General features: G+C 64.1%; 54 protein-coding genes, 1 tRNA gene and 1 pseudogene (2 of these 56 cut by a window edge). 21 read left to right on the top strand and 35 right to left on the bottom strand.

All coding sequences use genetic code 11. From position 1 onward, the window contains the following. The 12 genes from bamB to MC381_RS08915 form a co-directional block, all read right to left on the bottom strand. Positions 1-598: the 5' portion of an outer membrane protein assembly factor BamB gene (gene bamB, locus MC381_RS08860; protein ID WP_251977373.1), read on the bottom strand. 560 nt of this gene lie to the left of the window's left edge; only the first 598 of its 1,158 coding nucleotides appear in the window; it begins with the start codon at positions 596-598; the stop codon falls past the left edge of the window. Continuing rightward, positions 598-1,254 carry a YfgM family protein gene (locus tag MC381_RS08865; protein ID WP_251977374.1) on the bottom strand — a complete coding sequence of 219 codons (657 nt, stop codon included), beginning with the start codon at positions 1,252-1,254 and terminating at the stop codon, positions 598-600. The genes bamB and MC381_RS08865 overlap by 1 nt, the downstream gene beginning before the upstream one ends. Before the next feature lie 53 nt (positions 1,255-1,307). Continuing rightward, complete coding sequence (hisS, locus tag MC381_RS08870) at positions 1,308-2,594, bottom strand: histidine--tRNA ligase (RefSeq protein WP_251977375.1); 1,287 nt, start codon at positions 2,592-2,594, stop codon at positions 1,308-1,310. Positions 2,595-2,743: 149 nt separating this feature from the next. Further along, on the bottom strand, positions 2,744-3,859 hold the full coding sequence (gene ispG, locus MC381_RS08875; RefSeq protein ID WP_251977376.1) for a flavodoxin-dependent (E)-4-hydroxy-3-methylbut-2-enyl-diphosphate synthase: 1,116 nt from the start codon (positions 3,857-3,859) through the stop codon (positions 2,744-2,746). Positions 3,860-3,867: 8 nt separating this feature from the next. Next, positions 3,868-4,884, bottom strand: a complete 1,017-nt coding sequence (locus MC381_RS08880; protein WP_251977377.1) for a RodZ domain-containing protein — start codon at positions 4,882-4,884, stop codon at positions 3,868-3,870. 37 nt (positions 4,885-4,921) lie between these two features. Beyond that, positions 4,922-5,659: a type IV pilus biogenesis/stability protein PilW gene (pilW, locus tag MC381_RS08885; RefSeq protein WP_251977378.1), complete on the bottom strand. Its 738-nt coding sequence runs from the start codon at positions 5,657-5,659 to the stop codon at positions 4,922-4,924. Between the two features lie 188 nt (positions 5,660-5,847). Then, positions 5,848-6,981 (bottom strand): dual-specificity RNA methyltransferase RlmN, encoded by a 1,134-nt coding sequence (gene rlmN, locus MC381_RS08890; RefSeq protein WP_251977379.1) that lies wholly within the window; start codon positions 6,979-6,981, stop codon positions 5,848-5,850. 85 nt (positions 6,982-7,066) lie between these two features. Then, positions 7,067-7,495 (bottom strand): nucleoside-diphosphate kinase, encoded by a 429-nt coding sequence (gene ndk / locus MC381_RS08895; protein WP_251977380.1) that lies wholly within the window; start codon positions 7,493-7,495, stop codon positions 7,067-7,069. A gap of 218 nt (positions 7,496-7,713) precedes the next feature. Further along, the gene (locus MC381_RS08900) at positions 7,714-8,040 is read right to left on the bottom strand and encodes a HesB/IscA family protein (protein ID WP_251977381.1); all 327 of its coding nucleotides are present in this window, start codon (positions 8,038-8,040) and stop codon (positions 7,714-7,716) included. A gap of 52 nt (positions 8,041-8,092) precedes the next feature. Then, the gene (locus tag MC381_RS08905; RefSeq protein ID WP_251977382.1) at positions 8,093-9,268 is read right to left on the bottom strand and encodes an aminotransferase class V-fold PLP-dependent enzyme; all 1,176 of its coding nucleotides are present in this window, start codon (positions 9,266-9,268) and stop codon (positions 8,093-8,095) included. 169 nt (positions 9,269-9,437) lie between these two features. After that, the gene (iscR, locus tag MC381_RS08910; RefSeq protein ID WP_251977383.1) at positions 9,438-9,923 is read right to left on the bottom strand and encodes a Fe-S cluster assembly transcriptional regulator IscR; all 486 of its coding nucleotides are present in this window, start codon (positions 9,921-9,923) and stop codon (positions 9,438-9,440) included. A 111-nt stretch (positions 9,924-10,034) separates the two neighbouring features. Then, positions 10,035-10,838 (bottom strand): RNA methyltransferase, encoded by an 804-nt coding sequence (locus MC381_RS08915; RefSeq protein ID WP_251977384.1) that lies wholly within the window; start codon positions 10,836-10,838, stop codon positions 10,035-10,037. Positions 10,839-10,946: 108 nt separating this feature from the next. Here MC381_RS08915 and MC381_RS08920 point away from each other — a divergent pair, with 108 nt between their 5' ends. Continuing rightward, positions 10,947-11,741, top strand: coding sequence for an inositol monophosphatase family protein (locus MC381_RS08920; protein WP_251977385.1), 795 nt, complete (start codon positions 10,947-10,949; stop codon positions 11,739-11,741). Positions 11,742-11,869: 128 nt separating this feature from the next. Here MC381_RS08920 and speB read toward each other — a convergent pair whose 3' ends face one another. The 5 genes from speB to MC381_RS08945 form a co-directional block, all read right to left on the bottom strand. Beyond that, positions 11,870-12,838: an agmatinase gene (gene speB / locus MC381_RS08925; RefSeq protein WP_251977386.1), complete on the bottom strand. Its 969-nt coding sequence runs from the start codon at positions 12,836-12,838 to the stop codon at positions 11,870-11,872. A 44-nt stretch (positions 12,839-12,882) separates the two neighbouring features. Beyond that, on the bottom strand, positions 12,883-14,406 hold the full coding sequence (locus tag MC381_RS08930) for an amino acid ABC transporter permease/ATP-binding protein (protein WP_251977387.1): 1,524 nt from the start codon (positions 14,404-14,406) through the stop codon (positions 12,883-12,885). A gap of 69 nt (positions 14,407-14,475) precedes the next feature. Further along, positions 14,476-15,285, bottom strand: coding sequence for an ABC transporter substrate-binding protein (locus tag MC381_RS08935; protein ID WP_251977388.1), 810 nt, complete (start codon positions 15,283-15,285; stop codon positions 14,476-14,478). A 151-nt stretch (positions 15,286-15,436) separates the two neighbouring features. After that, a complete protein-coding gene (locus MC381_RS08940; RefSeq protein WP_251977389.1) occupies positions 15,437-16,516 on the bottom strand; it encodes an isopenicillin N synthase family dioxygenase in 1,080 nt (359 codons plus the stop codon). Between the two features lie 18 nt (positions 16,517-16,534). Beyond that, positions 16,535-17,404: a sugar phosphate isomerase/epimerase family protein gene (locus tag MC381_RS08945; protein ID WP_251977390.1), complete on the bottom strand. Its 870-nt coding sequence runs from the start codon at positions 17,402-17,404 to the stop codon at positions 16,535-16,537. A gap of 246 nt (positions 17,405-17,650) precedes the next feature. Here MC381_RS08945 and MC381_RS08950 point away from each other — a divergent pair, with 246 nt between their 5' ends. Further along, a complete protein-coding gene (locus MC381_RS08950; RefSeq protein ID WP_251977391.1) occupies positions 17,651-19,129 on the top strand; it encodes a sigma-54 interaction domain-containing protein in 1,479 nt (492 codons plus the stop codon). A 182-nt stretch (positions 19,130-19,311) separates the two neighbouring features. Here the strand turns inward: MC381_RS08950 and secF are convergent, their stop codons facing one another. The 5 genes from secF to queA form a co-directional block, all read right to left on the bottom strand. Continuing rightward, positions 19,312-20,220, bottom strand: a complete 909-nt coding sequence (secF, locus tag MC381_RS08955; RefSeq protein ID WP_251977392.1) for a protein translocase subunit SecF — start codon at positions 20,218-20,220, stop codon at positions 19,312-19,314. Between the two features lie 12 nt (positions 20,221-20,232). Continuing rightward, the gene (secD, locus tag MC381_RS08960; RefSeq protein WP_251977393.1) at positions 20,233-22,080 is read right to left on the bottom strand and encodes a protein translocase subunit SecD; all 1,848 of its coding nucleotides are present in this window, start codon (positions 22,078-22,080) and stop codon (positions 20,233-20,235) included. Between the two features lie 73 nt (positions 22,081-22,153). Further along, positions 22,154-22,486 (bottom strand): preprotein translocase subunit YajC, encoded by a 333-nt coding sequence (gene yajC / locus MC381_RS08965; protein ID WP_251977394.1) that lies wholly within the window; start codon positions 22,484-22,486, stop codon positions 22,154-22,156. Between the two features lie 93 nt (positions 22,487-22,579). Further along, positions 22,580-23,698, bottom strand: coding sequence for a tRNA guanosine(34) transglycosylase Tgt (gene tgt, locus MC381_RS08970; protein ID WP_251977483.1), 1,119 nt, complete (start codon positions 23,696-23,698; stop codon positions 22,580-22,582). Positions 23,699-23,741: 43 nt separating this feature from the next. After that, the gene (gene queA, locus MC381_RS08975; RefSeq protein WP_251977395.1) at positions 23,742-24,821 is read right to left on the bottom strand and encodes a tRNA preQ1(34) S-adenosylmethionine ribosyltransferase-isomerase QueA; all 1,080 of its coding nucleotides are present in this window, start codon (positions 24,819-24,821) and stop codon (positions 23,742-23,744) included. Positions 24,822-25,026: 205 nt separating this feature from the next. On the opposite strand from queA, the gene MC381_RS08980 reads away from it, so the two are divergent. After that, a tRNA-Leu gene (locus MC381_RS08980) sits at positions 25,027-25,113 on the top strand. Positions 25,114-25,304: 191 nt separating this feature from the next. On the opposite strand, the pseudogene MC381_RS08985 reads toward MC381_RS08980, so the two are convergent. Beyond that, a pseudogene (locus tag MC381_RS08985) lies at positions 25,305-25,406 on the bottom strand (phage integrase); the annotation flags it as partial. A gap of 1,012 nt (positions 25,407-26,418) precedes the next feature. On the opposite strand from MC381_RS08985, the gene MC381_RS08990 reads away from it, so the two are divergent. After that, a complete protein-coding gene (locus MC381_RS08990; protein ID WP_251977396.1) occupies positions 26,419-26,772 on the top strand; it encodes a hypothetical protein in 354 nt (117 codons plus the stop codon). A gap of 284 nt (positions 26,773-27,056) precedes the next feature. On the opposite strand, the gene MC381_RS08995 is transcribed toward MC381_RS08990, so the two are convergent. Both MC381_RS08995 and MC381_RS09000 read right to left on the bottom strand, forming a co-directional pair. Then, complete coding sequence (locus MC381_RS08995; RefSeq protein WP_251977397.1) at positions 27,057-27,275, bottom strand: hypothetical protein; 219 nt, start codon at positions 27,273-27,275, stop codon at positions 27,057-27,059. 138 nt (positions 27,276-27,413) lie between these two features. Beyond that, entirely contained in the window at positions 27,414-27,854 is a 441-nt protein-coding gene (locus tag MC381_RS09000) for a hypothetical protein (RefSeq protein WP_251977398.1), read from the bottom strand. 183 nt (positions 27,855-28,037) lie between these two features. On the opposite strand from MC381_RS09000, the gene MC381_RS09005 reads away from it, so the two are divergent. After that, a complete protein-coding gene (locus MC381_RS09005) occupies positions 28,038-28,766 on the top strand; it encodes a Crp/Fnr family transcriptional regulator (protein ID WP_251977399.1) in 729 nt (242 codons plus the stop codon). A 24-nt stretch (positions 28,767-28,790) separates the two neighbouring features. Here MC381_RS09005 and MC381_RS09010 read toward each other — a convergent pair whose 3' ends face one another. Continuing rightward, entirely contained in the window at positions 28,791-32,261 is a 3,471-nt protein-coding gene (locus MC381_RS09010; protein WP_251977400.1) for an acyl-[ACP]--phospholipid O-acyltransferase, read from the bottom strand. Positions 32,262-32,399: 138 nt separating this feature from the next. Between MC381_RS09010 and MC381_RS09015 the strand changes: the two genes are divergently transcribed. After that, positions 32,400-33,131: a helix-turn-helix transcriptional regulator gene (locus tag MC381_RS09015; protein ID WP_251977401.1), complete on the top strand. Its 732-nt coding sequence runs from the start codon at positions 32,400-32,402 to the stop codon at positions 33,129-33,131. A gap of 305 nt (positions 33,132-33,436) precedes the next feature. Here the strand turns inward: MC381_RS09015 and MC381_RS09020 are convergent, their stop codons facing one another. Beyond that, positions 33,437-33,847: a carboxymuconolactone decarboxylase family protein gene (locus MC381_RS09020; protein ID WP_251977402.1), complete on the bottom strand. Its 411-nt coding sequence runs from the start codon at positions 33,845-33,847 to the stop codon at positions 33,437-33,439. Between the two features lie 147 nt (positions 33,848-33,994). Beyond that, positions 33,995-34,339: an ElaB/YgaM/YqjD family protein gene (locus MC381_RS09025; protein ID WP_251977403.1), complete on the bottom strand. Its 345-nt coding sequence runs from the start codon at positions 34,337-34,339 to the stop codon at positions 33,995-33,997. Positions 34,340-34,783: 444 nt separating this feature from the next. Between MC381_RS09025 and MC381_RS09030 the strand changes: the two genes are divergently transcribed. Next, complete coding sequence (locus MC381_RS09030; protein ID WP_251977404.1) at positions 34,784-35,392, top strand: LysE family translocator; 609 nt, start codon at positions 34,784-34,786, stop codon at positions 35,390-35,392. A 5-nt stretch (positions 35,393-35,397) separates the two neighbouring features. Here MC381_RS09030 and MC381_RS09035 read toward each other — a convergent pair whose 3' ends face one another. Then, a complete protein-coding gene (locus MC381_RS09035) occupies positions 35,398-37,050 on the bottom strand; it encodes an acyl-CoA dehydrogenase family protein (RefSeq protein ID WP_251977405.1) in 1,653 nt (550 codons plus the stop codon). 130 nt (positions 37,051-37,180) lie between these two features. Here MC381_RS09035 and MC381_RS09040 point away from each other — a divergent pair, with 130 nt between their 5' ends. Further along, on the top strand, positions 37,181-37,687 hold the full coding sequence (locus MC381_RS09040) for an NUDIX hydrolase (RefSeq protein ID WP_251977406.1): 507 nt from the start codon (positions 37,181-37,183) through the stop codon (positions 37,685-37,687). A gap of 146 nt (positions 37,688-37,833) precedes the next feature. Beyond that, the gene (locus tag MC381_RS09045; protein WP_251977484.1) at positions 37,834-38,328 is read left to right on the top strand and encodes a glutathione peroxidase; all 495 of its coding nucleotides are present in this window, start codon (positions 37,834-37,836) and stop codon (positions 38,326-38,328) included. A 17-nt stretch (positions 38,329-38,345) separates the two neighbouring features. On the opposite strand, the gene MC381_RS09050 is transcribed toward MC381_RS09045, so the two are convergent. Beyond that, the gene (locus tag MC381_RS09050) at positions 38,346-38,753 is read right to left on the bottom strand and encodes a DUF7079 family protein (protein ID WP_251977407.1); all 408 of its coding nucleotides are present in this window, start codon (positions 38,751-38,753) and stop codon (positions 38,346-38,348) included. 334 nt (positions 38,754-39,087) lie between these two features. On the opposite strand from MC381_RS09050, the gene fabV reads away from it, so the two are divergent. From fabV to MC381_RS09105, 11 genes are all read left to right on the top strand, one after another. Further along, positions 39,088-40,287, top strand: coding sequence for an enoyl-ACP reductase FabV (gene fabV, locus MC381_RS09055; RefSeq protein ID WP_251977408.1), 1,200 nt, complete (start codon positions 39,088-39,090; stop codon positions 40,285-40,287). 26 nt (positions 40,288-40,313) lie between these two features. Then, positions 40,314-41,285 (top strand): GlxA family transcriptional regulator, encoded by a 972-nt coding sequence (locus tag MC381_RS09060; RefSeq protein WP_251977409.1) that lies wholly within the window; start codon positions 40,314-40,316, stop codon positions 41,283-41,285. A 17-nt stretch (positions 41,286-41,302) separates the two neighbouring features. Then, a complete protein-coding gene (gene ampD, locus MC381_RS09065; protein ID WP_445380965.1) occupies positions 41,303-41,863 on the top strand; it encodes a 1,6-anhydro-N-acetylmuramyl-L-alanine amidase AmpD in 561 nt (186 codons plus the stop codon). Positions 41,864-42,226: 363 nt separating this feature from the next. After that, entirely contained in the window at positions 42,227-44,917 is a 2,691-nt protein-coding gene (gene aceE, locus MC381_RS09070) for a pyruvate dehydrogenase (acetyl-transferring), homodimeric type (RefSeq protein ID WP_251977411.1), read from the top strand. Positions 44,918-45,037: 120 nt separating this feature from the next. Further along, positions 45,038-47,122, top strand: coding sequence for a pyruvate dehydrogenase complex dihydrolipoyllysine-residue acetyltransferase (gene aceF, locus MC381_RS09075; RefSeq protein WP_251977412.1), 2,085 nt, complete (start codon positions 45,038-45,040; stop codon positions 47,120-47,122). A gap of 225 nt (positions 47,123-47,347) precedes the next feature. Further along, on the top strand, positions 47,348-48,004 hold the full coding sequence (adk, locus tag MC381_RS09080) for an adenylate kinase (RefSeq protein ID WP_251977413.1): 657 nt from the start codon (positions 47,348-47,350) through the stop codon (positions 48,002-48,004). Between the two features lie 97 nt (positions 48,005-48,101). After that, positions 48,102-48,791, top strand: a complete 690-nt coding sequence (gene tsaB / locus MC381_RS09085) for a tRNA (adenosine(37)-N6)-threonylcarbamoyltransferase complex dimerization subunit type 1 TsaB (protein WP_251977414.1) — start codon at positions 48,102-48,104, stop codon at positions 48,789-48,791. A gap of 51 nt (positions 48,792-48,842) precedes the next feature. Further along, entirely contained in the window at positions 48,843-49,640 is a 798-nt protein-coding gene (locus tag MC381_RS09090; protein ID WP_251977415.1) for an undecaprenyl-diphosphate phosphatase, read from the top strand. Between the two features lie 65 nt (positions 49,641-49,705). Further along, the gene (locus tag MC381_RS09095; RefSeq protein ID WP_251977416.1) at positions 49,706-50,512 is read left to right on the top strand and encodes a class I SAM-dependent methyltransferase; all 807 of its coding nucleotides are present in this window, start codon (positions 49,706-49,708) and stop codon (positions 50,510-50,512) included. A gap of 58 nt (positions 50,513-50,570) precedes the next feature. Continuing rightward, positions 50,571-51,563, top strand: a complete 993-nt coding sequence (locus tag MC381_RS09100) for a hypothetical protein (protein ID WP_251977417.1) — start codon at positions 50,571-50,573, stop codon at positions 51,561-51,563. 35 nt (positions 51,564-51,598) lie between these two features. After that, the gene (locus MC381_RS09105; RefSeq protein WP_251977418.1) at positions 51,599-52,729 is read left to right on the top strand and encodes a hypothetical protein; all 1,131 of its coding nucleotides are present in this window, start codon (positions 51,599-51,601) and stop codon (positions 52,727-52,729) included. A gap of 113 nt (positions 52,730-52,842) precedes the next feature. On the opposite strand, the gene MC381_RS09110 is transcribed toward MC381_RS09105, so the two are convergent. From MC381_RS09110 to MC381_RS09130, 5 genes are all read right to left on the bottom strand, one after another. Beyond that, positions 52,843-53,268 (bottom strand): copper resistance protein NlpE N-terminal domain-containing protein, encoded by a 426-nt coding sequence (locus MC381_RS09110; RefSeq protein ID WP_251977419.1) that lies wholly within the window; start codon positions 53,266-53,268, stop codon positions 52,843-52,845. Positions 53,269-53,357: 89 nt separating this feature from the next. Then, positions 53,358-54,671: an arsenic transporter gene (locus tag MC381_RS09115; protein ID WP_251977420.1), complete on the bottom strand. Its 1,314-nt coding sequence runs from the start codon at positions 54,669-54,671 to the stop codon at positions 53,358-53,360. 17 nt (positions 54,672-54,688) lie between these two features. Beyond that, on the bottom strand, positions 54,689-55,381 hold the full coding sequence (arsH, locus tag MC381_RS09120; RefSeq protein ID WP_374708168.1) for an arsenical resistance protein ArsH: 693 nt from the start codon (positions 55,379-55,381) through the stop codon (positions 54,689-54,691). Positions 55,382-55,443: 62 nt separating this feature from the next. Continuing rightward, the gene (gene arsC, locus MC381_RS09125; RefSeq protein WP_251977421.1) at positions 55,444-55,857 is read right to left on the bottom strand and encodes an arsenate reductase (glutaredoxin); all 414 of its coding nucleotides are present in this window, start codon (positions 55,855-55,857) and stop codon (positions 55,444-55,446) included. Beyond that, the gene (locus tag MC381_RS09130) at positions 55,854-56,246 is read right to left on the bottom strand and encodes an ArsR/SmtB family transcription factor (RefSeq protein WP_251977422.1); all 393 of its coding nucleotides are present in this window, start codon (positions 56,244-56,246) and stop codon (positions 55,854-55,856) included. Before MC381_RS09130 ends, arsC begins: the two co-directional genes overlap by 4 nt. Positions 56,247-56,409: 163 nt before the next feature. Between MC381_RS09130 and MC381_RS09135 the strand changes: the two genes are divergently transcribed. Further along, positions 56,410-56,475, top strand: the 5' end (the start) of a protein-coding gene (locus MC381_RS09135; protein WP_251977423.1) for a CsbD family protein. Its footprint extends 186 nt past the window's final position; the window shows 66 of its 252 coding nt (coding positions 1-66); its start codon is at positions 56,410-56,412; its stop codon lies off the right edge, out of view.

Genomic DNA, 56,475 nt, shown 5'->3' on the forward strand with positions numbered 1-56,475 from the left:
CGAAGCCGGCGAAGGAAACCGGCTCGATCACGCGCGGCGAGCCGGTGCCACGCAGGGTCAGCGCCGGCTGCGAGCTGGAGTAGACCCACTGCTCGCTACCGTCGAGGCGGTTGAGCGCGGTCACGGCGCCATCGACGCTCTGGACCACGACGAGCTGGCTGTTGACCTGCGGGGCCGACAACACTTCGCTGGAGACGCGCGAACGCCAGTCAATGCTGCCGTCCTCGCGATCGACCGCCAGCACTTCACCATTGCGTGTGCCGATGTAGAGGCGGCCGGCATCGGCGCCGATCCCGCTGGAGATCGGGGTGCCGAGCTCGACTTCCCAGGCGGTATCGCCACTGTCGGTATCGATCGCCGTCAGGTCGCCGTTTTCATCGACGGCATACAGCATGCCGCCATCGACGATCGGGGTCAGCGGATAGTGGGCTCGGCCCAGGCCGTCACCGATGTCCTGGTCCCAGCGCGCATCGAGTTCGACGCCCGGGGTGAAATCCTGCAGCCCCTTCGGCGGATACTGCGGCTCGACGCTCCCGGCGCAGCCGGCCAGCAGGGTCGCGGTCAGCCCGAGGGGCAGGAGTAAGCGGGTCAAAGTCATCAGGTGGCGTCCTCCACACCGAGGTCGTCTAGCTTGAGCTGAAGGCCGTAGATCGTCTGGTCGGCATCCTGTGCCAGACGTTGTGCTTGCTGATAGGCGTCGCGCGCGTCCTGGGGGCGCTCGAGCGCGACATAGGCGTCACCGATGACGCTCTGGCGCTGGGCCGCGAGTGCACCGGGGACCTCTCCGTCGAGGGTGTCGAGCGCTGCCTGGGCCTCGCCGTCGGCGATCTCGATACGCGCCAGGTCGATACGCGCCAGTGCCCGGATATAGTCGCGGTCGCTACTGGAGACGACCGCGTTGAGGGCGTCGCGGGCCTGGGCGTTATCGCCGGCTTCGACCGCGATCTTCGCCTCGAGCAGGCCGGCCATGTCGGCGTACAGGGTGCCGCCGTGCTCGTCGCGCAGGGTGTCGACCAGCGTCAGTGCCTGTTCGCGAGCATTGTCGTCGAGATTCTCGCCGCCGGCGACCGCCATCAACTGCTGGTAGGTCGCGGAGGCGTCGGCGGCCTGGCCGTCCTGGTAGCGCTGCCAGGCCTGCCAGCCCAGCACGCCGGCCACGGCAACGAGAATGCCGACGATCAAGGCGGTACCGTTGTCCTTCCACCACTGCTTGATCGCGTCCAACTGTTCTTCTTCGGTTCTCAGCTCCGCCACGGGCGGTCTCCTTCTTCGTTGCTCGGCGGCCGCTACCGGCCGCTGCTACCCGTTCAGGCTTGGCCGGACTGGCGGCCCAGCCAGGCGATAGCGTCATCCAGCGGCAGCGTCTGCTGTTCGCCGTTGTCGCGCAGGGGCTTCAAGGTGAGCGTGCCGTTGGCGATCTCGTCATCGCCGAGGATCAGGGCGACGTGCGCGCCACTGCGGTCGGCACGGCGAATCTGGCTCTTGAAGCTGCCGCCGCCGCAGTGTACCTGAAGTTGCAGGTCGGGCAGAGCGTCGCGCAGGCGCTCGCCAAGCAGCAGCGCCTGGAGCTCGGCCTGTTCGCCCATCGCGAGCAGATAGGCATCGGCGCCGGCCTGGGCCTCGGCCGGGATCAGGTCAAGAGTTTCCAGCAGCAGCAGCAGGCGCTCGAGCCCGATGGCGAAACCGATGGCCGGTACCGGCTTGCCGCCGAGCTGTTCGACCAGCCCATCGTAACGGCCGCCACCGCAGACCGTGCCCTGACTGCCGAGCGCGGTGGTGGTCCACTCGAAGACGGTGCGCGAGTAGTAGTCGAGTCCGCGCACCAGGCGGGGGTTGATGCGGTAGGTGACGCCAGCGGCATCCAGCGTCGCCTTGAGACGTTCGAAATGCTCGCGGGACTCGTCGTCGAGATGCTCGAGCAGCTGCGGTGCCCCCGCCAGCATGTCGGCCATCGCTGGATTCTTGGAATCGAGAATGCGAAGGGGGTTGCTGGTCAGGCGTCGCAGGGAGTCCTCATCCAGTACCTCGCGATGAGTCTCGAAGTAGGCCACCAGCGCGTCGCGATAGTTGGCGCGCGCCGCCGGCGAACCCAGCGAGTTGAGCTCCAGCGTGACGTGTTCGGCCATGCCGAGCTGCCGCCACAGACGCGCCGACAGCAGGATGATCTCGGCGTCGATGTCCGGGCCATCCATGCCATAGGCTTCGATGCCGATCTGGTGGAACTGGCGGTAGCGTCCCTTCTGCGGCCGTTCGTAGCGGAACATCGGGCCCATGTACCAGAGTCGCTGGGTCTGGTTATGCAACAGCCCGTGCTCGAGCGCGGCACGCACGACAGCGGCGGTGTTCTCGGGGCGCAGGGTCAGGCTCTCGCCGTTGCGGTCGTCGAAGGTGTACATCTCCTTCTCTACCACGTCGGTCGCTTCGCCGATCGAGCGAGCGAAGAGAGCGGTCTGTTCGACGATCGGGGTGCGGATCTCGCGATAGTCGTAGCGATCCACCAGCGAACGCAGCTGGCGCTCGACATACTGCCAGGCGGCCGATTGATCCGGCAGCAGATCGTTCATGCCGCGAATGGCTTGTATCTTGTTACTCAAGTGTCACTCCTGCCTGAGTTCTTGCGAAAACTGTCGGTGCCGGCGGCTGGTGACGGGTCAAGCGGGGCGCAAGGACCCGATCGACCGTTATCGTTCCCGCGGCCGACCGGGGCATCGAAGGGAGGCGAGCGTGCGCCGGCGGTGGTCGCTCAGGCGCCGCGGGCGATCACGTCCTCGTCACGCGCTTCTTTTTCTTTCACCTTCTGGCGGATCAAGGCTTCGAGATCGTCGACCAGATGGTCATTGCGCAGCTTGCTGGCCGGTTTGCCGTCGATGTACACCAGGTTGGCCGGGCTGCCGCCGGTGAGGCCGATGTCGGTCTCCTTGGCTTCGCCGGGACCATTGACCACGCAGCCGATGACCGAGACGTTCAGCGGCGTCATGATGTCATCGACGCGCGCTTCGAGCGCGTTCATGGTGCCGATGACGTCGAAGTTCTGACGCGAGCAGCTCGGGCAGGCAATGAAATTGATGCCCTTGGCGCGCAGCTTCAGACTCTTCAGCATGTCGTAGCCGACCTTGATCTCCTCGACGGGATCGGCGGCGAGCGAGACGCGAATGGTGTCGCCGATGCCATCCATCAGCAGCATGCCGAGACCGATCGAGGATTTGACCGTGCCCGAGCGCAGCCCGCCGGCTTCGGTGATGCCGAGGTGCAGCGGCTGTTCGATCTGCTTGGCCAGCAGGCGGTAGGCGGAGACCGCCATGAATACGTCGCTGGCCTTGACGCTGACCTTGAAGTCCGGAAAGTCCAGGCGATCGAGATGGTCGATATGGCGCATGGCAGATTCGACCAGTGCCTCCGGCGTCGGCTCGCCGTACTTCTTCTGCAGGTCCTTTTCCAGCGAGCCGGCATTCACCCCGATACGGATCGGGATGCCGTTGGCGCGAGCGGCGTCGACCACCGCGCGCACCCGGTCCTCGCGTCCGATGTTGCCCGGATTGATGCGCAGGCAGTCAACGCCGAGCTCGGCGACGCGCAGGGCGATGCGATAATCGAAATGGATATCGGCGACCAGCGGCACGCTGACGCGACGTTTGATCTTGCCGAAAGCCTCGGCGGCATCCATGTCGGGTACCGAGACTCGCACGATATCCGCACCGGCCGCCTCGAGGCGCTGGATCTGCGCCACGGTAGCCTCGACGTCCAGCGTATCGGTATTGGTCATGCTCTGTACGGCGATCGGAGCGTCGCCGCCGACCGGCACGTGACCGACATGGATCTGCCGAGATTGGCGACGGGTGATCGGAGAGGGCGTATGCATGGCGCTTCTCAGTCTCCCAAAGTGAAGCGGGCGACGTTGTTGCCACCCGTGTGTTGGCCAAGTTCGACCGGCTCGCCGCGATACTCGAGCGCAACACCGCTGGCATTGCCGATGGTCAGGCGGAAGGGCGGCGTGCCCTCCGCGGTCGCCTGGCTGTCGGCGGGCTGCAAGCCGCTAAAGATTCGGTCGTCGTTGGCATCGTAGATTTCGGTCCATGACGCTTCGTTGAAGGTCAGGGTGAGCGTGTTGTCGTCGACCGAGGCCGGGGTCGCCGCGTCGGTGGCGGCATCGCTGTCCGTTGCGTCGTCCGCCGTGATCCCCGTGTCGCCGGCCGTCGTGGCGATGGACTCGGCGCGCAGCTCGCTGCTGTCCGGGGGCGTGCTCGCCTCGAGGCCGTCGTCGCCCTCCAAGGCGGTCGCCGTATCGGCGTCGCCCGCCGGAAGGTCGCGCTGCGACGCGGCAGGTGGCAGCTGGGTGTCGGTATTCGGCGTCATGGCGGTGTCATTGGACGCGCTCTCGGTCGACGAGGTGGCGCTGCCGTTCTCGAGGGTGTCGACCGCGACCGGATCGTCCCCGCCGCCGAAGATGTCGTTGCCCTCGCGACTCTGCCACCACAGCAGCGTCAGCGCGATCAGGCCGACTATCACCAGCAGGGTGAACAGGCGAAAGATCCAGGCACCGACACGCGACGGGGCGCGCGTGCTGCTCATCGGTGACAGCTTGCGATCGATATCGGCGCGGCCGTGCTGGGCGTCGTAGGCGTGGACCACGGCGTTCTCGTCCATGGCCAGCAGACGGGCGTAGGCGCGCACGTAGCCGCGCCGGTAGGCTGCGATCGGTACCTGCTCGAAGTGATCCTCCTCGATGCCGGAGACCACCGTTGGGCGCAGGTTCAGCTGTACCGCGACCTCATCCAGGCTGAGACCCTGCCGTTCGCGTTCCCGCTGCAGCATAGTGCCCGCCGCTTCCCGGGAAGCGTGCGACAGGTCGTTTGACGTTGTGGATGATGCGTTCATTTCGCTCATTGGCGAAAATCCTTCTGAATTCTAGGGTCTGTTCGCCTTAGGAGCCGTCGAGCTGCTGACGGTAAAAGGCGGCACGCGCCGTTTCGCCTTGCGCACTAGCGATATTGCCGGCCAGGCGAAGGCTCTCGGCGTCGGTGCCGGCCACGGTGAAGTAACGCTGCAGACGTTCCCAGGCGCGTTCGTCGTTACCCTGCGTGTGTTCGATACGCGCCAGTGCCAGCAGACCGCGTGCGTTGCGCGGGTCGATGTCGAGGGCGCGTTCGTAGTGGTTGCGAGCGGCCGCCGGATCGCCGTTGGCAAGCTCACACTGGCCCAGGTTCGCGAACAGCTGGGCTCTATTGGTATAGGTAATATCGTCACTGGCGACCCTCAGCTGCGTGCACGCTTCTGCATAGCGCTGCTGACCGTAGAGGATTGCTGCATAGTTGTTGCGAATGCGGGTGGCATCAGGGTCGGCCGAGAGGGCGCGCCGAAAGAAGGTATCGGCGAGACTGGTTTCGTTTTGACGCTGATAAAGCAGTGCCAGCCCTTCCAGCGCCTCGCTGTCATCCGGCGATAGTTCGAGCGCGTGCTCCAGTGCCTGCTGCGCACGGGCCAGATTGTCCTGCGCCAGATACGCCTTGCCGAGCCGGGTATAGGCCGCCGCCGCATCGGCCGGGTCGCTCGCGGTCGGCCCGTTGCTGGCCACCGGGGTGGCGCAGCCGCCGAGCAGACACGCCACGCCCATCGCGATACAGAGCGAGCGTATCGACAGGGGCGGGTGATGGCGACTCATGCACGGTTCTCCGACGGTACGAGATCACGACAGTCCAGCAGACAGCGAGCCCCGAGCAGCTGAAAACAAAGCGGTTTTGGGGCTCCCATCAAAGCGCCGAGGCGAGGTGAAGTCAAGGCGAGGGCGACAGAAGGCAACGCTTTTCTCGTCTCGTGCATGTCTCGTCTCGTGTCGGGCCGCTGGGTGTGTCAGTCGGCATCCAGCTGGATCGACTGGATATAGCGCTCGTGGCGCTTGGTGCGATCCTTGACGCGGCCAACCAGCTGGCCGCAGGCGGCGTCGATATCGTCGCCACGGGTCGTGCGCACCATGGCGGTGTGGCCGAGTTCGTGGAGCCAGGTCTGAAAACGCATGACCTGATTGCGCGACGGCTTTTCGTAACCCGAGTGCGGAAAGGGGTTGAACGGGATCAGATTGATCTTGCACGGAAGCCCTTCGAGCAGGGCGATGAGCTCCTCGGCATGGTGCTGCTGATCGTTGACGTCCTTGATCAGTGTGTACTCGATGGTGACGTGACGGGCGCTGTCGGATTTGGCCAGATAGCGCTTGCAGGCATCGAGCAGCTTGGCAATGTCGTACTTGCGGTTGAGCGGGACCAGCTCGTTGCGCAGCTCGTCGTTGGCCGCGTGCAATGAGATGGCCAGACTCACGTCGATCTCGTCGCCGAGCTTGTCGATCATCGGCACGACGCCCGAGGTCGACAACGTGACGCGACGTCGGGAGAGCCCGTAGGCGTTGTCGTCGAGCATCAGCTTCATCGACGGCAGGACGTTGTCGTAATTGAGCAGAGGCTCGCCCATGCCCATCATGACGACGTTGGTAATGGCCCGGCGGCCGTCCGGGGCGCTCATGCGACCGCCGGCACGCTGCTGCGCCACCCACACCTGGCCGATGATTTCGGCGCTGGTTAGGTTGCGCTGGAAACCTTGCTTGCCGGTGGAGCAGAAGCTGCAGTCCAGCGAGCAGCCGACCTGCGACGAGACGCATAGCGTCCGGCGCGAGCCGTTCTCGGCGGGAATCAGCACCGTCTCCACGTAACTGCCGTCTTCCACTTCCAGCACCCACTTGCGAGTGCCGTCACTGGAGGTGCCTTCATAGACCACGCCCGGCCCGCGGATTTCGGCGTTCTCGGCCAACCGCGCGCGCAGCGACTTGGAGAGGTTGGTCATCGACTCGAAGTCGTCGCAACCTTCCTGGTGGATCCACTTCATGACCTGGGCGGCGCGAAACTTCTTCTCGCCCAGCGAGACGAAGAACGCCTCCATCTGCTCGCGAGATAGCCCCAGGAGATTGGTGCGGGGGGGTGCGGTGACTGCGCTCATGGCAACGGGATCGGCTCGGGATGGGAGTGGAGAGTCGGCAGCGTGGCGGAACGGCCGCCGCAGGGCGCGGCGACCGTGAGACGAATCAGCCGCGCGGGCAGATCTCGTCGTCGCTGAAGAAGTAGCTGATTTCGCGAGCGGCGGATTCCGGTGCGTCGGAACCGTGCACGGCGTTAGCGTCGATGGAAGAGGCGAAATCGGCGCGGATGGTGCCGGCTTCGGCTTCTTTCGGGTTGGTGGCTCCCATCAGTTCGCGGTTCTTGGCGATGGCGCCTTCACCTTCGAGAACCTGCACCACGACCGGGCCGGACGTCATGAAGCTGACCAGGTCGTTGAAGAAACCGCGCTCCTTGTGCTCTGCGTAGAAGCCCTCGGCCTGTTCCTGGGTCAGCTGCTGCATCTTGGCGGCAACGATGCGCAGACCGGCTTTCTCGAAGCGGCTGTAGATGTCGCCGATCACGTTCTTGGCGACGGCATCGGGTTTGATGATGGAAAGCGTGCGCTCGGTGGCCATGACTTCGGTCTCCTGGCTGATAGTAGTGGTGGCCGCGCCTGTCGCGACCACGATGTCGAACGAGTGATGCAAGACGCCGCGCCAGGCGCTGAGTGGGTCCTGGCGCGTCGTCCGGAATCGGGTTTTCGCCAACGCCATTCAGTGGCGGCCGGCGGAAAAGCGCGCCATTGTAGCGTAAGCCACCGGGGCGCGCATCCCGCGGGCGGCGGGCGCTCGCGTCAGACGTTAAAGCTTTCGCCGCAGCCGCATTCGTCGGTCACGTTGGGGTTGTTGAAGCGGAAGAAGCGGTTGAGCCCTTCGTTGACGTAGTCCACCTCGGTGCCGTCGAGCACGTCGAGGGCCTCGCGATCCACCAGGACCTTGACGCCGCGCGCTTCGAAAGCGACGTCTTCGGCACGGACTTCGTCGGCGATATCGAGTACGTAGCTGTAGCCCGAGCAGCCGCTGGGCTTGACTGCCACACGCAGGCCGAGTCCCTTGCCGCGCTCTTCGAGCACATGACGAATCTGGGTCGCGGCGGCTTCGCTGATCGTGATGTTCTGCATTGCGTTGTCTCCCTATCGCGGTGGATGACGCCCAAGGTCATCCGCCGGCGATCTAGCGATGATTCATGGCGCTTGGCGACGGTTGGCGCAACCCTTCCAGCGCGCGTCGGATTTCGCCCACGGCGGTATCGATCTCCGCCGCGGTCGTGAAGCGGCCAAAGCTGAAGCGGATCGACGCCAGCGCTTGGGCGCGCGATACGCCGATGCCCTCTAGCACGTAGGAGGGCGCGACGCTGGCCGAGTTGCACGCCGAACCGGTGGATACGGCCAGCCCGCGCAGTGCCATCAGCAGTGATTCGCCATCGACGTCGTCGAAAGCGATGTTGAGAATATTCGGGACAGCATGCGCCAGCGGCGTGTGTACATGAACGCCGCCGCAGCCGGTCACGCCCGTCAGGAAACGGTCGCGTAGCATGGCGGCGTGTTCACCGTCGCTCTCGCGGGCTTCCCGCGCCAGTGCGAAGGCTTCGCCCATGCCGACGATCTGGTGTGTGGGCAGGGTGCCGGAGCGCATGCCGCGTTCGTGGCCACCGCCATGAATCAGGGCCTCGAGACGCAGGTCCGGGTCGCGCTTCACGTAGAGTGCGCCGATGCCCTTGGGCCCGTAGGCCTTATGCGCCGATAGCGACATCAGGTCGATACCCATGGCCTCGACGTCGAGTGCCAGGCGGCCCGGCGCCTGGGCGGCATCGACGTGAAAGCGGGCGCCGAACGCATGCGTCACGGCGGCCAGCGCGGTCAGATCATTGACGCTGCCGAGCTCGTTGTTGACCGCCATCAGCGACACCAGCAGGGTGTCGTCGCGCATCGCTTCGCGTAGCCGCTCCGGCGCGATGCGTCCCTCCGCATCCGGGCTCAGGTAAGTGACCTCGAATCCTTCGGCCTCGAGCGCTGCAGCGGTGTCGAGGACGGCCTTGTGCTCGATGCGCGAGGTCACCAGATGGCGCCCGCGCGCGCGGTTGGCCCGCAGGTAGCCGGTCAGCGCCAGATTGTCTGCCTCGGTGGCGCCGGAAGTCCAGACGATCTCGCGCGGGTCGGCGCCGATCAGGTCGGCGACCTGGCGACGGGCGCCCTCGACAGCCTGTTCCGCGAGCCAGCCGGGCATATGGCTGCGCGATGCCGGGTTGGCATAGACCCCGTCGAGCGTCAGATGACGCATCATCTGCTCGGCCACACGCGGATCGGTGGGCGTCGTGGCAGCGTAGTCCAGATAGAGGGGAGCGCTCATGGCACGAATCTTCTCAAACGGTCGGTAAAAGGGAGCGAGACACTGGCCTGTCAGTAAGGGCTGCAGACACCGGACTCAAGAGCCTGCCCCCGGTCCTCGGAATCAGCCCGATTCTCGAAACCAGCCCGATCCTCAGAATCAGCTCGAGCTTCAAAATCAGCATAGTCGCTCACTGCGAGGCGACCGTAATGGTCGCTGGATCGTCCTTGAGTGAAGACGGTTGCGGCGTCTGTCGCTGGGCGATCGTGCGAACTTCTTCGCGGCGGACCAGTTCCTGCAGGCTGATATCGCTGAGAAACCGCTGGATCTCGTCGGAGAGATCGCACCAGAGGTGGTGCGTGATGCATTTGCTGCCCTGCTGGCAGTCCGCCTGGCCATGGCAGCGGGTGGCGTCCACCGATTCATTGACCGCATCGATCACGCCAGCCACCGAGATGTCGGCGGGCGCCCGGCCCAGCCGATAGCCACCCCCCGGGCCGCGTACACTGGTCACCAGCTTGGCGCGACGCAGGCGCGAGAACAGCTGCTCGAGATAGGAGAGCGAGATGTCCTGGCGCTTGGAGATGTCGGCCAGACAGATGGGCCCCTGATCGGCATTAATTGCCAGATCGAGCATGGCGGTGACGGCATAGCGGCCTTTGGTGGTCAGGCGCATCGGCGGTATCGGTGGTCGCTGCAAAAGGTGACGGCATTATGGAAAACCCGAGTAACACGGTCAACCATTCTGGCCGGCGCTTGGCGCCGGCTCAGCCTTCCCCTTCGGCCGTCACGTGCGTGAGGGTGGCGTCTCGCCGTCTATGGCCTGTGTTGCGGCCGACGCGCGCAGGCGCTTGTCGATCGTTCCCAGGATACCGCGCAGGATATTCAGCTCCATGCTGTCGAGATGTGCGCGCAGGAACAGTCGGCGCAGCCGGGCCATCAGCTGTCGCGGGTTGTCCGGATCGTGAAACTCCAGGGTCGTCAGCGTACTTTCCAGGTGCGCGAAGAGGCGCTCGAGGTCAGCATGAGTGGCCGGGGGGTTGTCCCACTCTACACCGAAGGGGGTGGCGTCGGTGGTGCTTGGCGCCGTCTCGGCGGCGAGAAAGGCCTGGCGACACTCATAAGCCAGCACCTGCACGGCAGCGGCCAGATTAAGCGAGCTGAACTCGGGGTTGGTGGGGATGTGTACATGACGATGACAGCGCTGCAGCTCGGCATTGGTCAGGCCTGTGTCTTCCCGACCGAAGACCAGCGCCACACGGCTCTGGGGCGGGGTCAGCGTCTGCGGCAGGGTCTCCGCCAAGGCACGCGGTGCCACCAGTGGCCAGGGCAGATGTCGCGAACGGGCGCTGGCGCCGACCACCAGCGTGCAGTCGCCGACCGCGGCTTCCAGCGTGTCGTATACCTGCGCGCCTTCGACGAGGCTGTTGGCGCCCGACGCGCGTGAGTAGGCCTCTTGGTCGTGGGGTTCGCAGCGGGGCGCGACGAGGGCGAGATCGCCGAGCCCCATGTTGCGCATGGCGCGGGCGGCGCCACCGATATTGCCGGGGTGGCTGGTGCCGATGAGAACGATACGGATACGGTCGAGCATGGGAGCGGGCGTCGCACGAAAAGCGGGAAAACGCGTAGTCTAGCATGACTCGCGTCTGCTAGACTGCGCGCGTTCTTTAACAGCTCCCGACTCCCCAAGGCCCGATCCATGCATCCTATGGTTCAATATGCGTTGCGCGCTGCGCGCAGCGCCGCTGAGCAGTTCGTCCGTATCCGTGACCGTCTCGAGGTCAGCCATGATGAGCAGGCAACCGCCAGTCTGCTCGACGATACGGCACGTAACGCCGAAACGCTGATCGTGCATCAGCTCTCCCGCGGTTATCCGCAGCACGGCGTCTCCGGTCGCTTCACGCCCTATCGCGAAGGCAAGGGCGCGGATCGCGATACCGTCTGGCATATCGAACCCTTCCACGGCGAATCCAATCTCGGCGTGGCGAGCCGCCAGTTCGCGATCTCGATGGTCTGCCTGGTCAAGGGGCGTCCGGAGCATGCAATCGTCATCTGCCCGTTCAGCGATGACGAGTTCCTGATCAGCCGCGGTCGCGGCGCCCAAGGCAACGGCAAGCGCCTGCGCGTGTCCAAGGCCGGTGGCGTCAACGGTGCCCGCCTGTCTCTTTCCTGGCCGACCGTCGAGTACCGCTCGCGCTGGCTGCCGCAGTATCTCACCGTGGTCGAGCGTCTCGGCCCGCAGGTCGAGACGCTTATCGGTAGCGGCTGTGCGTTGCTGGACCTGATCGAATTTGCGGCCGGACGTACCGATGCCGCCTTCGTGCTGGGCCTGGAGCCGCAGGACCGCCTCGTCGGTTCCCTGCTGCTCAAGGAGACCGGCGCGCTGGCCGGCGGTATCGATGGTTCGCCGAGCCTCGAGGATGGCGGCAGCCTGATGGCCGCCGGGCCGCGTCTCTACAAGGCGCTGGCGCAGCAACTGAAAGCGAGCGTCTGAGTCGGTACGGCTGAATGCCTGCGTGACTGCCAAGACACCCCGTCGGCGATGGCCGGCGGGGTGTTTTTCTTTTGGTGGTGACGCCCGATTCTTGCGCCTGATTCTTGCGCCTGTCAGGGCGCGCGTCGCTAGCGCCGAGCGACGCCCGGCAGAATGCACAGCATCTCGAACAGCAGGTTGGCGGCGACCACGGCCGTCTGACCGTGGGCGTCGTAGGGCGGCGAGACCTCGACCAGATCGCAGCCGACGATGTCGAGACCGTGTGCCCCGCGAATGATTTCCAGCGCCTGCGGGATGGTCAGGCCACCGATCTCGACCGTGCCGGTACCCGGGGCGTAGGCGGGGTCGAGGCTGTCGATGTCGAAACTCAAGTAGACCGGCCCGCCGCCGACCTTGTCGCGAATCTCCGCCATCAGCGGTGTCAGGCTCTGGTGCCAGCACGCTTCGGCGGGCACGACGCGGAAGCCCTGTTCGCGCCCCCAGTCGAACTCCTCGGCGGAGTAGCCGGTGCCGCGCAGACCGATCTGGGCGACCCGGTTCGTATCCAGCAGACCCTCCTCGACCGCGCGACGAAACGGCGTACCGTGGGCGATCTCCTCGCCGAACATGTGCTCGTTGATATCGGCGTGGGCATCGACATGAATCAGGCCGACCGGGCCGTGCTTCTTGGCCATGGCGCGCAGGATCGGCAGGGCGATGGTGTGGTCGCCGCCCAGGGTCAGGGGAATGACGTCGTGCGTCAGCAGGTCGTTATAGTAGCGCTCGATGATGCCGACGCTCTTCTTGAGATCGAAGGTGTTGATCGGCACATCGCCGATGTCCGCCACCTGCAGGCTTTCGAAGGGGGCGGCGCGGGTCGCCATGTTGAACGGCCGCAGCATGCGTGATTCATCGCGAATCTGGCGCGGGCCGAAACGGGTGCCGGGGCGGTTGGAGGTCCCGATGTCCATGGGGATGCCGACGAAGCAGGCATCCAGCCCGGTGGCATCTTTCTGTGTCGGCAGGCGCATCATGGTAGCGGGGCCGCCGAAGCGAGGCATCTCGTTGCCGCCCAAGGGCTGGTTGAGGCTCGAGGCGTCCGGATGTGGGGTTGTCATGGGGATTCTCCTGGGGCGGCACGTCGGTGCCACCGTGTCTTGTGTCACGCGTCGGCGGGTGTCGACTCGAGTCCGATAAAGCGTTTGAGGCGCGCATCAGCGCTGGTGCGAATGGCGGCGGGCGGAGCGTCGGTCTGTACCTCGCCGTGTTCCATGAACACCACGCGGTCGGCGATCGACATCGCGAACTCCATCTCATGGGTGACGATCAGCATCGTCATCCCTTCTTCCGCCAGATCGCGAATGACCTTGAGTACGTCGCCGACCAGCTCCGGGTCGAGCGCTGAAGTTGGCTCGTCGAACAGCATGATGTCGGGCTGCATGGCCAATGCCCGGGCGATGGCGACGCGCTGCTGCTGGCCACCGGAGAGCTGGTGCGGGTACTTGTCGGCGTGTGCCAGCAGGCCGACCTTGTCGAGCAGCGCCAGCGCCGTGTCTCGCTTGGCGGCGCCCTTGCCCATGGCGTGGTAGCGCGGCCCCATCAGCACGTTGTCGACGATGGTGCGATGAGGGAACAGATTGAAGCCTTGGAAGACCATGCCTACGCGGTGGATGCCGGCACGGAAACTGGCCGACTGGCGCTCGCCTGCCTGCAGGAAACTCTCGCCGAAGAGCACGATCTCGCCGCCATCCAACGGTTCGAGGCCGTTCACGGTGCGAATCAGCGAGGTCTTGCCGCTGCCGGACGGGCCGATGATCGTGATCACTTCGCCAGCGCCGACCTGGATATCGATCCCCTTGAGGACTTCATGGTCGCCGTAGCGCTTGTGAATATCGCGCAGCTGCAGGGCGGGGGGCTGCCCGGCGCTGGGTGTCACGCCGGCGGCACGCGGTGGCGGCGGGAGCTGATCACGGAGCTTAGCCACCTGGTCGTCGCTCAGGGTCGGGGCGCGGCGTTTCTGCAGGTCGAGATGACGCTCCAGCCACTGCAGCAGCCAGCCGACCACGGTGACGATCATCACGTAGTAGATGGCCACTGCTGCCAGCGTCTCCAGGACCAGGAAGTTGGAGGCATAGAGGCGCTGACCGACCAGCAGGATCTCCGTCAGCGAGATCACCGAGACCAGCGAGGTCAGCTTGACGATGGTGATGTATTCGTTGGTCAGCGTCGGCAGCGCGATGCGGAACGCCTGCGGCAGCACTACCAGCCGCTGCATGCCGAGAGCGCGGATGCCGAGCGCACGGGCGGCCTCACGCTGGCCTTGCGGCACCGAGAGCAGGCCGCCGCGATGAATCTCCGCCATGTAGGCGGCTTCGGTCAGGATCAGCGAGATCAGGCCGGCATAGAACGACTGCGACAGCACCCCGCGTAACGAGGGCACCAGCTGGGGCAGGTTGTAGACGAAGATCAGCAGCACCAGCAGCGGTACGCTGCGGAAGAACCAGATGTAGAGCGAAACCGGCCAGCGCAGCCACGCGTGGCGGGACTGCTTGGCCAGGGCCAGCACGAAACCGATTGCCATGCCGATGAGCCAGGAGAGCAGGCTCAGCTGGATGACGGTCAGGCAGGCGCGCCAGAAATCGCCCACCGAGAACAGCGACAGGAAGTAGGGCCAATCGAATGGCATCAGCAGCCTCGAAAACGGTCGGGGAAGTCGAAGGCCGACGACCATGCGGCCGCCGGCACGGGGAGAATGTCAGGCGGCTTCCAGGTTGTAGCGTTCGAGCAGCTCACGGTATTCGTCGGTCTGCTTGAACGCCTCGACGGCCGCTTCCAGGGCATCGTGCAGCGCGTCGTTGTCTTTCTTGACGTAGATGCCCAGGGTTTCCGGATAGATCGCGTGGTCCGAGGTAATCTCGATGCGCCCGCGTGCCTTGTCGACGATCGAGTGCGCGGCGCTGAGGATTTCCATATGCGCCTGGATGTTGCCGGACAGCAGCGCCTGCGAGGTTTCCGACGTGGTCGGGAATTCGCGGATATCGATCGGTTCTTCGCCGTTGGCCCCGCAGTAGTCCGTCGACAGCGCGTTGAGCTTGGCGACCCAGGAGGTGCCCTGCTGCAGGCCGACGGTCAGGCCGCAGAGATCCTCCGGCTCTGCCGGCCGGACATCGCTGGCGGCGGTCACCATGATCGCGGCGCCGGTCTGTGCGTAGGGGATGGCATCCGCCTGCTTGGTGCGATCGGGCAGGATGTACATGCCGGAAATGATGGTGTCGAAGCGGCCGCTGTTGAGACCCAGGATCAGGTTGGGGAAGCGAGTGTCGAAGTAGTCGACCTCAAGACCCAGACGCTCGGCGAGCGCTTCGGAGACTTCCGGGTCGAAGCCGACCACGTCGTCGCCGTCATAGGACTCGAACGGCGGATAAGCGATCTCCATGCCGACGGTCAGTACGCCGTCGTTCAGCGTCGGCGGCGTCTCGATCGCCAGGCTGGGACCGGTGGTGAGCAGGCCGAGCAGGCCCGCGCCTAGAGCGGAGAGAGCGGTCTTGCGAATGTCTAATGTCATGGTAGTGGTTCCTGTTGGGTTTGTTATTGGCTACGGGGTTCAGCGTTGTCTGTCTGGCGCGCTGTCATTGTCGAGGCCGGCCTCGACGAGGGGCCGTTCGGCCGTTCGGCCTTTCGCCGCGCGCGAGGTCGCAGTGCCGCGGGGGCGGCGGTTACTCCTCGGCCTGTGCATGCTTGAGGTGGCCGAAGCTGGAGGGCTTGCGTGAGCCTTCCGGCAGCGCCAGCTCACCGTTCGCGACCTTGCGCTGCAGATAGCGATAGGTCTGCAGTGCCTGGCTCCACATGTGATCGCCGACGGCGACGGCCTCGTAGTTCGTGCTGCCCTCGGCGAACTGTGGCAGCGGCTTCACCTGGGTGTGGTAGTCGCAGGCGTAGAACAGCGGGAAGGAGTAGCGCTCCTCCTTGACACTGCGCACGCGGTGCGCCGTGGCGACGAAGGCGCCGTTGGTCATGATCTCGAGCATGTCGCCGATATTGACCACGAAGCCGTTGTCGACCGGCGGGGCGTCGATCCACTCGCCGAGATCGTTCATGACCTCGAGGCCTGGGGTGCGCGAGTAGAGGATAGTGAAGCATTCATAATCGGTATGGGCACCGATGCCGGGGGCATCCTGGGCCTCGCCGTCGAACGGGTAGTGGATCAGGCGCAGCTTGGAGGGCGGGGCCGTCACCAGCGATTCGAAATAGTTCTCGGGCTGCCCCAGCGCCAGCGCGAAGCCGCGGAAGAGTCGCGTGCCGAGAGCGAAGACCGCGTCGTAATAGGCCTTGATGGCTTCGTGGAAGCCCGGCAGCGGCGGCCATTCGTTGGGGCCGATCAGCGGTGTACCGGCCACGTAGAGCGGGTGATCCTCGCCGACCTCGAAACCGACGTCGAAGGCTTCCTTGTGATCGGTCTTCTTCGAGTAGACCTCTTCGCCTTCGGGCACGAATCCCTTGTGGCTGCGCGAGGTGCCGATGTACTGCTGCATCTTGGCCTCGAGCGGCTGGCCGAAGTAGCGGCGGGCGGCGTCGTGCAGATCGTCGATCAGCCTCGGGTCAATGCCGTGACCGACGATATGCAGAAAGCCGATGTTGCGTGCGGCATCGCCCAAAGCGTCGGCCACGGCCTGGCGTTCGGTCAAACGCTCGCTGAACAGGCCGCTGATATCGATGACCGGGATTTCGGTGAAGCGCTTGAGGTTGTCGGTGTTGTCTTTATCTTTATCTTTGTCTTTGTTGTGGAAGTCGTTCATGCCTGGCTCCTTCTCGAATCAGGAAGTGTGGGACCGCTGTGAAAAGTGCTGGGCAAAGTGGCGGCGCTCGCAGTCGGCCATCCAGCGGTTCAGCTGCCACAGGTCGGCGACCGGAACGTCAGTAAAGGGAAGGTGGTGGAGGTAGCCGTCGACCCCGAACTCCGGTGTCAGGGTGGTGGCCTCGTGGCCGGCGCGGCGCTGCGCTTCCCAGATCGCTGCCCAGTGTCGTTGGTGAAACGCCAGCGCGTCGGCGTGTTCCGGTGCGGCCGGGTGGGGTACCTGCGGCCCCTGGTCGTAGCCGACCCGAGCCTGGATGTGGTGCACGCGCTCGATGAACGGCGTGAGGTCGTCGCACGGGTCGTCGAGCAGGCGCTCGCAGGTCACCACCCAGTGGCTGATATCGCTGGTGAAGCGCAGGTCGGGCAGCTGTGCGATCAGGTCGAGCGTGACCCAGGGGCTGTAGAGCGAACGTGCCCGATGCGTCTCGAAGACACAGGTCAGCCCGCTGGCATCAATGATCTCCATCGCACGGCCGAAGAAGTCGACCTGCTGTGCCAGCGGCCAGCGGTCATTACCCGCCAGCACGTTGACGAAGCGCGGCGCCAGTGCCTGCATCTGCTGAAGCTGAAGGGCGAGATCGTCGAGGTGCTGCTGTGGGGTATGGGCCTGATGAGGCAGGACCGGCGCCGAGGTAAAGAGGATGCCGATATAGGGCAGGCTATGCGACTGGAGAAAGCGTGCGAACGCCTGGCGCTCGTTCGCATCCTGCGGCATGCGTGCCTCCAGGCCGTCGAAGCCGGCGGCTCTGGCTTCGCGGGCAGCCTGTTCCCAGGTGCCCTGAAAGCCCCATAGCGAACGGAAGGTTTCCAGCTTGAAAGAGTCGTCCAAGGATCGCTCCGTGATTGTCGTTGTGAGCGTGTGACTACGACTAAAGCAGAAAACGTGCCAACCCAGTCCCAAGCGGTATTCAGCCTCGGTCGCCAGTCTTGCTGACCTACGGGGGTGCCGGTTCCCGGTGTCCTTGATGGCGTTCCGGGCCGTTAGTCGTTTTTTTGGCCCGCAGAGTGTGGTGCTTGTCGGTCAATGCATTCTTGAATCAATATGGGCGACAAATGATTCATTAAGGCATCAGTGATGCAGAAACGTATGGGTGACGAGACGCCGCTCGATCGGCTCGTGCTGGAGGCGCTGATCCAGACCGCACAGGATCATCTCTTTATCGTCGATGAATCGGGGGCGATCCTGGCGGTCAGCCCGAGCAGTGCGGCGGTCTACGGCATGAGTCGAGAGGCGCTCTGCAACACCACGGTGCAGGCGCTGGAAGCCGATGGCGTGCTGTCTCCGTCGGTGTCGATGGAGGTCATGCGGACCGGGCGTTCGGCACAGCTGCTGCAGCGCACGGCGACCGGCCGGCAGGTCATTGCGGAGGCGCATCCGATTTACTGGCAGGGCCGGCTCAAGCGGATCATCAGCCGGTCGATGGACATGACCGATGTGCGCCTTCTACAGGACGAATATGCGCTGCTACAACGGCGCTTCAATGCTCATCTCTCGCGTGGTGGTGGCGCCGGCGAGGCGGATATGGAAGTGCCCGGACTCGAGATTCGCAGTCAGGTGATGCGTGAGGTGGCACAGCTGCTCGAGCGCGTCGCCGCCACCGACGCCACCGTACTCATGCTCGGCGAATCGGGGGTCGGCAAGACCGCCTTTGCCCGGCAGTTGCATCGCTGGAGCCGTCGCGGCGAGGGTGCCTTCGTCGATGTCAACTGTGCGGCGATTCCGGAGTCGCTGTTCGAGTCGGAGATGTTCGGCTATCAGCCGGGCGCCTTCAGCGGTGCCGCACGCCAGGGCAAGGCGGGGCTGCTCGAACAGGCGCATGGCGGCACGCTGTTTCTCGACGAGATCGGCGAGTTGCCACTGGCGATGCAGTCGAAGCTGTTGAAGGTGATTCAGGATGGCTCGCTGACCCGGCTGGGCGATACGCGCTCGCGTCAGGTCGATTTTCGACTGGTGGTCGCCACCAATCAGGATCTGGCCAAGCGGGTGGAGGAGGGCACGTTTCGTCTCGACCTCTATTATCGGCTCAACGTGATTCCGGTGACGCTGCCGCCGCTGCGCGAGCGTCGCGAGGATATCCTTGGGATCGCTGAGCGACAGCTTGCGACGCTCAACCGTCGCTATGGTGGCGAAAAGGTGATGCACCCTCATATCTGGTCGGAGTTGATGAGCAACGACTGGCCCGGCAACGTACGCGAACTGGAAAACTGGCTGGAGCGCGCCTGGTTGTCGGCCGACAGCGAGGTGATCGGGGCGCCGATGATGGCGGCGCCGGCCAGCGAGTGCGCGACGCGGTCCGACGCAGTTGTGGTGAGCCCCGCGGTTGATGAGCGTGGTGCGCCGGCGCTGGCGGATGAATCGGCGCTGTTGGCCCCAGGACAGAGTCTAAAAGCGGCGCTCGATGCGTCCGAACGGCGGATACTCGCGTCGCTGGCCAAGGAACTGACCAGCACCTACGCCATGGCCGACCGGCTCGGGATCAGTCAGCCCACGGCTGTACGCAAGCTACGCCGGCACGGGATTCGGCTGCGAGGGTCAGCCGCAGCCGAGAATTGATGATGGTGCGCTTTGGGGAGGGGGCTGTGAAATGGCGCGCTGTGTGAATGGCGCGCCTTGGGGATGGCCGATCGCTGCGGCGGCGAGCGGTTGGCCGGCGGTGGACGCCCGGCTTGGTTACCCATGAAAAAGGGCCTCCCATGCGGGAGGCCCTTGTCGTTCAGCGTCCGGAACGAGAGCGCCTAGGGCAGCTCTTCTTCCTCGATGTTTTCCTTTTTCGCCGGGATCAGGTCTTCGCGCTCGAGCTTGAACACGATCAGCAGGGCTGCCGCCACATAGACCGAGGAGAAGGTACCGGCGATGATCCCCAGGATCAGCGAGATCGAGAAATTGTGGATCATGTCGCCGCCGAGGAAGAACAGGGCGAACAGCACCAGCAATGTGGTCCCTGAGGTGGCCAACGTCCGCGCCAGCGTCTGATTGATGGCGCTGTTGAAGATCGATGGCATGTCGTCGATGCGAGAGAGTCGGATGTTCTCGCGGATGCGGTCATAGACGATGATCGTGTCGTTCAGCGAGTAGCCGATCACGGCCATGATGCCGGCGAGCACGGTGAGGTCGAACTCCCACTGGAAGAGCGCGAACAGCCCCAGCACGATGACTACGTCGTGGACCAGCGAGATGATGGCACACAGCGCGAACTTGTACTGGAAGCGAAACGCCACGTAGATCGCCACGCCAGCCAGTGCCACCAGCATGCCGAGGCCGCTCTGGTCACGCAGCTGATCGCCGACCTGCGCGCCCACGTACTCGGCACGAATCAGATCGATCTGGGTGCCGTTGCCGCTCAATGCCGCGACGACCTGGTTGCCGACATCGTTGCTGAAGGTCTGCTGTAGACGCACCAGAATCTCGTCGGCGGCGCCGAAGGTCTGCACCTGGAAGTTGTCGAAGCCGCTGCTGGCCAGCTGTTCGCGGATGGCATCGAGTGCCGGCACGCTGGCGTAGTGCAGCTCGACCACGGTGCCGCCGGTGAAGTCGAGCCCCAGGTTGAGATTGAGGAGGGCGAGGGCCGCCACCGAAACGATCGTCAGCAGGATCGAGACGATGAAGGCGATGCGGCGCTTGCCCATGAAGTCGAATTGGCGCATTGCTCGCGTCTCCTAGATCCAGAGTTTCTTCACCGGCTTGCCGCCGATGGATAGGTTGACGAGGGCACGCGATACCAGGATGCCGGTGAACATCGAGGTCAGGATGCCGAGCGACAGGGTGACCGCGAAGCCCTTGACCGGGCCGGTGCCGATGGAGAAGAGCACCACGGCGACCAGTAGCGTGGTCAGGTTGGCGTCGACGATCGAGGTAAAGGCGCGCCCGTAGCCAGCGTGAATCGCTTGCTGGGCTGGCGTGCTGCGCCTGAGCTCTTCGCGAATACGCTCATAGATCAGTACGTTGGCATCCACCGCCATCCCCAGCGTCAGCACGATGCCGGCGATACCGGGCAGGGTCAGCGTGGCGCCGAGCAGCGACATGGCGGCGACCAGCAACACCAGGTTGACCGCCAGCGCGACGTTGGCGATCACGCCGAAGGCCTTGTAGCGGATCAGCATGAAGGCGACGACAAGCAGGCCGCCGACGAGCACGGAGAAGATACCGCGTTCGATGTTCTGCGCGCCGAGGCTCGGCCCGATGGTGCGTTCCTGCACGAAGTAGATCGGCGCCGCCAGCGAGCCGGAACGCAGCAACAGTGCCAGCTCGCTCGCTTCCGTCGGGGAGTCGAGGCCGGTGATGCGGAAGCGGTTGCTCAGCGCACTCTGTACGGTCGCGAGGCTGATGATGCTGCGATCGGTGGTGGGGATGCGCTTCTCGACGCGCTCGCCATCTTCCATCACCGTGCGTGTCTCGGTGCCGTGGTCGATGTAGAGCACCGCCATGTTGCGGCCGATGTTGGTGCGCGTGGCCTGGTTCATCAGGGAACCGCCGGTGCCATCCAGATTGATATTGACCTGGGGACGACCGTTCTGATCGAAGCCCTGGCTGGCGCTGGAGACGCGGTCACCGGTAATGATTACATCGCGGGAGAGATCGGCGCGGCGCTGCGGATCGTTGCGAAACGCGAAGCTTTCCGTCTCCGATTCCGGCGCGTCCGGGCGTGCCTCGAGGCGGAACTCGAGGTTGGCGGTGGCGCCGACGATACGCTTCGCTTCGGCGGTGTCTTGCACGCCCGGCAGCTCGACGACGATCCGGCTCGGGCCCTGGCGCTGCACCAGCGGCTCGGACACGCCCAGTTCGTTGACGCGATTGCGGATCGTGGTCAGGTTCTGCTCGACCGCATAGTCCTGAATGTCGTTGATCGACTGCTCGGTCAGGGTCATGTCGAGGAAGGCACGGCGGCCGGCTTCGCGGTTGGCCAGCTGGAATTCGCCGAAGGTCTGGCTGATTTCGCTGCGGGCTGCGTCGCGATCCTCGGCATTAGCGAATTCGACATGCAGGGTATTGCCGTCGATCTCGGTGTCGCGATAGCGAATGCGTTCGTCGCGCAGGTTGGCGCGGATCGCGCTGGCCGTCGCGTCGAGTCGCTGTTCGACGGCCGCATCCATGTCGACCTCGAGCAGAAAGTGCACCCCGCCTCGCAGGTCGAGACCGAGTTTCATCGGCGCGGCGGAAAGGCTGGTCAGCCAGCTCGGCGTGGAGTCCGCCAGATTGAGTGCCACGGTGTAGTCGTCGTCGAGCATGTCGTCGATCACATCGCGGGCGGGAAGCTGTTGCTCTGTGTCCTCAAGGCGGACCAGGGCGGTGTTGTTGCCAGTCATCTGCGCCGACTTGACGGCGATATCGTCGCGGCTCAGGGCCTGCGTGACGCGATCCAGTTGTTGACTACCGAGGGAACCGTTGGTGGTGCTGATCTGGACGGCGGGATCCTGCGGATAAAGATTGGGTAACGCGTATACGACGCCGACGACACAAACGATGAGTATCAGCAGATACTTCCACAGGGGGTAACGATTGAGCATGAAAGCCCTGTCCTATCTATAACTGTCGCGGAAGAGGGAGCGGCTGCCGGCCGGGAACCGGCAGCCGGGAGAGTTACAGCGACTTCAGCGTGCCTTTGGGAAGCACGGAAGCGACAGCGCTCTTCTGAACGTTGACCACGGTGCCTTCGGCGATTTCCATGCTGATGAAATCGTCGGTGACTTCGGTAATGCGGCCGAGCAAGCCGCCGCCGATAACGATTTCGTCACCCTTGCTCAGGTTCGAGATCAGCTGCTTGTGCTGCTTGGCACGCTTGGACTGCGGACGCCACAGCAGAAAGTAGAAGATCAGCACGAAGCCGACCAGCATGACGATCTGGGCAATCCCGCCGCCGGCCGGGGCGCCGGCATCCTGGGCGTGCGCCGCAGGGATGAAAAAGTCCAGCATGGATGGTTCTCCGAAGTTGTGAAGTGAACTGGTTGCCAGGATGAGACCGGCGACGTCGACGCCGCTTGTCCGAGGGCATCGACGGGAATCGTATCAAGCGATTCCGGGCGGCACGGGAAGCCCGCGTCGCTGATAGAATTGTGCTACGAAGTCGGCCAATGTACCCGCTTCGATAGCCCCGCGCAAACCCGCCATCAGGCGCTGGTAGTAGCGCAGATTATGGATGGTATTGAGCATCGAACCGAGCATTTCACCGCAGCGATCCAGGTGGTGGAGATAGCCGCGCGAGAAGTGCTGACAGGTATAGCAGTCGCAATCCGCTTCCAGAGGCGACGTGTCGTGACGATGCTTGGCGTTGCGGATCTTGACCGTTCCCTCCGCCGTGAACAGGTGGCCGTTACGTGCGTTGCGGGTCGGCATCACGCAGTCGAACATGTCGACGCCGCGGCGTACGCCCTCGACCAGGTCCTCGGGCTTGCCCACGCCCATCAGGTAGCGCGGCTTGTCCTCGGGCATCCACTCGGGGAGATAGTTCAGCACGCCGATCATCTCATCCTTCGGTTCGCCGACCGACAGGCCGCCGATTGCGAGGCCATCGAAGCCGATTTCCATCAGGCCTTCGAGCGAGCGCTGACGCAGTGCCGGGTACATGCCGCCCTGTACGATACCGAACAGCGCCGCCGGGGAATCGCCGTGCGCGGCCTTCGAGCGAGCCGCCCAGCGTAGCGACAGTTCCATCGACTTCTCCGCCTCGGCTTCCGTGGCGGGGTAGGGCGTGCACTCGTCGAATATCATCACGACATCGGAGCCGAGCGAGCGCTGAACCGCCATCGACTCTTCCGGCCCCATGAAGACCTTGGCGCCGTCGACCGGCGAGCGAAAGTGCACGCCCTGTTCGGTGATCTTACGGGTCTCGCCGAGCGAGAAGACCTGAAAGCCGCCGGAATCGGTCAGGATCGGTTTCTGCCATTGGGCGAAATCGTGCAGGTCGCCGTGGCCCTCTATGACGTCCGTGCCCGGCCGCAGCCAGAGATGGAAGGTGTTGCCGAGAATCATCTCGGCGCCGATCGCCTCGACGTCCTTGGGCGTCATGCCCTTGACCGTGCCGTAGGTGCCCACCGGCATGAAGGCCGGCGTTTCCACCGTGCCGCGCGGAAATGTCAGCCGACCGCGCCGGGCGCGCCCATCCTGTGCCAGCCGTTCGAAGTTCATGAAGCATTCGTCTCGCATGGTGATCTCTCGTCGGTTCGGCAGTTCAGGGGGCGATATCGGTCGGTGGCGTATCGGTCGCCGGCTCGTCGGGCGCTGGCTGGCGAGTCAGGTACATCGCATCGCCGTAGCTGAAGAAACGGTACTCGGCTGCCACGGCTTCCGCGTAGGCCCGCATGACCGGCTCGAAGCCGGCAAAGGAGGATACCAGCATCAGCAGCGTCGACTCCGGCAGGTGGAAATTGGTCACCAGGGCATCGACGCAGCGCCAGCGATAGCCGGGATAGATAAAGATGTCGGTTTCGCCGCGATAGGGCGTGAGCTCGCCCGAGCCGGTACTGGCACTCTCCAGGCAGCGGACGCTGGTCGTGCCGACGGCCACGACCTTCTTGCCGTTGGCGTGGGCGAGATTGACCTGTTCGCAGACGGTGTCGTCGACTTCCAGCCATTCGCTGTGCATGTGATGCTCACGGATGTCGTCGACACGCACCGGCTGAAAGGTGCCGGCGCCGACATGCAGGGTGACGAAGGCGGTCTCGATGCCCTTGTCGCGCATGGCTTGCATCATGGGTTCGTCGAAATGAAGCCCGGCCGTGGGGGCGGCAACCGCGCCCTCGCGGCGCGCATAGACGGTCTGGTAGCGTTCGCGGTCAGCCAGCTCGTCCTCGCGGGTGATGTAAGGCGGCAGCGGCATATGGCCGTGCGCCTCGAGCAGCGCGATCAGCGGCGTTTCGCCCAGGAAGCGCAGCGCGAACAGCGCCCCCTGGCGCTCCTCGACCACGGCGTGGATATCGCCCTCAAAGATCAGTTCCGTACCCGGCTTCGGCGACTTGCTGGCGCGCAGGTGGGCCAGCCCCCGATGGGCGTCGAGCGGCCGCTCCAGCAGCATTTCTACCCGGCCGCCACTGGCCTTCTGGCCGAACAGGCGTGCGGGAATCACGCGGGTGTCGTTGAAGACAACCACATCACCCGGATCCAGGCGTTCCAGCAGGTCGGTAAAGCGCGCATGCGTCAGCGTACCGTCATCGCCGTCGACACAGAGAAGTCGGCAATCGGTGCGCTGTTCGGAGGGGTAACGGGCGATCAGCTCATCAGGCAGATCGAAGTGAAAATCGGCACGCTGCATGGAAAATAGGGGACGTCGACTCGAGTGAACGGAGGATCCGCGAATGCCGGCCTGTGAAGCACCTGCCGAATCCGCGGTGCCGGGCGGGACGATATCGGCGATCCGGCCGCGCGGCTTCTGGCGAGGCGCCATCATAAAGCACACGAGGGATGAAGTCAGCGTAGCGATTGACGGCGCCCGACGCGTCCGTATAATGCGTCCCGCTGCCGGCGTGGCGGAATTGGTAGACGCAGCGGATTCAAAATCCGCCGCTGGAAACAGTGTGTCGGTTCGAGTCCGACCGCCGGCACCATCCGCAAAATCAGTACCTTAGCGTTATTTCCTCCCTTCTCGTTTCACCTTCATTTCACTGCTTGGTCGCAGTTTGGTCGCAGAACGCCGCGCCAAAGCTCGGCAGCCGTGCGCCGACATCGTCCAGCCTCTAGTTGAACATGTGCGCATAGCACAGGTCATTGTTGTCGTCTGATGCCCCTGCTTGGTCTATAACGTGAGCACGTTACCACCATTCATCATGAAGTGGCTGGCGAAGGTGTGCCTGAAAACGTGCGTCCGTTGGCCTCTGGGCAACACAATACCTGCTTCCTTGATCGTGCCCGAACACGGGTTGTCGCCCGTGGTTGGTAACACTCGCCCATCACCCAGCATTTCCGCTCGCAGGTATTGCGCTTCGGACCCGCGTGAGAGAGAGGGTCGGCATATTCGCCATCCAGATAGAAGGCGGTGTCCTGATGGGGCTGATCGGGGATGGGGTGGCCGAACGTGACCTGGATCATGACCGAGCCTCCAGGGAGATAAGGGAAGCGCGGAATAAAGAAGACCCGCCCATGCAGAACAGTCTTGAAGGACGGATCTTCACGTCGGGTCGAAGCGGCCGCAGGGAAGCAACCAGAATCTAGAGGGTGAGCCGCGGTGGCGATGTGAAGAAATGTAGCACAACATTCATAAAAACAAACGTTTGAAATTTCTCAGTCTTCGGCGGCGATATCGGAGATACGTGTAAGCGATTAAGCATTTATGACCAACCCTCCTCGTCGAGCCATTCGGCCGGGGGACGGCGATGTTGATGAGGGGACGGCGACCTACCTTCATGACCGGGATGTGGCCACGGCGGCATAGGGCTTTGGCATCGTTTTCTTGGGTCGTGGGGCACCGCCGCGTCGGCCAGGCTCTCCTCCATGTGGCAAGGGGGTGCGGGGCTATGGGGCGGCGTGATGAGGGAAGGCGCGCGTGGGGAGTTGCCGATCATCTGGGTAACCCGAAGCGGACTGGACGGTGGGATCAAAAGAAACCCGGCATGAGAGCGACTAATTGAGTGGCGTCATGCCGGGTTGAAGCGGCCGCAGGGATGCAACCAGAACTGGCAGCCAGTGGTGCTGGCAATATGTATCGCTAAGTTACGCACATTAACGGCACGTGAACGGAAAAATTTAGCTTAGGTTAAGTCGTTATTTCGGAAATTGTTGTCAGTCATCGCGGATTCTGTCGCCATCGAGGTCGAGGCGCGTGTCTTGAGGTCAATCTGGGGTCACCGGGCAAGACCATGAGCGTGCGGCTCTCCTCGCTACCGTGCGCCCTGACATCGGTGGCGGACTTTTGCATGGGTTATCGACGGAAAGCGAGAGGGCGCCCAGGCTGGGGCTTCATTTCTTTCCAGAGGGCAGGGATTGCCATGAGTGGAGATCATTCGATTTACGAATTGAAGGGCGTGCAGATCCGTCAGGACTTCAACCGGGCGATGACAACGGCGGATCGGACGCGACGATTCGACGTGCGCCACACGTCGAGGGCGGTCAGCGATCTGCTGCGCGTGGTCGCCGATATGGATCAGCGCATCAAGTCGCTCGAGCGCGCGCTGGCGAGTGAGCGGGGCGGGGAGAAACAAACGGCGGCCGACGTCGTGACTCGAGAATCCACGCCAGCAAATGGCACATCGGCGCGGGCCGAGGCATAAAAAAGGGCCCGACCATTCGGCGTCTGTGCCGCATGGTCGGGCCATCAGGAACCTTTGGGATGAGGGTTCCTCACGCTAAAGGTGGTATGCGAGAAAATGACTCCGTGGAGAAGCCACGGGGTCAGTTTCCCCAATCTGCTAAATATTAGGAAGTACTAAATGGAAGCCTTTTGTAACTCGCTGATCGCGATGTTCGCTGCGCGATTGGCTGCCATCTTGGCGCGGCCACGCACGAGGCCACTGCTTGGCTGTCGACGCGTTGGGTCCAGGGAGCGACCCCGGCTTCAAGTGCGTGGCCTTCCTCGTCGGTTGATCGGGCGCGCCAGGGCCCGCGCGATGGCTTCTTCGCGTGCTACGCCACTGTCGACTAGTGCTTTGACGCGGCTCTTTAGCGTACCCACCGGCATGTCATGCGCCTCTGCCAGGCTGGCCAGACTGCCGGGCTGGCGCCGGTTGCGCTTGGCCATCGGAGTACGCGCCAGTTCATGGTCCATCATGCGCATGATCGTTCCCGCCTCTCCCCTAGACCGGTTTCATCCCGTCGACCCCGAATGACGCTCGGCGCAACGAGTCGCCCGGATACTATCGGCACGATCGCGCTCAATCTTTGATATTGGGCGAACTTGCCGATCTTTTCTGGATCACTGGCGGTCGCGGTCTCCGGCGCTTGCCGGGGCTGCCGGGATCAGCAGAGATGTCAGACCGGCCGCCTCCAGCGCGGGGCGGCACGCTTTCAGCGCTTGATCGGGCAGGGCGAATTCGCGCAGTTCCGCGAACAGGGCCCACTCCAGATCCTGTTCGACCATGGAGCGGGCCTGATGAGGGTGTAACCGGTATTTCTCCATGGCCTTCCAGCGAGCGCTGTCCAGCCCCTCCAGCGTCAACCACGGCGTGGCGTAGGCTTGACGTAGCGCCTCGGCATAGGACATCAGCAGGAAATAGCCGAAGGCGTCGGTCAGCGCGGCTGGCTCGCGCTCGTCGCTCTGGTCCGGTGCGGTATCGGCCAGGCCGTGGCGCGACCGGGCGCCTGACAGTGCGGTGTTCCAGAGTGCCTGGTAATCGAAGTCACGTTGGGTCGTCATGACCTTTCTCCCTGTGGTGAGTCGCGCCATGACCCGGGCGATATCGGGCTTTTCCTGGTTATCGGCGGGCGCTGTCCGGACTGCAGTCAAGCGGGCAGTTTTCAGGGTCGATCTAACCGATGTTATATAACTCGTCCTCCTAACATGCTGTCATGCTTGAAAAATTTCATAAGGCAGAAATGCATGAGTCAGCAGGAAGGCTGTATCGCTCAACATTTCAGTCACTATGGCAGGCTCACCGAGAATGATCGTCGGCGGCTCGAGACGTTGGAGGGATCGAGCACCACTGTGGGAAAGGGGCAGATCCTCTGGTACGAGGGAGACGCGGCCCGCGATTTCTGTACGTTGGGACAGGGATGGGCGTACTCCTTTCGGCACATGGAGGACGGCACCCGCCACATTCTTGAGCTGTTTCTGCCGGGTGACGTCATCGGGCTGAGAGAGTTCTCTTTCAAACAGCGTCTCTCCAGCGTAGCCATGCTGGAAGCGGGAGAAATCAGGCTGGTCGCATACCGAGAGCTGATTGCTCTCTTTCGAGAGTCAACACGGTTGACCTCTCTGTGTCTGGCGGTCTTCTCCTACCAGCAGGCGCTTTTGAGCGAGCGACTGGCGCATCTGTCTCGGCGTAGCGCGAGGCAACGTGTGGCGTATCTCCTGTTCGAGATATTTTCGCGGCTCAAACGCAACGATCAGTCGCTGGGAGAGAGTTTTCGTGTGCCGCTCTCCCAGCAGCAGATGGCGGATGCGGTCGGCCTGTCGCCCGTTCATGTTAGTCGCACGCTCAGCGCCTTTCGTCAGGAGGGGCTGGTCAAGCGCTCTCGCGGATGGCTGCACTTGCCGAACCCGGTGGCGCTGGCGCATGAAGGCTGTGTCTCCAGCGATCTGCACGAGATCGTCGAGCCGCTGGAGTAAGGACGACGCTGGGCGCTGCCCGGTTCACGCGTTCGCGTCGGCCGCCTGATCTGTCGCCAGCCGTTTCGCGCCCACGAAGTCCGCCTTGCCGGACCCCAGACGAGGCAGCGCGTCGACTACGCGCCATTCGCCGGGAATGCTGAGTGCCGGCACCGAATTTTCCTGCATCCGAGCCTTGACGGCCGTGACATCCAGCGTGGCTTCCGAGAGCAGTACGAGGCGCTCGCCTTTTGCCGCATCCGGCACGTTCACGGCCATGATCTCGATGTCGGGAGAGGGCAGTGCCGCCTTCACGGCGCGCTCGACAGCGCCGAGGCTGATCATCTCACCGCCGATCTTGGCAAAGCGCGAGTAGCGATCGACGATCGTCAGAAAGCCGTCTTCGTCGAGATAGCCCTTGTCGCTGGTCACGTACCAGCGCTGGCCGTCCTGCTCGTGCAAAGCGTTGGCAGTGCGCTGCGCATCGGCGAGATAGCCCAGCATGACCTGCGGGCCGCTGATCAGAATCATGCCGGCTTCGCCGGTGGCCAGCTCGACGAAGTTCTCCGGGTCGACGATCTTGAAGCTGGTGCCCGGCAGTGGCATGCCGACCGTGCCGACCTTGCCGCCACGCTGTACCTGCAGGTAGTGGACGTCGAGTTCGTCCGGAAGATTGACCGAGGCGACCGGCGCGGTCTCCGTCGCCCCGTAGCCTTCGAAAATCGGCTTGTGGAATTTTGCCTCGAAGGCTTGGCGAATCTCGGCATCGACCCGTTCGGCGCCGGCGACGACCACGCGCAGACTGTCGAGCATCCGGGGGTGGACCTTGCGGTTGCGTGTAAACAGGCGCAGAAACGTGGCCGTGCCGCACATGAGGGTGGCGCGATGCTTGGCGATCGAACGCGCCACGCCGGCGACGTCGGTGGGGTCGTGATGACAGACCAGCGGTAGCCCCTCGATCAGCGGCAGGAACTGGGTCACGGTGAGGCCGAAGGCGTGAAACAGCGGCAGCGAGCCCATGACCACATCATCATGCTCGGTATTGAGCACATCGGAGGTCTGCTTGATGTTCGCCATGATGTTGTGATGGCTGAGCACCACGCCCTTCGGCTGCCCCTCGCTACCGCTGGAGAAAATGATGGCTGCCGGGCGACTCGCCTTGCGCTGGTGACAGCAGCCGCGCACGAGCAGGCTGGTCGGCAGTAGATTGACGGCCAGCCAGGTAGCGAGGCGCTCGCCATGGCCGATCGTTTCCGGCAGCGACTCCAGATAGACGACGTTCACGCTTTCCAGCAGTGTCTCGATCTCGAGTCCACGTTTTGCCAGCTTTTCGACGAAGCGCCGAGAGGTGAATACCGTCTCGAGGCGGGCCTGTGTCATCGCCGAGGCGATGGCTTCGGCCGGGGCCGTGTAGTTGAGATTGACGATCGTCTTGCCGGCGAGCAGCGTCGCCATGTTGGCGATCACGCCGGCGCTGCTGGTCGGCAACAGCAGGCCAACGTTGTCGCCGGCGCACTGCCGGCGAATGCGCCGGGCCATGAGCACGCTGGCAGTCAGCGCTTTGCTCGCGCTGTAGGATTGTCCGAGCGCATCGGTCAGCGCCAGCTCGCGCGGGCGTCGCTTGACGCTGCGAATCCATGCCTCGGGCAGGCTTGGCAGCTCATCGAGCGCGCGCTGCCACGAGTGGGTGGCCTGTTCGAAGATTCGCCGCTTGAGAACGTCGGCCGGCGTTTCCTTGGGCAGCGGCCGGCCAAAGGCGACAACCACGGCACGGTGCAGCGGGGCGTTGCGTAACGCCTTGAGCTTGCTCGAGGAGCGCGAGAACTGACTTCCCCACAGACCGCGCAGATAGAACGGCACGATCTTCACGTCGGGGTTGGCCATCTCGCAGGCGCGCTCGAATCCGCGGCGGAACTCTCCCAACTGGCCGTTGCGGCTGATCGCCCCCTCGGGAAACAGACACACCACCTCGCCAGCATTGAGTCGTTCGGCAACGGTCTTCAGCGCCTGACTGGCGGCGGCGCCGCGCTCGATCGGGATGCAGCCGAGCGCTTTCAGAAATCCGCGAAGGAATCGGCGCTCGTAGAGACTCTTCAGCATGACGAAGCGGACCGGTCGCGGGCTGGCAATTTGAATGATCGCCCAGTCGATCCAGCTGATATGGTTGCCGAGCAGCAGCACGCCGCCTTGCGCCGGTAGATTCTCCAGGCCATGGACATTGACCCGATAGTGGCGGCTGAGCAGGAAGCCGAGCAGAAAGCGGACCAGGCTCTGGGGTAGCTGCAGCACGGTGTAGAGTCCGCCGATGACGGCCACGCCGGTAATCAGGGCGAGCAGGTAGCGGCTATCGACGCCGGCCAGGGCGAAGCTGGCGGTCACGATCAGGAAGCCGAACATCGCCAGATTCTGGATCCAGTTGTTAGCGGCGAGCACGGTGCCCAGCGCCTGCTCGCCAGCGTGAAACTGGATCAGGGCGTTGAGCGGTACGATGAATAAGCCGCCCATGACGCCGATGAACACGAAGTTGAGCGCCTGTGTCCAGGCGCTGGTGAACAAGGGCAGGCAGGCGAGGCCGGCGGCGATGCCCAGGGCGCCGATCGGAATTAGCCCGGTTTCGATCCGGTTGGGTGATAGACGACTGGCAAGAGCGGCGCCGAGCGCGATGCCGACACCGCTGGCGGCAAGAATACCCTGCAGTACCAGCGCGCTCTCGATACCGATATGGCTCTTGGCATAGGCGGGAAACGCGGCCAGCAGCACCTGTCCGACCGACCAGAAGGTGGCCAGGCCGATGATCGATAGCTTGAGTACCGGCTGTCGCGCGATGATCTGGAGATTCTCCTTAGCCGCCTGGCCGCGCAGGTAGCGCTGCCAGGAAAAGCGCGCGCCAGCCTGCGTCGCGGTATCGAGCGGCAGGCGATGCAGCATGAGTGCTTCTACCAGGCTGTGAATGACCAGTAGCCAGCCGAGCGGTGCCACATGGCGCAGCATCTCGTCAGGGGCGGCGTCCGTTGGTGCGATCCAGGCTTCGAAGAGCGCGGTGAAGACCACGGTGCCAGCCAGGATCGCGACGATGGTGACGGCCTGGATCAGTCCGTTGGCTTCGGCCAGATGAGGCTTGCCGAATAGCCCCTTGATCAGGCCGTACTTCGCCGGCGAGTAGAAAGTCGACTGTATCGCCAGCAGCAGTGTCAGGGTGAAGGCGAGCCAGAACCAGCCGGCGTAGTAGGCCGAGGTAATACCCAGTGAGACGGCCACGGCCGCCCAGGCCGAGACACGCATGACCCGCACTTTGGGCTGCGTGTCCGCGATGTATCCCGCCGGGGTGAAAAGTGCAATGAACGGGAGCAGGATCAGGCCGTTGACCAGTGCCGTCAGCACGATCTGCGCGGTACCGTCATAGCTCTTGAAGATCGTGTTCTGGATGACGATCTTGTGCCCCAGATCGACGAACGCGTTCAAAAAGATCGCGATCAGATAGGGCCAGGCGCCCGGCAGACGATGCAGCTTTTCCATGATGACAGCCTTGGAGTGTTCGTGGAGTCGCCCAACTCTCGATGATGCCGGGCGTGCTCGCAACGCTCCCAGAAGAAGTTGTGTCATGTGCGCGGTCAGGTATCGTTATTCGATACTTTTTCTCGAGGTTTCGCGCCCGTGTCCCAGATTGTCTCGCTTGTCGATACTTTGAAGCGCCAGCTCCGGGCGCAGGGAAAAACCTACGCCGATGTTGCGGGGTGGCTTGCGCTCAGCGAAGCGACGGTCAAGCGTCTCTTCGCTGAGCGTCACTTCACGCTGGTCCGTCTCGAGTGCATCTGCGAGCGGCTCGGCCTCGAATTGAGCGAGCTGATGCTCGAGATGCAGACCGAGACGCGCCGCCTGCACGAGCTGAGCGCGTCCCAGGAGCAAAGCATTGTCGACGAACCGGCGTTACTGCTGGTCGCGGTCTGCGTCATGAACGGTTACGGCCTCGACGATATTCACCGCGAATATCGGCTCAGCGAGGCGGAGTGCGTGCAGCAGTTGCTCAAACTGGAGCGCTTGCAGCTGATCGAACTGCAGCCCGGCAATCGCATCAAGCGGCGTGTCGCCGCGCATTTCCACTGGCGACCGGACGGACCGATTCAACGCTTTTTCCAGCAGCACGTGGTCAGCGAGTTTTTCCGTTCCCGTTTCGACAGCGATAGGGAGCGACTCGTCGTACTGAACGGCCTGCTGTCTGCCGCCGGCAATGCGGAGTGGCAGCAGAAGCTGGCACGCCTGGGGCAGGAGTTTCACGATCTCTGTCAGCGGGAGGGTAGCCTGCCGCTGGATCAGCGTGCCGGTACGACCTGCGTGCTGGCGCTGCGGCAATGGCAGCATACGCTGTTTCGCGACTATGCACGCTGAACTGGCTCCGGCTCCGGCTCGCGAGGGTCGATGAGGGGGGGGGGGGCGCGCGAGCCTCAGGGGGCACGAAAGGTTAGGCGTCACGAAGGGAGAAGATGTCACGAAGGGAAGAGATGTCACGAAGCGTGGCGAGCCCTTGTCGGCGTCTCGGCGCGCCGTGCGGCGAGCGCGTCAATGACGCGAAACCTAATCCGAAGCCCAACGTCGGCACGGGCCGAGAGCGCGAGACCCTGCAACGGGGCGCCGCCACCCAAGGGGGCGGCGGGAGACCAGTGAGGCTATCGTCGTGAGGGCGGCTGTCGTCGTCAGATAGCAGCGCGGCGCGAGGCACGGCTCAGCGCACTGGTCATCTCGATGGCCATGGTCAGGTCCGCCAGCTCGCGCGGAGAAAATGCCGTCAGGGCCAGCTTCCGGGTCGCCGGGTTGGCGGGGCGGAAGTGGGTGAAGGATTCACACCAGGCGAGCGCGGCTTTCTCACGCTCGTTGAACTCGTCCGATTCGGACCAGGCGGCAAGCGCCGAGAGTTTGCTGGCGGAGATGCCCAGCGCTTCCGCCTGTTCACGGCGGAAATGGGTGCAGCTCAGGCAGCCGTTGATCTGCGAGGCGCGCAGCTCGGCCAGGCAGCGGATGGAGGGGTCCAGCGAGCAGGCATGCAGCGATCTCGCGGATTTGTCGATGTTTTCGACGTTGATCGTCTGCCACTTGTCTGCGCTCATCTCGGTCTCCGGGTGTCAGGTTTTTTCCGATTAAACGACTATCGTTCTCAACTGTCTACAGCTTCGATTGGAAAGTTTAATAACGGTTAAAGGATGAAACTATGGTTGTGCCAGATCGCCCCGGCCCGTGAGCCGAGGCGAACGGCATCAGCGGCGCCCTACGAAGAGGCCGACGAGCGTGCCAGCAACCGCAGCGATACCGATACCGGCCCACGGATGCTCGCGCACGTAGCGGTCGCAGTCGTTGGCGGTTCGGCCCGCGGTCGAACGGCCTCGCGCGGCGGACTGTTTCAGGCGGCGATTCTGGCGCCGTGCATCGGCAGCAAGCCGGGCATACTGGGCCTCGCTCTGCTGGCGTGCCGCCTCGATCGCGTCCTCGGCATCGGTGAGCAGGTCGCGTCCCAGCGCCCGGCCCTGATCGCCGATATCGCGAACGTCATCGCGCAGGCGATCGGTGTCGGCGCGATGTTCTCCACGACGGAAAAGGCTCATGGTTTTCCTCCCTGATTTCGATAAGCCTGACAGTTGTGCTCGATCTGAAAAGTGCTGACGCTGGCTCGGACGACGGTCGGTTTCGGCAGGTGCATCAGGGCGGCTCCGCTGTCGCGGCGATCGCTCTACCGCTTGGCGGCGCCGCTGCTCAGCTCCGCGGCTTGCTCGCCCGCCTGGGCTATCTAGTTTGTCGGGCTTTCTAGCTCGTCTTGCCCTCGCCGGTTGACGTTTCAGATGGAAGCTTCGACAGCGTAGACGCCGAAACGTGCCGGCGCGACGTCATGATGCGAGGAGGCCGGCCAGAGAGAAGCTCCCGGCGGCCTCGCCGAGGCGATGGGGCATCGGGACATCGGGGTGGTCGGGGCGGGCGCCAGCGGGCATGCTGGGCGTTTTCCTGTCCGGCGCTGCATTGGCAGCCTTCGGATGCTGCTGCAAGGACGCGTCATGTCGCTGCCACTCTGGTTGTCGCTGCTGTTGATCTGCCTGCTCGGCGCCATGTCGCCGGGGCCGAGTCTGGCCATGGTCATGCGCCATACGGTCGGCGGTGGCCGCCTGTCCGGCATGGTGGCCGCCATCGGGCATGCGCTGGGCGTTGGCGCCTACGCGGGTCTCACGGTGCTGGGTCTGGCCGCGGTGATCGTGCATCAACCCTGGCTCTATCGCCTGGTGACCTGGGGCGGAGCGCTCTATCTGGCCTGGATCGGGCTGCAAGCATTGCGATCGAGTGGACACCGATACTGGGTGACCGAGCACGACGCCGGCGGCTGGTTGCCTGCGCTACGCGACGGGCTGCTGGTCGCGCTCGGCAACCCCAAGTTGATCGTCTTCTTCACCGCGCTGCTGAGTCAGTTCGTGACCGCCGACATGAGCGCGGTCGCACGCTGGCTGATCATCGCGACCGCCATGCTGGTGGATGCCGGCTGGTACCTGCTGGTGGCACTGGTGCTGTCTCACTCGCGGGTGCTGCCTTGGCTGCAGCGGCATGCGCTCGGCCTGCAGCGCTTGACGGGTATTGTGCTGCTGGGGCTGGCGATGCGGGTCGCGCTGGGGTGAGCGTGTCAGTCCGATAGTCTCGCCAGCAGGTCGGCGATCGGTGCCTGAGCCGGGAGTACGCCGAAAATCGGCGACGGGACGCCGAGCCGGGTAGCGCAGAACGTTTCCGCGACCGAGTGTGGCGCGTGACGGATCAGCAGTGCGGCCTGCAGGGTCTGCGCCATCTGCTGGGTGAGCCAGCGGGCCTCGGCTTCTTGCTGGCTGGCATCTTGCCCTGTCGCACGCTCGAGTAATTCGACGGCGGCATCGAAGGCCGGGTGGCCGCCCCGGCTCAGGTTGAGCTCATGGCGCAGAGCTTCGATGCTTGCCGGGTGCCGCGCGAGAATGCGTAAGACGTCGAGGCAGATGACATTGCCCGATCCTTCCCAGATCGAGTTCACCGGTGCCTCTCGGTAGAGGCGAGCCAGCGGGCTCTCTTCGACATAGCCGATGCCGCCGAGACACTCCATCGCCTCGGCCATGAAGGTTGGGCCGCGCTTGTTGTTCCAGAACTTCGCGAGTGCCGGCACCAGCCGAGCCAGCGCCGCCTCGTGCTCGCTCTCGCTGGCGCCGTCCATGGCGCTGGCGCCGCGCATGGCCAGCCACAGGCTGGCTTCGGCCTCGATCGCCAGATCCGCGATGACGCGCTGCATCAGCGGCTGATCGCTCAGTCGCTGGCCGAAAGCCTCGCGCCCCTGCACCTGTTGCCACGCCTCGCGCAGGGCCTGGCGCATCATCCCGGCCGGAGCCATGGCGGCGTCGAGACGGGTCTGCTGGACCATCTCCAGAATCGCTGCGATGCCGCGCCCCGGCTCGCCGACACGCTGCGCCCAGGCGCCGACGTATTCGATCTCGGCAGAGGCATTGGCGCGATTGCCGCACTTCTCCTTGAGACGCTGGATTTCGATCGCGTTGCGCTGTTCGTCGGGCGTGAAGCGCGGGGCAAGGAAGCAGGTGAGTCCGGCGTCGGTCTGGGCCAGGGTGAGGAACGCGTCCGACATCGGCGCGCTGCAGAACCACTTATGCCCGTGAAGCCGATACCACGTCGCTCCGGCATCGGTCGGCTCGGCTCGGGTGGCATTGCGGCGCACGTCGCTCCCGCCCTGCTTTTCGGTCATGGCCATGCCGAACGTATTGGTCGTCTTGTGCCAGGCGGGCCGTGCGCGAGGGTCGTACTCGCGCCCCATGAGTCTGGTCTGCCAGCCCTCGTCGTCGGGCAGATGGCGCAGCACGGGCATGGCGGCGTGCGTCATGGTGATCGGACAGCAGAAACCGGGCTCCGCCTGCGTGAGCAAGTAGAGTCCGGCAGCGTGGGCCTGATGGCCGCCACGATATTCCTGCTCCCAGGCGACCGCCTGCCAGCCGCCTTCGATGGCGAGGGTCATCAGGGCGTGGTACGCCGGATGGTACTCGACCTCGTCGAGCCGCCGGCCGTGGCGATCGAACGCGCGCAGCCGAGGCGGCACACGATTGGCCTGATCGGCCAGTGTCTCGATCTCCGCGTCTGCCAGCCGGGCGCCCAGCGGGGCCAGGCGTTCGCCGACCCAGGGCGGGGCTAGCCGGGCAAGGACGTCACGCAGGGGGCGATCGGTCAGCCACGGGTCCGCCGGCGGGCGCAACGGTGGCTGATTGTCGACGGTATGCGTGGTCAGGCGAGTGCGTGGCGCATAATCGACCATGCGCGTCCTCCTCGGGCGTTTCGCCGAGCATAGCCCCGACGAGGGCCGCATGCCGGGTTCTTCGACCAATGCAGGATAGCCGTACCGTCATGATAGGCTGGCGCCTCATGTTTTCGTTGTGGATGCCGTCATGAGTGACATCGTCATCGCCGATGAGCAGGTCCAGCTCGTCGATTCACGCAACCGCCCCTGTGGCAGTGCGTCACGCGCCGTGATGCGCCGTCTGGGGTGCTGGCATCGCGCGACCTATATCGTGGTCTTCAATGCCGGCGGTGAGGTCTGCGTACAGCAGCGCACGATGATCAAGGAGACGTATCCCGGCGGGTTCGACTTGGCGGCCGGGGGCGTGGTCGGTGCCGGCGAGGCCTTTCTGCCGGCGGCCCGGCGCGAGCTCGAGGAAGAGCTGGGCATCCGCGGCGTACCGCTGAGGCCGGCCGGCGAGCTGCGCTTCGTGGAGGGCTCGCTGCGGATCTTCGGCGCCCTTTACGGCGTCAGCGTGGACGGCCCGCTGCGTCTGCAGCCGGAAGAGGTGGCGGCCGTGCGCTGGATGCCGCCGCGAGAGGCGCTGGCGCTGGAGCGCGCGACACCGGATACGCGGCTGGCGCTGCAGCAGATGATGACGCGGCTCTCGGTCTGAACGTCAAGCAAGCGGGGACGGGTTAGCCTCTGGTGAATGCCGGGTCGGCGTGGCACTCTCTTCAAGCAAGCGCTCAGGCTTGAAGCAAGCGCTCAGGACGCGCAAGCGTGCCACTCTCACTTCGGGGTTTCTGGATCGACGCATCGATGTCGCTATATACGCTGGACTGCCGGACCCAATCCGGTACCCCTTTCAATCTCCGCGCCCTGCGCGGTCAGGTGCTGCTGGTCGTCAACGTGGCGAGTCGGTGCGGGTTCACGCCGCAGTTGGCGGGGCTGGAGACGCTCTATCGCGACTATCGGGACCAAGGCTTCACCATTCTGGCCTTTCCCTGCAACCAGTTCGGCCGCCAGTCGCCGGAGTCCTCCAGCCATTTCGGCGCCTTCTGCGAGCAGCGCTACGGTGTGACCTTTCCGCTCATGGAGAAGGTCAACGTCAACGGCCGCGACGCGCACCCGCTGTTCGTGCATCTGCGGCGTCAGGCACCGGGTGTGCTCGGCAGCACGCCGATCAAGTGGAATTTCACCAAGTTTCTGGTCGGGCGCGACGGGCAGGTCATTCGGCGGTTCGGGCCGCGTGCCCAGCCGCGTTCGATGCGCCCCGCGCTCGAGGACGCGCTCGACACGCCGTTCTCCGCCTGACCGCTGCCGGGCCAGCGTCAGCGGGGCGGGCGCTCGCCACGAGCCACCATCAGCCTGACCATCAGTTCGTCGAAGCGCGGGCGGCTCATCATCGTCGTCAGTCCCGAGAAGAGCGACCAGACGCCCTTGCGCCAGCCCCGCAGCCGACGATTGTGGCGCACCAGCCGCGTCAGCAGCAGCGTCTCGTCGAACGTTCGCCACTCGCCTGCCATCGAGAGCTGATAGCGCGCCATCACCGGCGACATCTCCAGGCGATAGATCCACTCCAGCGCTTCCCGAGTCAGGCCGCTGGCGTCTGCCTCTCCGATCATGCGGGCGTAGTCGGCTTCGCGCGGTTCGCGTTCGAGCCACAGGGCGGAGAGGGCCAGCCAGAGCGCGCCGCGGCGGGCGATGAGGGCTTCGATCTCTTGCTCGTGCTGATTCATGGGGCGCTCTCTCTCGGGCTTTCTGGCCGGACTGGCTTTTTGGTCGGACGGGATTTCTCGTTGGTCGGGCCTATCGGGCGCAGGCATGACGGGCTGGATGACGCCTGACCGCAGCACGGGGGCGGACGGGTAACGGCAGGCTTCTCACCGGCGCGGGCCATGATCGGCCACCCCCGGCGAGGAGACAAGCCCATCGGCGATGAACGTGGTGTCGGCAAGGCCGAGACGCAAGTTCGCCCCCTTTTCGGCCACCCTGTTAGAATGCGCCCAACGTCAATGCCCGGCCGAACGTGCCGGGGCTTTCCGCACAGGCTAAAAGAAGACGAGGTTCGACGTGATCATCAAGCCCAAGGTCCGTGGTTTCATCTGTACCACGACGCATCCGCTCGGCTGCGAGCGCAATGTTCTCGAGCAGATCGAGACGACCCGAGCCAACCTGAACGGCGCCGAGGGCGGCCCGCGCAACGTGTTGGTCATCGGTGCTTCCAGCGGCTATGGCCTCGCGGCACGGGTCACCGCGGCGTTCGGCTATGGCGCCGACACGCTGGGCGTCTTCTTCGAGAAGCCGGGCACTGAGAAGAAAACCGGCACCGCCGGCTGGTACAACGCCGCGGCCTTCGACAAGTTTGCCAAGGCCGAAGGGCTCTACAGCAAGTCGATCAACGGCGATGCGTTCTCTCATGAAGTGCGCCAAGCGGCGATCGAACGCATCCGCGAGGACATGGGCCAGATCGACCTGGTGGTCTATTCGCTGGCATCACCGGTGCGCAAGATGCCGGATACCGGTGAGCTCAAGCGCTCCAGCCTCAAGCCGATTGGCGAGACCTACACCGCGACCGCGATCGACACCAACAAGGACACGATCACCGAAGCGTCCGTCGAGCCAGCCAGCGAGCAGGAAATCGCCGATACCATCGATGTGATGGGCGGGCAGGACTGGGAACTATGGATCGATGCGCTGGACCAGGCGGGCGTGCTCGCACCGGGTGCGCGCTCCGTGGCGTTCAGCTACATCGGCACCGATATCACCTGGCCGATCTACTGGCACGGTGCGCTGGGCAAGGCGAAGGAAGATCTCGACCGCGCCGCGAGCGACATCGACAAGCGTCTGGCGGCGACCGGCGGCAGCGCCAACGTGGCCGTGCTGAAGTCAGTGGTCACGCAGGCGAGCGCGGCGATTCCCGTCATGCCGCTCTACATCTCCATGGTCTACAAGGTGATGAAGGAGCAGGGCGTTCACGAGGGCACCATCGATCAGCTCAATCGCCTGTTCAAGGATCGGCTCTATATCGACGGCGATGCGCCGGTGGACGAGGCGGGCCGGCTGCGACTGGACGACTGGGAGCTGCGCGACGACATCCAGCAGGCATGCAAGGATCTGTGGCCGCAGGTGACCAGCGACAACCTGTTCGCGCTGACCGACTATGCCGGTTACAAGCACGAGTTCCTCAAGCTGTTTGGCTTCGAGCGCGATGATGTCGATTACGACGCGGAAGTGGATCCGGCCGTCGAATTCGACGTCGTTCAGGTCTGAGCCGCAGCGGCTCTGATGCTGCGACCATGAGTGCAGACGTCGCCCCGCGCCAGGCGGGGTTCCTGATGTTGCCGGGCTTCTCGCTGATCGCACAGGCCTGTGCGATCGAGCCGCTGGTGGTCGCCAACGCGCTGGCCGACCGCCGGCTCTATGCGGTCACCACCTTTGGCGTCGCCGGTCGTGGTGTCAAGAGCGTAGCCGAGCTATCGCTCTCGCCCGAGAGCGTTGCCGGCAGCGATGCACGGCCCCTCGACATGCTTTTCGTCTGCGCGCCGCCACCGACCACGGCACGCGACGAAGCCGATGATAGGCTGATGGCCTGGCTGCGTCGTCTGGCGCAGCGTGGGGTGACGCTCGGTGGCATCGCCGGCGGCACCTACTGGCTGGCACGAGCCGGGGTGCTCGACGGCTACCGGGCGTCGATCCCCTATGCCAGCGCCGAAGCGTTTGCCCAAGCCTTCCCGGCGGTTCAGGTAACCCATCAGCTGTTCGAGATCGACCGGGATCGCCTCACCTGTGGGGGCGGCACGGCGGCGATGGATATGCTGATGACCCTGATCGGGCAGCAGCAGGACGCAGCCCTCGCGCAGCGGATCTCCGAACACTTCGTCTGCGAACGCATTCGCATGGGCGACGAACCTCAGCAGGTGTCGCTGCGTTCCCGTCTAGGACACGCGCCGCAGAGTCTGGTCGATGCCGTGTCGCTGATGGAAGCCAATATCGAGGAGCCGCTGACCACGCACGAACTGGCGGCGCACCTCGGTATTTCGCGGCGCCAACTGGAGCGGCTGTTCAAGAAGCACCTTCAGGCCGTGCCCAGCCGTTATTACCTCAACCTGCGCCTGCAACGGGCCCGTCGCCAGCTGCGGGAGAGCGATCTGGCGGTGGGGGATATCGCCCTGGCGACCGGGTTCTCTTCCGGGGCGCATTTCTCTACCGCTTACCGCCATCATTTCGGCATCAGCCCGCGCGACGAGCGTCTGACGGGAGAGCGCTGATGTCCTGCGAGGCCGACATGACGATCGATGACCACTGGCTCGCCGAAGCAAGGCGCGTACCTTCGCCGAATGCCAATGCTCGCCCCGACGGCGAGATATCCGCCGTGGTGCTGCACGGTATCAGTCTGCCGCCGGGGGAATTCGGCGGCGAGGCGATCGAACGGCTCTTCACCAATACGCTCGATCCGGCGGCACATCCTGCCTTCGAGCCGATTGCGGCGTTGCGGGTTTCCGCCCACCTGTTGATTCGTCGCGATGGCGAAATCGTGCAGTTCGTGCCGTTCGATCGCCGGGCTTGGCACGCGGGACGCTCACGCTGGTGCGATGCCGGGCGCTGGCGCGAGGGGCTCAACGACTTCACCATCGGCATCGAGCTCGAAGGCACCGACGAGACTCCTTATCGCGAGGCGCAGTATCGAGCGCTGGCGGGTGTGATCCGAACGCTGTACCAGCACTACCCCGATATCGACGGCGATCGGCTGACCGGACATGCGCACATCGCGCCCCTGCGCAAGACCGATCCCGGCGGCGCTTTCGATTGGGCCTATCTGCAGCGTTGCCTGACATCGCGGGGCTGAGTGCTAGGCTGATCAGTCGGACGCTTCTCGGCGTGATCTCAGTGCGTAAAAAGACTACATGCGCGCTAACAACGACATCGTTCTGCGGGAGTCCGCTCAAGCGATTGATGTTGCGGCATTTGGGCGCACTCTCTGGCGTGATAGACGCGTCTGTGAATTGGCACGAGACAGCGTTTGCGGTATCTTCTTCGCCTGATTTTCTGCGTCACGCACGCCCGCTGTAATTCAGTTACAGCCGAACAATCTCGGAAAACGGCCCCACAAGAGTCGTACCCGCACCGAAGAGCGCATATCCAAGCCCCGCTGCGGCTACCCGCCATGGCCGGGCGAATGGCAAACCTTTTCCCATTCGGAGAGTTGTCTATGAGTCTGGAGACACGAGAAGATCTCGATCCGGTCGAAACCACGGAATGGCTGGATTCCTTGGCCTCGGTCGTCGAGCATGAGGGCGAAGAGCGCGCTCGGTACATCCTGAGTCGGCTGGCGGATCGCCTGCGTCGTGATGGCTCTTCACCGCCGTTTTCCGGCACCACGCCGCACCGCAACACGATCCCGGTTCATCGCGAAGCGAAGATCCCCGGTGACATGTTCATCGAGCGCAAGATCCGCTCGGCGATTCGCTGGAACGCGATGGTCCAGGTGCTGCGGGCCAACAAGAAGCACAAGGGGCTGGGCGGGCATATCGCCAGCTACCAGTCCAGCGCGACGCTCTACGAAGTCGGTTTCAACCACTTCTTCCGCGCCGACAATGGCGATCACAAGGGTGATCTGCTTTATATCCAGGGTCACGTGACGCCGGGCATCTACGCGCGCTCCTTCCTGGAAGGTCGTCTGACCGACGAGCAGATGGACACCTTCCGTCAGGAAGTGGACGGCGAGGGCCTGCCCTCGTACCCGCACCCGTACCTGATGCCGGACTACTGGCAGTTCCCCACCGTCTCCATGGGGCTGGGGCCGATCCAGGCGATCTATCAAGCCCACGTGATGAAGTATCTCAACTCGCGTGAGCTCGAGGACATGAAGGACCGCAAGGTCTGGGCCTTCCTCGGCGACGGCGAGTGCGACGAGCCGGAGTCGCTGGGCGCGCTGCACCTGGCAAGCCGTGAAAAGCTCGACAACCTGATCTTCGTCATCAACTGCAACCTGCAGCGTCTCGACGGTCCGGTACGCGGCAACTCCCGCGTCATCGACGAGCTCGAAGGTGTCTTCCGCGGTGCCGGCTGGAACGTGATCAAGGTCGTCTGGGGCGGTCTGTGGGATCCGCTGTTCGAACAGGACACCAAGGGCATGCTGCAGAAGCGCATGGACGAGGCGGTCGACGGCGAATACCAGAACTACAAGGCACAAGGCGGCAAGTACACCCGCGATCAGTTCTTCGGCAAGTACGAAGAGACTGCCGAGATGGTCAAGGACTACTCCGACGAGGAAGTCTTCCGTCTCAACCGTGGTGGTCATGATCCGCAGAAGGTCTATGCGGCCTACCACGAGGCGGTGAACAACGCCAATGGTCGTCCCACCGTGGTTCTGGCGCACACCGTCAAGGGCTACGGCATGGGTGGCGGCCACGGCGAAGCCGACATGGAAGCGCACCAGATCAAGTCCATGGACACCGATGCGCTCAAGGCCTTCCGCGATCGTTTCGGTATTCCAGTCTCGGACAAACAGATCGAGAGCGGCGATATTCCGTACTACAAGCCGGAAGACGACAGCCCGGAGATGAAGTATCTGCATCTCCAGCGCGAGAAGCTCGGCGGCTTCCTGCCGGCGCGAAAGGCCGACTTCGAGGCGATGGAGATCCCCGGCCTCGACGACAAGATGTTCGCGACCCAGCTCAAGGGCTCCGGCGATCGCGAGATCTCGACCACGATGTCCTTCGTGCGTGTGCTTAACGGCCTGGTCAAGCACAAGCAGCTCGGGTCGCGCGTGGTGCCGATCATTCCCGACGAAGCGCGCACGTTCGGCATGGAAGGCATGTTCCGTCAGCTCGGTATCTACGCGGCCGAAGGCCAGAAGTACGAGCCGATGGATGCCGGCCAGATCATGTACTACCGCGAAGATCAGAAAGGTCAGATCCTCGAGGAAGGCATTACCGAAGCCGGTTCCATGTCGGCGTGGATCGCCGCGGCGACTGCCTATGCCAACCACCATCTGCCGCTGATCCCGTTCTACGTCTACTACTCGATGTTCGGCTATCAGCGCATCGGCGATCTGGTCTGGGCCGCCGGCGATCTGCAGGCGCGTGGTTTCATGATCGGCGGTACCGCAGGGCGGACCACCATCAACGGCGAAGGCCTGCAGCACCAGGATGGCCACAGCCATATCCTGATGTCCACGGTGCCGACCTGTCGCGCCTACGACCCCTGCTACGGCCACGAGCTGGCGGTCATCCTGCAGGACGGTCTGAAGCGGATGTACCAGGATAAGGAAAACTGCTTCTACTACCTGACCGTGATGAACGAGAACTACGCCCATCCGGAAGCGCCGGAAGGTTGCGAAGAGGGCATCGTTCGCGGCATGTACCGGCTCAAGGCGGGCGAGTCCTCCGGCAAGAAGAAGCAGCCGCGCGTTCAGCTCATGGGTAGCGGCACGATCCTGCGCGAAGTCGAGGCCGCGGCCGAGATGCTCGCCGAGGAGCACGGTGTCGTCGCCGATATCTGGAGCGTGACCAGCTTCAACGAGCTGCGTCGCGAAGCGCTCGAGTACGATCGTCAGCAGTTCCTCGATTACGACGAGAAGCGCGAAAAGCCGTGGGTGACGCAGCAGCTCGAGAGTGTCGAGGGGCCGGTCATCGCGTCCACCGACTACATGAAGCTCTACGCTGACCAGATTCGTGCCTGGGTCCCGAACGACTTCCACGTTCTGGGTACCGATGGCTTCGGACGGTCGGACACGCGGGAACAGCTGCGTCACTTCTTCGAAGTCGACCGCTACTACGTGACCATTCAGGCGCTGCGTGCCCTGGCCAACCGTGGCGAGATCGACGCCAAGGTCGTGGTCGATGCCATGAAGAAGTATGGCCTCGATCCTGCCAAGCCCAGCCCGCTGGTGTCTTGAACAGCGGCGGTTATCCTGAAGGAAACGTCAAGGTGCCGCCGTCGCGGGTCGACGGCGGCCGGATAGCCTGATGTAGCCGGTGGCCCCCGGGCGGCCTGGCAGATGAAGAGGAGCGCGACCTTGAGTAGCGAAATCATCAAAGTTCCCGACATCGGTGGCAGCACCGATGTCGAAATCATCGAGATTCCGGTGAGCGTCGGTGATGTTATCGCCGCCGAAGACACCATTATCACGCTGGAATCCGACAAGGCCAGCATGGACGTACCGGCGCCTAAGGGCGGCAAGGTCGTCAAGATCCTGGTCAAGGAAGGCGATACCGTCTCCGAAGGCGACGATATTCTCGAGCTGGAAGCGGAAGGCGGCGGCGAAGATGACGCCGAGGCGTCTACCGAAGGCGACGAATCCGCCGCCCAGGATGACGCCGAGTCGGAAAAGAACGACGACGCATCCGGAAAGGCCGAGTCCAAGCCGGCTGCCAAGAAGTCCAGCGGCGGCGGTAAGCGCACCGTCGAGGTGAAGGTGCCGGATATCGGCGGCAGCGAAGGCGTCGAGATCATCGAAGTCCCGGTCAGCGAAGGCGACGAGATCAGCGAGGAAGACACGCTGATCACGCTGGAGTCCGACAAGGCGTCGATGGACGTGCCGAGCCCCTACAGCGGCAAGATCGTCTCGCTCTCTATCAAGGAGGGCGATAGCGTCTCCGAAGGCGACGTCATCGGTACCATGGAGATCGCTGGTGAAGGCGATGACGAGGCCGAAGAAGACGCGCCGGCCGAAGACGCCGCCAGCGACAGCGCTGAGTCCGACACGGCCGAAGACGCGGATGACGCCGAGGCAGAAGAGGCCGAAACCGGTGGTCGCCAGGAGATCCGTGTTCCCGATATCGGCGGCAGCGATGGCGTCGAGATCATCGAAGTCGCGATCAGCGAAGGCGACGAGATCAACGAGGAAGACACGTTGATCACGCTGGAGTCCGATAAGGCATCGATGGACGTGCCGAGTCCGTTCAAGGGCAAGGTCGTCGAGGTGTCGGTCAAAGAAGGTGACAGCGTCTCCGAAGGCGATCTGATCGGTTATGTCGAAGTGGCTGGTGCCAAGAAGGCGGCGAAGAAGCCGGCTTCCGGCGGCAAGTCTGCCGATGCCGGTGCCAAGAAAGGCGGCGACGCCAAGCCGAGCGCGGACAAGGCCGATAGCGGTCAATCGCCGAAGCGTGCGGAGTACACCGGCGAGCCGAGCCCGGAAGCGCGCGAGAAGCACGGCGACGACAAGGGCGCCGGTGCCGGCGTGCATGCTGGCCCGGCGGTGCGCAAGCTGGCACGCGAGCTGGGCGTCGATCTGGGCGAGGTCAAGGGTTCCGGACCCAAGGGCCGAATCCTCAAGGACGACGTCGACGGCTTCGTCAAGCAAGTGATGAAAGCCCGTAAGAGCGGCGGTGGCGCGGCGGCAGCGCCGGCAGCTAGCGGCGGCGCAGGCATTCCGCCGGTACCGGCGGTCGATTTCAGCCAGTTTGGCGAAATCGAAGAGAAGTCGATGGGCCGTCTCATGAAGGCCGGGGCGACCAATCTGCATCGCAGCTGGCTCAACGTGCCGCACGTCACCCAGTTCGACGAGGCGGACATCAGCGAGCTGGAAGCCTTCCGCAAGGCGATGAAGGACGAGGCGCAGCAGCAGGGCGCCAAGCTCACGCCGTTGCCGTTCATGATCAAGGCTGCTGCCAAGGCACTCGAGAAGTTTCCGCAGTTCAACGTCTCGCTGCACCCGGACGGCGACAAGATCATCCAGAAGAAGTACTTCCATATCGGCGTCGCGGTCGATACGCCGAACGGCCTGATGGTACCGGTAATCCGTAACGTGGATCAGAAGGGCATCATCGAGCTGGCGAAAGAGGTGATCGATCTCGCCGGGCGCGCCCAGCAGGGCAAGCTCAAGCGCGACGAGATGCAGGGTGGCTGCTTTACCATCTCGAGTCTTGGCTCGATCGGTGGTACGGCGTTCACGCCGATCGTCAACACGCCGGAAGTGGCGATCCTCGGGGTCTCCAAGTCGCAGATGAAACCGGTCTGGAACGGCTCGGAGTTCAAGCCGCGGCTGATGTGCCCGCTGTCGCTTTCCTACGACCACCGGGCGGTCAACGGGGCTGATGCGGCGCGCTTCACGGCCTACCTGGCGCAGGTGCTGACCGACATTCGTCGCATGCTCGTCTGATCCGGTCTCGCGCGGCCTGACCGACGCCAGCGGCTCCTGCAGGAGCCGCTGGCGTTTTTCGTTGCGGGCCCCAGCCCGCGTCACGCTGACACGCCCGCCGTGCGGCACCTTGTGTGCCGGCGCCACGGCAGGTATCGTCTTGAGCCATTACGATCTCTATCGCGTGTCGGCCCGACGTCATCGACGGTTCGCCGGGCCGACGCCACACTTCAAGGAGCAGCATCAATGCGTTTGATTCTCTTGGGCGCCCCCGGCGCTGGGAAGGGTACCCAAGCTCAGTTCATCTGCGAGCACTACCATATTCCGCAGATCTCGACTGGCGACATGCTGCGTGCCGCCGTCAAGGAAGGTAGTGAACTGGGGCTCAAGGTCAAGGAGACCATGAATAACGGTGGGCTGGTCTCCGACGACCTGATCATCGCGCTGGTCAAGGAGCGCATTGCGCAGCCCGACTGCGCCAATGGCTTCCTGTTCGACGGCTTCCCGCGGACGCTGCCGCAAGCCGATGCCATGAAGGATGCCGGTATCAAGCTGGATCACGTCGTCGAGATCGCAGTGGAAGACGAGGAAATCGTCAACCGCCTGTCCGGGCGTCGTGTGCATCCGGATTCCGGGCGCGTCTATCACGTTGACTACAAGCCGCCGCAGGAAGAAGGCAAGGACGACGTGACTGGCGAACCGCTGATCCAGCGCGACGACGATAGCGAACAGACCGTGCGCCACCGCCTGTCGGTCTATCACGACCAGACCGAACCGCTGGTGGAGTATTACCAGAGCTGGGCGGCGCAGGAGCCCAGTGCCGCGCCGGCCTACCATCGTATCGCGGGTGTCGGCAGCGTCGACGAGATTCGTACCCAGGTTCTCGCCGCCCTCGAAAGCTGATCTCTCGCTTCGCTCCGCCTTCGGGCGGAGCGTTCGTTTCGGGTCGTCGAACAGGTATACTCGCCCCCTTCCTTTGCTGTCACGACCCGGGAAACCGATGTCTACCCTGCTGGCCCTCGATGCCTCTTCTACCGCTTGCTCCTGCGCGCTATGGCAGGACGGCGACCTCGTTCATCGTTTCGAGATCGCGCCACGCGAACATACCCGCCTACTGTTGCCGATGATCGATGCCCTCCTGGCGGAGGGCGGTGTCTCGCTCGCGCAGCTCGATGCCATTGCCTATGGGCAGGGGCCAGGCTCCTTTACCGGGCTGCGGATCGCCGCAGGCGTGGCCCAGGGGCTTGCCTATGGGGCTGACCTGCCGCTGATGGGGATCTCGACCCTGGAGGCGCTGGCGCTCGCCGCGCATCGTCAATGGCATGCCCGGCACGTTATCGCGGCGCTCGATGCGCGTATGAACGAGATCTATGTCGGTGCATACCGCTGCCAGGATGGGAACGTCGAGGTCGTGCTCGAGGAGCGCGTCATCCCGCCAGAATCCCTGCACCTGCCTCCCGGCGGCGAAAAATGTGAGTGGCTGGGGATAGGCAGCGGTTGGCAACTTTTGTCTAATATACCTGTCGATGTAAAGGCTGCCTTGCCGCAGTGCCTCCCCGACGAACTACCGGCGGCGGAGGATATCGTTCGTCTTGCCGCCGCATCATGGGAACGTGGCTCGCGTGGTCGCGCACCTCACGAGGCAGTCCCGGTCTATCTGCGTGATGAGGTGGCATGGCGTAAGGCGTGAACGACGTAGGCCGCGTAACGCGGCCTCATCGAATAAGGATACTGACCGACAATGGATGTGCTTCAACTGGCAGCACTGGCCATCATTCAGGGCTTGACCGAATTCCTGCCCATCTCCTCTTCCGCGCACCTCATCCTTCCCTCGCAGCTTTTCGGCTGGTCCGATCAGGGGCTGGCTTTCGACGTCGCCGTGCATATCGGTTCCCTCGGCGCGGTCCTGTTTGCCTTCCGCCACGAGGTTGGTCGCATTCTCGTCGCCTGGTTCGCCCAGTTTGGCAAGCGCGGCTCGACGCCCGAGAGTCGCCTCGGCTGGGCGATCCTCGTCGGCACCGTGCCGGCGGTGATCTTCGGGCTGCTGATCGAGGACTGGATCGCCTCGGCCGGACGCTCGGTACTGGTGATTGCGACCACCACGGTGGTCTTCGGCGTGCTGCTGGGGATCGCCGACCTGCGTGGCAGTCGGGTCAAGCCGATCGAACGCATGACCCTGAAGACGGCACTGCTGGTCGGGCTGGCTCAAGCCCTCGCGCTGATACCGGGTACCTCGCGCTCCGGCATCACCATGACCGCGGCGCTGATGCTGGGCTTCACGCGCCAGGCGGCCGCCCGCTTCTCGTTCTTGCTGTCGATCCCATTGATTCTCGCGGCGGGCTCGCTCAAAGGGCTCGAGCTGGCGCAGTCGGGCTCGGCAGCGCAATGGCACGAGATTGCGCTCGGGGTGGTGTTCTCGTTTGTCGCCGCTTGGCTCTGCATCAAGCTGTTCCTGGCCGCGCTCGATCGCATCGGCATGATGCCGTTCGTGATCTATCGTCTGCTGCTAGGGGTGGCGTTGTTCGTCTGGGCGACATGAGGCATCGAAGACATGAGGCATCGAAATAGCGTGAGTTACGAGGCCGGCATGAGTCACTGGATCCTATGAACCCTTCACACGACACGCTCGGTGCGGCCGATCCGGAGGCCGCTAGCACGTTGATCGTGGTCGGCGAGTCTCTGCGCCTGCTCGCCGATCGCTACGGCCTGGCGTGGCAGGCGACGCCGCCCGGCAAGGGGCTTGTGCTGCAGCAGGGGGGGGATGGGCTAGAGATTGCCGGCGATCCGGCGATCTACGGCCATCCGATTCGCGCGGATTTCGTTACCGGAGCGGTGGCGCATCGACGTCGTTTTGGTGGCGGTCGCGGCCAGTTGATCGCCAAGGCGTGCGGGTTCGGTAAGGGCGTCGTGCCGCAGGTCGTGGATGCCACGGCGGGGCTGGGGCGCGATGCCTTCGTGCTGGCTTCGCTCGGCGCTGAGGTGCTGATGGTCGAGCGGGTGGCGGCGATTCATGCGCTGCTGGCCTCGGCGCTGGCTGGCGCCAGTGCCGATCCGGAAATCGGCGAGATCGCCGCGCGCCTGGCGTTGAGTCATGCCGACAGTGCGTCGGGGCTTGCCGGTGCGGTGGCTGCCTGGCCGCACGAGGCACAGGTCGTGCATCTCGATCCGATGTTTCCCCATCGCGAGAAATCGGCGCTGGTGAAAAAGGAGATGCGTCTCTTCCGGGCGCTTGCCGGCGACGACGCTGACGCGCCGCGCCTGCTGGAAGCGGCGCTGGATGTGGCCACGCATCGTGTCGTGGTCAAGCGCCCGCGCAAGGCGCCACCGATCGATGGCCCGGCACCGCACCATGTGATCGAAGGCAAGACCAGTCGCTACGACCTCTATGTCCATCGCTCGCTCAAGTCTTGAGCGATGTCTTTCCAACGGCCTGCGCCATTGGCGGTCGGCCCGATGCTGAGAGCGATCAATGACCCCCGGCAGCCGCCTGGATAACTTTCTTTTCTCACTCATGTCGCGGATCGATGACGCCACGACGCGCGAAGAGATCCGAGACATCTTCACGACGCTCGAGCGCTACGAGGGCTCGCTGGAGCCGCCTCGCGCCTGGCGGCGGCCGATCATGCTGGGCTCCATCGCCGTGGTTGGGTTGGGCGTGCTGGGCTTGGCGGGCGTCATCGGGTTGCGCTGGCCGGTCGTTGTGCTGGGCGCGCTGGCGTTGATCTACACCCCGTTCGCACTGATTCTGGCCAAGATCAAGCGTCTGAGGCCGAGGCCTGGGATGATAGCCGGCCAACTCTACCAGCAGGCGGTTGCGCTCGAGGCGGGAAGGCCGATCACCATGAATGCACCGATCCTGCGTCACCTGCTGACAGGCGTCGTCGCGCATCGCGTCGCCGATACCGACTACGAGAGCGTGGGGCTTCAGGGCGGCACGCCGGGGAGCCGCAGTGACCCGGAATTCGTGGTCTTCGATTTCACTACCCCGGACGGTTCGACGGACGAGATGTCGCGGGACCCGACGCTGTTTGCCTTCTGCGACGCCATTGCGCTGCCGACCCGCTTGCGCGAACCGCTGAAACGCACCTATCCGGTGGCGGCCGACGACGCCTGTGACACCACGCCGGTTGAGTCGCTGGCGCCCGGCGCTGCAGCGGCGATCGAGCGTCTCGGCGACGCGCTGGAGTGGGTCGAGATCGAGACCGACGGCGCTGGGCTGATCGTCTTCACCCACGAGGTGTCGGCGATCTGGCCACCGCACGATATTGACCTGCCATTGAGCGATCCGGTCGCGCTGCGGCGAGCCATCGATCGCAGCGAGGCGGTCGCGGCATTGAAGGCGCGAGTCAAGGCGCTGCTGCGCGTCGTGGAGGCGCTGGAGGGCGGCTCGACGGGCGCCCGGCCGACGCTTGCCGAGGCGGTCTCGGGCGCAGCCCCAAAAGACAATTCGATCGCTCACTGAACGAGTAGACATTCACGCAGGAAAGCGAGCAGATCATGGCGATCGGGATACCTTCAAAGCGGAGACTGGCGCAGTTCGAGGTTGAGCTGGCGCAAGCAACGACATGCGAGGCGCTTGCCGCGTTGGCGACAAGAATCCAGCGTCATGACTGGCAAGCGGATCAGCGTATCGATCGCCTGTACGCGGCTGGTACCGCTGCATTGTCGTGTGCGATTGGCTATGCCGGATGGCGACTTTCCGGCGCGGGCTATACGGCCATTGCGTCGCTTGTCATTACCGCGTTGCTGGCGCTTCCTTTCTTGATCGGCGGATGCGTCAAGCTCTTTGGATTGTCGGAATCTCCCGCCGATCGAGCAGGATGGACGAAAGGAGAGCTCATCAGGCGTTTCATCGAGGTGCGTCACGGCCTTGAGCCGGTCGCCACTGCTGCACCGCCGGCGCGTCTGGTTAACGGGCTGCGCCAGTGCCGGCGCTGCCATGATCTCAATCAAATCTCCCTGTTTCAGCGCGGGGTCCTAGGGGAGGGTGCCGATGCACTTCCCTTCGCAATGTTCGTTTACGAAGGTGAAGGAGATCATTGTGGAGGGGGCCAGTATGAGATTTCCGAGGAGCAACGTGAATATGCGACCCGGGACTGGATCATCGAAGAGGGCATCCTGCTGACTTGCAACACGCCACGGACCATGATGCTCTGGTCCGGCAAGCCGGATGTTCACCCATTGGAAGGCGACGAGCGTAGGGATATGCTGGCGGATGCTGGGGCGGCGCTGATTCGCGATCCAGAGACCGGGTTTTATTGTTCGCGTCATTCTGGGCTCTGTGAGACTTTCGAACCGGGCACGGTAGCCATGCTGCGCAGGTTCCGCGAGCGTTTCGGCCAGTTCCTGATCGAGTTCGACGGTCGGGGGTTGGTGTGCCTGATGTTTCCGCCGGAAGACCAGCAGATCCCGTCGCACGAGTTCGGCACCGACTGGCATGAAGGATTCAATTGTCGCCGCGAGCTGAACGCAGCTGCCGACAGCATCCCCCTGGTGTCGACGCTACAGTTTCTCGATGCCTTTCTGACGCGCTACGAGGGGAGTCGTGTCTCTGAGCGCCCCACCTTTGCCGAGATTGGCCTCGACTGGCAGGCGGAAGAAATTCGGATGACGGCAAAAGAGACCTGAAAAGCGCGAAGCCGGGCGCTTGGCCCGGCTTCGGTATGGCTATCGAGATCCCATCTGAACTTGAGCCCCGTACTGGCGGAGGTCCCTGTGCCGATCTCGGTCGGGGGCTGTTGTTACTGGCGCTTCAGTGTCACGTCGACGCCGGACTGGATCGACTGCATGCCGGTGTCGAGAACCTCGAGATTGCCGTTGTCCATCGGACGCAGGTAGTAGATGGTATTGCCTCCGGCGCCCTTGAGGTCGTAGACGATCGGCAGTTGCTGGGGACCGGCGTCCTCGCGAATCAGGAAGTTGCCTCGTGTCACCATGACTTCGTCGCTGCGCCCCTGGTACACGCTTCTGAGCACGTAGGCGCCGCCGGTGTCGTCCATGTTGACCATTTCGAGGTCGATGTTGATGCCGGAGCAGTCCGCACAGGGCAGGACGCCCTTGTACTCGCCGGCAACCTTCTCGTAGGAAGAGGGCGGGGTGCTGGAGCACCCTGCCAGTAGCACGAGTGCCAGACTACCACCAGCCAACCACTGTCCGAGTCGCTTCATGACGCCGTTCCCGTGTGAATGGATTCGAGCCTGAGTATAGACGGCGTTACGTCACCTAACGCTTGCACTCGACCTATGTCTGGATAATTTCATGCGGTTGCGCCCAGCAGCGGCAGCCATAGCGCCAGTGCCACGAGGGTGGCCAGGAGCACCGGCGGCGTGATCAGCAGGCCGACCTTCATATATTGACCCCAGCCGATTCGATGCCCTTTTCCCGCCAGCACGTGCAGCCACAGCAGTGTTGCCAGGCTGCCGATCGGCGTGAACTTGGGGCCGAGATCGTTGCCGATCACGTTGGCGTAGATCATCAGCTCGCGGATCAGTGGCGGCACTTGCGCGTGATCGATCGCGAGTGCGCCGACCAGCGTTGCCGGCATGTTGTTCATCACCGAGGCGAGCAGCGCACTGGCAAAGCCGGTGCCGACCGTCGCGACCAGCGCTCCCCGGTGACCCAGCCACTCCAGCCCATGAACGACCAGGTCGGTCAGCCCTGCATTGCCAAGCCCATAGACCACCAGATACATGCCGATCGAGAACCATACGATCTGCCACGGGGCGTTCTTCAGCGCATGTCCGACCGATACCTGGGCGCCCCGGCCGCGCGACCACCAGCGCCCGGCAATCACGATCAGTACCAGCGCGGCGGAGCCGGTCACCACGGCGATCGGGATCGCCCACGCTGCCGTCACGAAATAGGCCGCGAGTAGCAGGGCGAGCAGCGGGAAGGCAGCCCGGAAGACGAGCGGATCGCGAATCGCCGAGCGCGGCGCATCCAGAGCGTCCAGCGCATAGCGTTGCGGTACGCGGCGGCCGAAGGCGAGCCAGAGCACGCCCAGCGTCGCCGCCAGCGAGACCAGGTCGACCGGGACCATGACCGCGGCATAGCGCGAGAAGGAGATCTCGAAGAAGTTGGCGCTGACGATGTTGACCAGGTTCGAGATCACCAGCGGCAGGCTGGTGGTATCGGCCACGAAGCCGGTCGCGATGATGAAAGCCAGCGCGGCGGCGGGCGAGAAGTCGAGTCGTACGAGAATCGCCAGTACGATCGGTGTCAGCAGCAGTGCCGCACCATCGTTGGCAAAGAAGGCGGCGATAATCGCGCCCAGTATCACCACCAGCGGAAACAGCAGGTGGCCACGGCCGTTGCCCCAGCGGGCGATATGCAGCGCGGCCCAGGCGAAGAACCCTGCCTCGTCCAGTATCAGCGAGATGATGATCAGGGCGACGAAGGTAAAGGTGGCGTCCCACACGATGTCCCAGACGACGCCGACATCGGCCCAGCCGACCACGCCGGTCGCCAGCGCCAGCAGCGCCCCGCCCATGGCGCTCCAGCCGATGCCGAGCCCGCGCGGTTGCCAGATCACCAGGATCAGCGTTGCGATGAAAATAGCCAGTGCCAGCATGCTCACTCCCTGAGCGTTCAGTGGTTGCCCTGATTGACGCGCTGCGAGACCGCCTCGGCGCTCTCCACTCGTTCCGAGTAGCGGTCGGTGAGGTAGCGCGAGCGATCGCGGGTGAGCCAGGTGAATTTCACCAGCTCCTCGCAAACATCGACCACGCGTAGATAGAGCGGTGAGGCGCGCATGCGGTCATCGTCGTCGAATTCGGTGAAAGCCTTGGGTACCGAGGACTGGTTGGGGATGGTCAGCATACGCATCCAGCGACCCAGAATGCGCATCTGATTGACCGCGTTGAAGCTCTGGCTGCCGCCGGAGACCTGCATCAGGGCCAGGGTCTTGCCCTGCGTCGGTCGGACGCCGCCGAGCGACAGCGGCAGCCAGTCGATCTGCGCCTTCATGATGCCGGTCATCGCCCCGTGACGCTCCGGGCTGACCCAGACCATTCCTTCCGACCAGGTGGCGAGATCGCGCAGCTCCTGCACCTTGGGGTGTTCCGGTGTCTCAGCATCGGGTAGCGGCAGCCCGCGTGGGTCGAAGGCTTTCACCTCGCAGCCGTACCAGCGCAGCAGCCGGGTGGCTTCTTCCGACAGCAGTCGCGAGAAAGATCGTTCGCGCAGCGAGCCGTGAAGCACCAGGATGCGCGGCGGATGGCGTGATGCCCCGGGGCCGACGAGTGCCTCGATATAGATCGGCTGTAGCTGTGCCATATCGATATGGGGCAGAGCGTCAGCGGGCGTGTTCTCGGTGGCAGCGGGATCGTCGTAGGAGGCAGGACTCACGCTGGCGTCTCCGGCGCGCGAACGATCTCGCCGTCTTCCTTGGTGAAGCTCGCGACCGGATTGGCCAGCAGCGCGAGGACTTTCTCCGACGGGCGGCACAGCGCTGCACCTTTATCGGTCACCACGATGGGGCGGTTGATCAGGATCGGATGCTCAAGCATCGCCTCGATCAGTTGATCGTCGCTCAGCGCGGGGTCGTCGAGTCCGAGCTCATCGAATGGTGTGCCCTTGCGGCGAAGCAGGTCGCGTGGCGGTATCGCCATGGCCGACAGCAACGCCTCCAGCCGCTGGCGGCTCGGCGGTGTTTCGAGGTAGTGGATGACCTCGGGGGTTTCTCCTGACGCTTCGATCATTGCCAGAGTGTTGCGGGAGGTACCGCAGGCGGGATTGTGGTAGATCACGGGGTTCATGAGGCGTCTCTTGAAGGGCTGTTAGAGGAAGATACCGGGTGAGATGCGACGTCGGAGGAGCAGCAGTCTGACGCGGCGCTCTGCAGCGATGCACAGACTTCCGGGTGGCCGGCACAGCAGTCGCTGACCAGAAAGCCGATCAGTTCGCCCACCTCGGCCAGATGCGCACGATAGATGATCGAACGGCTCTGGCGCTGCGACACGATCAGCCCGGCGCGCGCCAGCACCGCCAGGTGTGCCGACATGGTGTTGTGCGGCACCGCCAGCAGGCGAGCGATCTCGCCTGCTGCCAGTCCGGCCGGTTCATGGCGGATCAATAGGCGAAAGGCTTCGAGGCGAGTCTGTTGGGAGAGCGCGGCGAAGCCGTCGAGAGCATCTTGGGTTTCCATATGTCCAAGATTATGGATATGTTGTGATGATCGCAAGTCGTCTTCTAATTCGATCCTGGGAACGGGAACCCCCGGGGACTTTGTCGGAAGCCCCGGTGCCAACTACGCTCTAGGGTGCGACGGGACGAACCCGTGAGCCGAAGACACTGCCAAGGAGAGCGACATGTACGAAGATCAGGTCAAAGGACGTACCGAAGAACTCAAGGGGCGCGCTCAGGAAGCGGCCGGC

This window comes from Salinicola avicenniae (genome assembly GCF_023736115.1).
GTDB classification, from domain to species: domain Bacteria; phylum Pseudomonadota; class Gammaproteobacteria; order Pseudomonadales; family Halomonadaceae; genus Salinicola; species Salinicola avicenniae.

Bases quoted from the DNA above. Each gene is read 5' to 3' on its own strand.
- ispG (WP_251977376.1), bottom strand. From the start codon at position 3,859: ATGCATACGCCCTCTCCGATCACCCGTCGCCAATCTCGGCAGATCCAT.
- MC381_RS08880 (WP_251977377.1), bottom strand. From the start codon at position 4,884: ATGAGCGAAATGAACGCATCATCCACAACGTCAAACGACCTGTCGCAC.
- pilW (WP_251977378.1), bottom strand. From the start codon at position 5,659: ATGAGTCGCCATCACCCGCCCCTGTCGATACGCTCGCTCTGTATCGCG.
- rlmN (WP_251977379.1), bottom strand. From the start codon at position 6,981: ATGAGCGCAGTCACCGCACCCCCCCGCACCAATCTCCTGGGGCTATCT.
- ndk (WP_251977380.1), bottom strand. From the start codon at position 7,495: ATGGCCACCGAGCGCACGCTTTCCATCATCAAACCCGATGCCGTCGCC.
- MC381_RS08900 (WP_251977381.1), bottom strand. From the start codon at position 8,040: ATGCAGAACATCACGATCAGCGAAGCCGCCGCGACCCAGATTCGTCAT.
- MC381_RS08905 (WP_251977382.1), bottom strand. From the start codon at position 9,268: ATGAGCGCTCCCCTCTATCTGGACTACGCTGCCACGACGCCCACCGAT.
- iscR (WP_251977383.1), bottom strand. From the start codon at position 9,923: ATGCGCCTGACCACCAAAGGCCGCTATGCCGTCACCGCCATGCTCGAT.
- MC381_RS08915 (WP_251977384.1), bottom strand. From the start codon at position 10,838: ATGCTCGACCGTATCCGTATCGTTCTCATCGGCACCAGCCACCCCGGC.
- MC381_RS08920 (WP_251977385.1), top strand. From the start codon at position 10,947: ATGCATCCTATGGTTCAATATGCGTTGCGCGCTGCGCGCAGCGCCGCT.
- speB (WP_251977386.1), bottom strand. From the start codon at position 12,838: ATGACAACCCCACATCCGGACGCCTCGAGCCTCAACCAGCCCTTGGGC.
- MC381_RS08930 (WP_251977387.1), bottom strand. From the start codon at position 14,406: ATGCCATTCGATTGGCCCTACTTCCTGTCGCTGTTCTCGGTGGGCGAT.
- MC381_RS08935 (WP_251977388.1), bottom strand. From the start codon at position 15,285: ATGACATTAGACATTCGCAAGACCGCTCTCTCCGCTCTAGGCGCGGGC.
- MC381_RS08940 (WP_251977389.1), bottom strand. From the start codon at position 16,516: ATGAACGACTTCCACAACAAAGACAAAGATAAAGATAAAGACAACACC.
- MC381_RS08950 (WP_251977391.1), top strand. From the start codon at position 17,651: ATGCAGAAACGTATGGGTGACGAGACGCCGCTCGATCGGCTCGTGCTG.
- secF (WP_251977392.1), bottom strand. From the start codon at position 20,220: ATGCGCCAATTCGACTTCATGGGCAAGCGCCGCATCGCCTTCATCGTC.
- secD (WP_251977393.1), bottom strand. From the start codon at position 22,080: ATGCTCAATCGTTACCCCCTGTGGAAGTATCTGCTGATACTCATCGTT.
- yajC (WP_251977394.1), bottom strand. From the start codon at position 22,486: ATGCTGGACTTTTTCATCCCTGCGGCGCACGCCCAGGATGCCGGCGCC.
- tgt (WP_251977483.1), bottom strand. From the start codon at position 23,698: ATGAACTTCGAACGGCTGGCACAGGATGGGCGCGCCCGGCGCGGTCGG.
- queA (WP_251977395.1), bottom strand. From the start codon at position 24,821: ATGCAGCGTGCCGATTTTCACTTCGATCTGCCTGATGAGCTGATCGCC.
- MC381_RS08990 (WP_251977396.1), top strand. From the start codon at position 26,419: ATGGGTTATCGACGGAAAGCGAGAGGGCGCCCAGGCTGGGGCTTCATT.
- MC381_RS08995 (WP_251977397.1), bottom strand. From the start codon at position 27,275: ATGCGCATGATGGACCATGAACTGGCGCGTACTCCGATGGCCAAGCGC.
- MC381_RS09000 (WP_251977398.1), bottom strand. From the start codon at position 27,854: ATGACGACCCAACGTGACTTCGATTACCAGGCACTCTGGAACACCGCA.
- MC381_RS09005 (WP_251977399.1), top strand. From the start codon at position 28,038: ATGAGTCAGCAGGAAGGCTGTATCGCTCAACATTTCAGTCACTATGGC.
- MC381_RS09010 (WP_251977400.1), bottom strand. From the start codon at position 32,261: ATGGAAAAGCTGCATCGTCTGCCGGGCGCCTGGCCCTATCTGATCGCG.
- MC381_RS09020 (WP_251977402.1), bottom strand. From the start codon at position 33,847: ATGAGCGCAGACAAGTGGCAGACGATCAACGTCGAAAACATCGACAAA.
- MC381_RS09025 (WP_251977403.1), bottom strand. From the start codon at position 34,339: ATGAGCCTTTTCCGTCGTGGAGAACATCGCGCCGACACCGATCGCCTG.
- MC381_RS09030 (WP_251977404.1), top strand. From the start codon at position 34,784: ATGTCGCTGCCACTCTGGTTGTCGCTGCTGTTGATCTGCCTGCTCGGC.
- MC381_RS09035 (WP_251977405.1), bottom strand. From the start codon at position 37,050: ATGGTCGATTATGCGCCACGCACTCGCCTGACCACGCATACCGTCGAC.
- MC381_RS09040 (WP_251977406.1), top strand. From the start codon at position 37,181: ATGAGTGACATCGTCATCGCCGATGAGCAGGTCCAGCTCGTCGATTCA.
- MC381_RS09045 (WP_251977484.1), top strand. From the start codon at position 37,834: ATGTCGCTATATACGCTGGACTGCCGGACCCAATCCGGTACCCCTTTC.
- MC381_RS09050 (WP_251977407.1), bottom strand. From the start codon at position 38,753: ATGAATCAGCACGAGCAAGAGATCGAAGCCCTCATCGCCCGCCGCGGC.
- MC381_RS09060 (WP_251977409.1), top strand. From the start codon at position 40,314: ATGAGTGCAGACGTCGCCCCGCGCCAGGCGGGGTTCCTGATGTTGCCG.
- ampD (WP_445380965.1), top strand. From the start codon at position 41,303: ATGACGATCGATGACCACTGGCTCGCCGAAGCAAGGCGCGTACCTTCG.
- aceE (WP_251977411.1), top strand. From the start codon at position 42,227: ATGAGTCTGGAGACACGAGAAGATCTCGATCCGGTCGAAACCACGGAA.
- adk (WP_251977413.1), top strand. From the start codon at position 47,348: ATGCGTTTGATTCTCTTGGGCGCCCCCGGCGCTGGGAAGGGTACCCAA.
- tsaB (WP_251977414.1), top strand. From the start codon at position 48,102: ATGTCTACCCTGCTGGCCCTCGATGCCTCTTCTACCGCTTGCTCCTGC.
- MC381_RS09090 (WP_251977415.1), top strand. From the start codon at position 48,843: ATGGATGTGCTTCAACTGGCAGCACTGGCCATCATTCAGGGCTTGACC.
- MC381_RS09095 (WP_251977416.1), top strand. From the start codon at position 49,706: ATGAACCCTTCACACGACACGCTCGGTGCGGCCGATCCGGAGGCCGCT.
- MC381_RS09100 (WP_251977417.1), top strand. From the start codon at position 50,571: ATGACCCCCGGCAGCCGCCTGGATAACTTTCTTTTCTCACTCATGTCG.
- MC381_RS09105 (WP_251977418.1), top strand. From the start codon at position 51,599: ATGGCGATCGGGATACCTTCAAAGCGGAGACTGGCGCAGTTCGAGGTT.
- MC381_RS09110 (WP_251977419.1), bottom strand. From the start codon at position 53,268: ATGAAGCGACTCGGACAGTGGTTGGCTGGTGGTAGTCTGGCACTCGTG.
- MC381_RS09115 (WP_251977420.1), bottom strand. From the start codon at position 54,671: ATGCTGGCACTGGCTATTTTCATCGCAACGCTGATCCTGGTGATCTGG.
- arsC (WP_251977421.1), bottom strand. From the start codon at position 55,857: ATGAACCCCGTGATCTACCACAATCCCGCCTGCGGTACCTCCCGCAAC.
- MC381_RS09130 (WP_251977422.1), bottom strand. From the start codon at position 56,246: ATGGAAACCCAAGATGCTCTCGACGGCTTCGCCGCGCTCTCCCAACAG.